Here is a 56742-nt window from a genome sequence, read left to right on the forward strand (position 1 = left end):
TTTTCCGGGGTTCCCTTATGCGCCAATGGGGTTAGAGTCTCAGAAAAGGGCCGTAGCCCGAGGAGATCAGGTATGCGATTGAAGGATATCAAGCTGGGAACCAAGCTCATGGGGGGCTTCATCCTGGTCCTGTTTCTGGCCGCCATCCAGTCGGTGCTGGCCGTCTTCGGCACGAACGCGCTGAACGCCAACACCCAGCAGATCTCGGACCACCTCTTGCCCAGCGCCCTGCACACGGGTTTCCTGGGCACGCAGGCCAGCCGCCTGCGCGCGGCGCAGTTCCAGCACCTGCTGGTACCCGGCGAGGACGATCGCCGGGCCATCGAAAAGCAGATGGAGGGCCTGCGCGAGGCCGTCAACACCGAATCGCAGGGCTACGCCCGCATCCTCTCGCCCGGCGAGGAGACCTCCCATTTCGACAAGTTCCAGGGCGAATGGAAGAAGTACCAGGCGCAGCAGGCCGAAATCGTCGGGCTGGCACGCCAGCGGCGTGACGAAGAGGCGATGGACATCCTCAAGGGCCCGGGGCTGCAGACCTTCGATGCCATGCTGGCCCAGCTGCGCGCGCTGTCGGAGCTCTCGCAGGACGGCTCGATCCTGGCGCGTGACACGAATGCCAGCCTGCAACGCAATGTGATGTTCGGCAACCTCGGGGCCCTGCTCGTGACCATCGTGCTGGGCCTGCTGATCGCCCGCACCCTGAGCCGTGCCATCTCGGGTGGTGTGGGTTACGCCGCCAGCCTCGCCAGCAAGGTCGCCCAGGGCGACCTGAGCTCGCCCATCAACCCCAACACGCGGGACGAGATTGGCACCCTGCTGCACTCCTTGCGCGACATGCAGGCCTCGCTGGCCCAGGTGGTCTCGCGCGTGCGCCAGGGCAGCGAGTCGGTCTCCACCGCCAGCGCCGAGATCGCCCAGGGCAACCACGACCTGTCGGCGCGCACCGAAAGCCAGGCCAGCGCGCTCGAAGAAACCGCGGCCAGCATGGAAGAACTCTCCTCCACCGTGAAGCAGAACGCCGACAACGCCCGCCAGGCCAACCAGCTGGCCCAGACCGCGTCGACGGTGGCCGTCAAGGGTGGCGAGGTGGTGGCCCAGGTGGTCGGCACCATGAAGGGCATCAACGACAGCGCGCGCAAGATCCACGACATCATCAGTGTGATCGACGGCATCGCCTTCCAGACCAACATCCTGGCGCTCAATGCGGCGGTAGAGGCCGCGCGGGCCGGCGAGCAGGGCCGCGGATTTGCCGTGGTGGCTTCTGAGGTGCGCTCGCTGGCCGGGCGCAGTGCCGAAGCCGCCAAGGAGATCAAGAACCTGATCACCGACAGCGTGCAGCGCGTCGAGCAGGGCAGCGCCCAGGTCGATCAGGCCGGTGCCACCATGAACGAGGTGGTGGCCGCCATCCGGCGCGTGACCGACATCATGGCCGAGATCAGCTCGGCCAGCACCGAGCAGAGCCAGGGCGTCAGCCAGATCGGCGAGGCCATCACCAATATGGACCAGACCACGCAGCAGAACGCGGCGCTGGTGGAGGAAATGGCTGCGGCGGCTTCCAGCCTCAAGAGCCAGGCGCAGGACCTGGTGGAGTCGGTGGCGGTGTTCAAGCTGGCCAGCGGCGCCAGCCTGGCCGGCTCGCCACCGGCGCTGGCCGCGCGGCAGCAGGTGCCGATGCGTGCCCCGGCGCCCACACCCGCTCCTGCCCCGGGCGCGCAGCGGCGCCTGGTCGCGCCAGCCAAGCCCAGGGTGGCCCCGCCTGCCGCAGCTGCGGCGCCGGCCAAGGCGTCTGCGGGCGCCGACAGCGACTGGGAAACTTTCTAGGAAATCTCAGCCCTTGCCGGGTGTCTTGCTGCGCGCGCGTGGATGCGCGGCGTCGTAGGCCCGCGCCAGGTGCTGGAAATCGAGGCGTGTGTAGACCTGTGTGGTGCTGATGTTGGCGTGGCCCAGCAGTTCCTGCACCGCGCGCAGGTCGCTGCTGGACTGCAGCACGTGGCTGGCAAAAGAATGGCGCAGCATGTGCGGATGCACCGGCGTGGCCAGCCCGGCCTGTTGGCTGCGGCGCTTGAGGCGCTGCCAGATCGACTGCGGCGTCAGACGCGTGCCGGTGCGGCCGATGAAAAGCGCCGGCTGCCCGGGTGCAACACCTGCCGAGGCACGCACGGCCAGCCACTGCTTGAGGGCCGACATCGCCGCCGAACCCACCGGTACGCTGCGCCGTTTGCTGCCCTTGCCCAGCACGTGCGCCTCGCCGGCCTGCAGGTCGACCCAGCCGCGTGCTGCGGCGCTGGCCGCCACATCCAGGCCCGTCAGCTCACTCACGCGCAGGCCGCTGCTGTACAGCAGCTCCACCATGGCCGCGTCGCGCGCCTCCAGCCAGGGATCGTTGTCTTGCGCATGGAAAGCGGCCAGCTGCACCGCGTCATCGACGCTCAGGGCCTTGGGCAGGGGCTTGGCTGCCTTGGGTGCACGCACATCCTGCACCGGGTTGCTGCCCACCAGGCTCTCGCGCCCGAGCCAGGCATAAAACCCGCGCCAGCCCGAGAGGATGAGCGCGATGCCGCGCCCGCTGCGTCCCCCGCCATGCATCTGCGCAATCCAGCGGCGCACATGGGCGCTGTGCACCTGCAGCAGGGGCACCTGGGCTTGCGTCGCGAATTCGCCGAGTTTCTGCAGGTCCAGCGCGTACAACTCGACGGTGCGCTGTGCCAGACGTTTTTCCACCCGCACGTGCTCAAGATAGCGTTCGACCAATGATTGGTCATGGGCCGCGAGCGCGACAGGCTGGGTCACGACTTACCTCAGCGGCGTCAGCGCGGCGCTGGCCACCTCGGCGATGCGCGCCAGGAACTCCGTGCCCATGGTGCTGGTGTAGCGCTGGGCGTCGGGCGAGGCCAGTACCAGCATGCCGAAGGCGGGCCCGTGGTTGCCGGCTTCCAGCGAACGCAGCGGCAACAGGGCCAATGAGATGGCCTGCGAGGGATGGGCCAGCCAGCCGGTGGCTTCAAAACCGGAATTGACGCCGCAGAACGGTTCGCTCAGGGAGTTGGCCAGCAGGCGCGCATCCTCGCTCACGCCCTGGGCAAAGGCCGCTCCGGCGAAATCCGGGTTCACGTCCCAGACGCGGATGGCGACCTGCGGCACGGCGAACAGCAGCTGGATCGATTCGGCAATCGCCTCGGGCAGGGCGTCCGCATCCTGTGTGAGGAACAGGTCGCGCGCCCAGCACAGCATGCGGTCGGACAGCGCCAGGTTGTCGCTGCCGTGGCGGATCATCTCGATCAGCCGGCCTTCGAGCATGCGGATCTTCTCGCGCAGCATCTCCGCCTGGCGCTCCTGCAGGCTGACCGTACGCCGGCTGTGCGGGCTGGTCAGGCGCACGGCGGCCAGCAGATCGGCCTGACGCTCGAAGAACTCGGGGTTGGTCTGCAGGTAGTTCGCGATGTCTTGTTCGGTCATGGTGTCAGTCATTCAGAGGATTCATGGGAGTACGGGCACATCGACCTCGCCCTGGAACACAGTGGTCGCGGGGCCGGTCATCAGGACCGGGCTGGTCTGGCCAGCCCACTCGATGGTGAGCATGCCCCCGCGCGTCTGCACGTCCACCCGCGCATCGAGTCGCCCCAGGCGGATGCCGGCCACCACGGCCGCGCAGGCACCGGTGCCGCAGGCCAGCGTTTCACCGGCGCCGCGCTCCCACACGCGCAGCTTCACGTGCGTGCGGTCCAGCACCTGCAGGAAACCGGCGTTGACACGGCGCGGGAAGCGCGCATGGTTCTCGATCAGGGGTCCTTGCGCCTGCACGGGGGCCGTTTCCACATCGGCCACCAGCTGCACCGCATGCGGGTTGCCCATGGACACCACGGCCACCGGCACCGTGGCGCCATCGAGCTGCAGCGGCCAGGTCACCCAGTCGCCGCTGGTCACGGGCGTGAGGCCGGCACCGTCGAAGGGGATGCGGGGCAGCTCGAAGATGGGCGCGCCCATGTCCACCGTGACACGGCCATCGGGCGTGAGGCGCGGCTCGATCACGCCGCCCAGGGTCTGCACGCGGATGACGTCCTTGGTCGTCAGCCCCTGCTCGCGCACGAAACGCGCGAAACAGCGCGCGCCGTTGCCGCACTGCTCGACCTCGGCGCCGTCGGCGTTGTGGATCACGTATTCGAAATCGAGGCCCGCGGCTGGCGCCGGGCGCACGGTGAGGATCTGGTCGGCGCCGACGCCGAAATGGCGATCGGACAGCCAGCGGTACTGGGCAGTGGACAGGCCGAGCCGCCCCCGGGTTTCGTCGAGCACGACGAAGTCATTGCCCGCGCCCTGCATCTTGGTAAAGCGGATACGCATGGCGACAAATTATCCGCCCATTCAAGGTTTATCCTTGGGGCTCCCTTCCGCCACCGACGAGAAAACAACGATGCGACTGCCTGAATGGACCCCCGAACGCAAGCCCCAACCGCAGGACCTGGTGGACGCCATCCTCGCGCGTCGCGGCGGCACCCTGATCAACCTGGACAAGGCCCTGCTGTGGAGCGAGCCCCTGGCCCGCGGCTGGAACACCTACCTCAAGGCCGTGCGCAGCGAACTGCCCACCAGCCTCAAGCTGCGTGAACTCGGCATCTGCACCGTGGCCCTGCTGACCGGCGCCAAGTACGAGTACCACCACCACGCCCCGGATTTCCTGGGCGCCGGCGGCACGCAGGCGCAGCTGGATGCGCTCAACGCTTTCGTCAAGGCCGATCCACGCGGCATCCCGCGCGATCCTTCGCTCAGCGAGCTGGAAACGCTGGTGATCCGCTATGCAGCGCAGATGACGCTGGACGTGAAAGTGACGGACGAGGTCTTCGACGCGCTGCGCCAGCATTTCAACGAGACCCAGATCGTCGAGCTGACCAGCGCGATTGCCACTTACAACATGGTGGCGCGGTTTCTGGTGGCCTTGCAGGTCACGCCGGAGAGCTGATTTCTTTTTTGTTGGGTCTTTGTTCCACAGGGTTTCTTTCCCCCACTCACTCCCCCACCCCCTCTCCCGCCCCGCCGGGCGGAAGAGGGGAGCCTCATTTGACCTCGTGCTCCGGCGACGAAATTACCAGGAGCCGTCGCCGCCGCAACTGCGCACGAAGCTTCCCCGGCTACGGTCGTAGTCAATGGTTATGGATGGACTCGGCACAGATGCCAAGCCTTGTCTCGCTGCCGGCACGCAGTGGCCGGCCCGTGCCACGCCCGGTCAAGGTGAGGTCTCTACGACCCTAGCCGAGAAGTCTGGGCGGGAAAAAGCGGTGGGGACGTTAGCGTCATAGAAGCCTGGCCGGAAACCAGCCACCAAATCCAGGCTCCCTCTTCCGCCCGGCGGGGCGGGAGAGGGCGGGGGGAGTGAGTGGGGGAAAGAAACCCCGCGGAGCGAGGTCAGGAAGAAGATAAGGGGAACGAACGTCAGTCCGGCTTGATGTTGTTCTCTTTCACCACCTTGGCCCAGATGTCCATCTGGCGTTCGATGAAGACCTGACCAGCCTGGGGCGTGCCGCCGAGCACATCGATGCCCTGGCTCTCCAGCCGCTTGGCGACTTCGGGGTTCTTCATGACCTTGCTGATGGCGTCATTCATGCGCTGCACGATGGCCGGCGGCGTCTTGGCCGGGGCCAGCACGGCCCACCAGGCCGGTGCGTCGAAACCGGCAAAACCACTCTCGGCGATGGTCGGCACGCCAGGCAGCTGCGGCGCCCGCTTGGAAGTCGTCACCGCCAGGGCGCGCATGCGCTGGCTGTCGATGTGCGGCTTGACCACGAACACCGACCCGATGGCCAGCGGCACGTGGCCGGCGACAGCGTCGTTCATCAGCGGGCCGCCGCCCTTGTAGGGAATGTGGTTGAAGCTCATGCCACCGTTGCGCCCCAGCAGTGCCATGGCCAGGTGACCCAGGCTGCCCGAGCCGATGGAGCCGTAGCTTGCGCCCTTGGCCGCCTTACCGGAGGCCACCACGTCGGCAAAGCTCTTGAACTCGGAGCCGGCGTGCGTGGCCAGCACCATGGGCGAGGTGCCGATCACGATGACCGTGCTCAGGTCCTTCTTCGAATCGAAAGGCAGGTTGGGAATCAGGCTGGGATTGACGCCATGGGTGTCGAAGACCACGGCGAAGGTGTAGCCGTCGGCAGGGGCCGCCGCCACGGCGGCCGCACCGATAGAGCCGGAGGCGCCGCCCTTGTTCTCGACAATGATGTTCTGCCCCAGCTCCTGCTGCAGGTGGGGCGCCAGCAGGCGCGAGACCTGGTCCACCGAGCCACCGGGCGGGAACACCGCCACCAGCTTGATGGCCTGACGAGCCGGCCATTCCTGGGCCAGCGCGCCCTGGGCCAGGCCCAGGCAGGCGGCGCCGGCCAGCGCCAGCAGCAGGCGCAAGGGGGTTCTCTTGTTCATGTCTGTGTCTCCTATAGAGTTGGGGTTGTCGTTGCATCCTAAGTCCAAAGCCCCGCATGTCCACTCCGCAACAACCCCAGTCCGGCCTGCTGGCCGCGCCCGCCTGGCAGCACGAGCAGGCCGTGGCCCTGCTGCCGCACGTGCTGCGCCTGACGGCACCCAACCCGGGGCTGATGACCGGCCCGGGCACCAACAGCTACCTCGTCGGCGACAGCGCCACGGGCTGGCTGGTCATCGACCCGGGGCCGGATGAACCGGCGCACATCGAGCGCCTGTGGCAGGCGGCTGGCGGTGACATCCGTCTCATCGTCTGCACCCATTCGCATGCCGACCATGCGCCGGCCGCCCGCCCCCTGCAGGCCCTGTGCGCACAGCGCGGCGGTGGCACACCACCGGTGCTGGGCCTGCCTTCGGCACCCACCGCCCACCCCGCCAGCCATTTCGTGCCGGACCATGCCCTGGCCGACGGCGAACAAGTCACGCTGCAGGGCACCGACAGCCGACCGCGCCACACCCTGCAGGTCATGCACACACCGGGCCACGCGGCCAACCACCTCTGCCTGCTGCTGGCGCAGGACGGCCTGCTGTTCTCGGGCGACCACATCCTCAACGGCAGCACCACGGTGATCAATCCGCCCGACGGCAACATGACGGCCTACCTCGATGCACTGGACGCTCTGGACGCGGCCTGCTCGGCGCTGGGCCTGGGCTACATCCTGCCGGCCCACGGCCATGTGATGGACGAGGCACGTACCGTCATCGCGAAACTGAAGGCCCACCGGCTGGCCCGCGAAGCCAAGGTGCGGATCGCCATGCAGGCCCGGCCGCAGGGCAACCTGGATGACTGGGTGGCACTCGCCTATGACGACGTTCCGCCCGGCATCTGGCCGCTGGCCAAGCGCTCGCTGCTGGCCCATGTCGAGCGTCTGCAATCCCAGGCAGGCGGTGCGCCATGAGCGAACCCGTGCGCCTGTCCAAACGGCTGGCCGCCCTGCTGCCCTGCTCGCGCAGCGAGGCCGAACAGTACATCGAAGGCGGCTGGGTCCGGGTGAACGGCCAGGTGGTGGAGGAACCGCATTTCCGGGTGCAACACGAGAAGATCGAACTCGACCCGAACGCCCGGCTGATGGAGTTGCCACCGGTGACGCTGCTGCTGCACAAACCCGCCGGCCAGACCGCGCCCTTGCAGCTCCTGAGCGCGGCCACGCACTGGCAGAACGACCCTAGCGGCATCCGCGTGCTCAAGCGCCACTTCAGCCAGCTGACTCCCGCCGTCCCGCTGGAGCCCGCGGCCAGCGGCCTGCTGGTGTACAGCCAGGACTGGCGCGTGACGCGCAAACTGACCGAAGACGAGCGCCTGATCGAAGTGGAAGTGACGGTCGAAGTCCAGGGCGAGGTCTCGCCCGCCCAGCTGGCGCTGCTCATGCGGGACACCGACACACGCGGGCAGCCGCTACCGATGGTCAAGGCCAGCCTCAACAGCAGCGGTGACGGCCGCAGCAAATTGCGTTTTGCCATCAAGGGCGTGCACTCCGGCCTGATCGCCTACGTGTGCGAACGCGCCGGCCTGCAGATCCTGTCCATGAAACGCATCCGCATCGGCCGCGTGCCCATGACCCAATTGCCGCCCGGGCAATGGCGCTACCTGCAGGCCCACGAACGCTTTTAGGCCCCGGCCTGTCATGCCGGTGGCGCTGCTAAACTGCCTGCGCAACGTCACAACAGGGGGAGAGATGGACAGCACGACACAGCGCCACGGCATCGCCGCGTACCGGCTGCGGTTTTCCGGCAGCGGCAGCGAATACTTCCGGGTCTGGATTGTCAACCTGCTGCTGTCCATCGTCACCCTGGGCCTGTACACGCCCTGGGCGCGCCGGCGTACCGCGCGGTATTTCTACGACCACACCATGATCGCCGGCAGCCCGCTGGAGTTCACGGCCCCGCTGCGCAAGATGGTGGTCAGCTTCATCCTCTTCGCCCTGCTCTACGTAGCCTACAAGATCGCGGCCGAGACCGGGCAGGACACCGTGGTCTCCATCTTCATCATCGCCGCCGCCCTGCTGGCGCCCTACATCTGGGGCAGCGCCATGCGCTTTCGCCTTGCCAGCACGCGCTGGCGCGGCCTGCAGCTGCAGTTCGCCGCGCGCTGGAAAGACGTCTACGTGGCCAGTTGGCCGATTTTCCTGATGGCTGCGATCTGGGTCGGCATCACCTACGGATTCGATTTCCTGTCCGCCGACCTGCCGGCCCCTAACTCGCGCACGTCGGGCGGCAACCACGTGCCCGAATGGCCCAACGTGAGCCCGCCCATGCTGGGGCTGATCGCCCTCGGCCTGGTGCTCAGCGTGCTGTGCATCATCCGCGTGGAGTTCAACTACAAGAGCCTGCTGGTGCTGCGCGCCGGGATCGGCAAACAACACGGCCGCTGGAAACCCGTCTACAGCGACTTCGTGCGCATCTGGGGTGCGACCATCGTCGTGTTCCTGGCCGGCGTGGCCCTGATCCTGGCGCTGGCCGCCGGCGCGGCCTACACCGTCCAGTCCATGTTCAGCACCGTGCGTGGCCCGGCCATGTTCGTGCTGATCTTCTTCATCGTGATCGCCGCCATCCTGGGCCTGGTCCTCGCATCGGCGCCGGCCCGCGCCTACCGCGAAGCCCGCATGTTCAAGCTGATCTGGAGCAATGTGGGTCTGAGCCAGATCGCCCGCTTCAAGTGCGACCTGCAGCACTGGGCCTTTGTTCGCCTGCGCATCAAGAACGTTCTGCTCACCCTGCTCACTCTGGGTTTCTACCGGCCCTTCGCCCGCGTCAGCGAATACCGCATGAAGGCCGACGCGGTCACCCTGCACGTCAAGGGCGGGCTGGACCAGCTGATCGGCGAACTGGTGCGCCAGCAGGACGCAATGGGTGATGCGCTGGCCGACATGGCCGGCCTGGACATCGTCGGCTGATATGAGTGAAGCGCCGAAACCTGTTGCCGCCCCCCTGCGGGCCAAATGGTTCAACGGCCGCCACAGCCGTGCGCGCGAGGTGCTGATCGTTCTGGAAGCCGGCCCCCGGGGCCCGGCCCTGCATCTGCACGTGGTGGACCTGGCGCATGCCGCCTCGCGCCGCTTCGAATACGACGAGGTCGAGTGGCCGCCGCAGTGGAGCGCCGGCCGCGCGCCGGAGCGCATCACCGTGGCGCTGCGTGACCATGGCAGCGTGGAGATCGACCAGCCCCTGGCCTGGCAGCAGGCCCTGGCCGCTGCCGGCGCCCGCCCTGGCCTGGCCCAGCGCATGCAGACCCGCTGGCCCGTGCTGCTGGGTGTGCTGCTCGTGGCCGTGGCCGGCCTCTTGGCCTTCTACCGCTGGGGCACGCCCTGGGCTGCGGCCCAGCTCAGCCGCCATGTGCCGCTGGAGTGGGAACTCAGCCTGAGCCAGCAGGCCATGGCCCAGGTTGACCAGGCCTGGCTCAAACCCAGCCAGCTGCCCCCCGAGCGCCAGCAGGAACTGCGCACGCAATTCACCGAACTGCTGACCCGCCTGGAACCCTCGCTCAAGCGCTACCCGGCCTACGCCCCGCGCTACGAACTGCACTTTCGCCGCGGCATGGGTCCCAACGCCTTTGCCCTGCCCGGCGGCACCTTGGTGATGACCGACGAACTGGTCGAGGCCGCCGCCAAGCAGGGCCTGGGCGACGATGCGCTGCTGGGCGTGCTGGCGCACGAGATCGGCCACGTCGAACACCGCCACGGCACCCGCCTGGTGGTGGAACAGGGCGTGCTCAATGTCGGCCTGGGCCTGGCCCTGGGTGACGTCTCCAGCCTGGTGTCGATGACCAGCACGGTGATGACCGGCCTGGCCTACCGGCGCCAGCACGAGAGCGAGTCCGATTGTTTTGCCCTCGCGCTGATGGCCAGCGCGCAACGGCCCACGGCCCCCATGGCCGATCTGCTGCTGGGGATGTCCCGTCGTGGCAAGGAAACGGCAGAGCCGGGTGCCAAAGCCGGCGGCAGCACGATGGGGGACTGGTTCAGCACCCACCCGGCCACGCCGGAGCGCGCCGAGCGGCTCAAGGCCGGCGCGCTCTGCCGCTGAGGCTTTGGCGAGCCAGCACACAGAACTTGTCCAGCAATCGTAGCGAGCGGCCCGAGCGCAAGGCGGACGGAGCACAGCCACCGGAACGTACTAAAGGTACGTGAGGATGGCGCGCACCGCCCAACGCGGCGACGGGCAAGCGCAGCAGATTGATGGACAAGTTCTCAGGCGTGGAACAGGCGGCCGCGTGCCGCCTGCGTGATGGCCGCCACCGCCGGGTGCTTGATGCGCCGCTCGACCGAGACCGCGTAGAACTCCTCCACCAGCTCCTCGCTGCGGCCGATCACCTCCACGCCATAGTGCGCCACCGTCTCGGCCTCCAGCACGCTGGGGGACATGAAGACGCCCCGGCCCTCGCGGCCGAAGGCCGTCATCAGCGCGCCGTCGTCGAACTCGCCCACGAAACGCGGCTGGATCTGCTGGCGCGCCAGCCAGCCGTCGAGCTGCTGGCGCACCGAGGAGGCCGCGCCCTGGATCAGCATGGGCGCGCCGTGCAGGCATTGCGGGAACGCCCCCTGCAGCCGGCTGCGCAGCGCCGGTGCACAGAAGAAGCTCATGGGCGAGGTGCCCAGGGCGTGGTTGTAGGCCTTGACGCTGATGCGCCGTGTCAGCGGTTCGTCGGCGATCACCAGGTCGAGCCGGTGCAGGGCCAGTTGCGCCAGCAGGTCGGGGAACTTGCCCTCCACGCCGATCAGGCGCACCGGCACCTCCAGGTCCATGGCCGGCTCCAGCAGGCGATAGGCGACCGACTTGGCCACCGAATCCGCCACCCCCACGCGAAAATCCAGCAGGCGCGGCCCGCCCAGCGGCTGGCGCAGCGCAGCCTCCAGCTCGGCCCCGAGCGTGAAGATCTCGTCGGCGTACCCCAGGGCCACGCGACCGTCATCGGTCAGCTCAAGCTGGCGGCCGCTCTTGCGAAACAGCTTGCGCCCCAGCCTTTCTTCGAGCAGCTTGATCTGCCCGGACAGGGTTTGAGGCGTTGTGTGTAACTGCTCACCCGCCTTCAATATGCCGCCAGATCGTGCTGCCACCCAGAAATAGTGCAAATGCTTGAAGTTCATGGGAACTCTTTCACTTCGATTTTCTCGAACTGATTTGTTCGAAAATTCGAATTTACCGGAATATCAATCATCCTTACAGTTCTTTGTGCGGGCGCTATCCGTCCGCACAACCTGTCTGCAGAAAGGAAACGCCATGCGTTTGAGCGCCAAGAGCCGGTTTGCCGTCGCTGCCATGATCGATCTCGCCCTGCGCGAGAACTTGGGGCCCGTGCCCCTGAACTCCATCGGGTTGCGGCTACAGATCTCGCTGTCCTATCTGGAACAACTGTTCAGCAAGCTGCGCCAGCAGGGTCTGGTGGAGAGCACGCGCGGGCCGGGCGGGGGTTACACCCTGGGCCGCAACACGCAGCAGATCAGCGTGGCCGACATCATCCGCGCCGTGGAAGGCCCGCGCGCCCTGCAAGCCGAGGAAAGCTCGGACACCGGCGAGGCTGGCTGGCAGCTGACGCAGGACCTGTGGAGCGGCCTGAACAGCCGCATGATGGAGCATCTGCAGTCCATCAAGCTGCAGCAGCTCTGCGAGGAACAACGCGCCAAGGGCGTGCCGCCGGAGACGCGGCCCGCCAGCCGGCGCGGCATCTTCGCCCAGCGCAAAGCCGAAGCCGTCAAGACCACGGCGCCGAACTCGGTGTTCGCGCTGGCCGCCGCCCTGGCCGGCAAGCGCTAGGGGCCCTCTGCAAAACTCGCGTCGCGCGCGGCGTGGCTTTTGCGGGATGAGCCGCAAGGCGCAAAACCCAAGGCAAACTTGGACGGCTTGCCTGGTTTTGCAACGCCGCGGATCGCCCGCAAAACCGCGCCCCCGAAGGGGTTCGGCCAAAAACGGGCCCTTTGCCCACCAAATCGCTTGCGTGTGCCTACGGGCACACGACGCGCGATGTTGGCGGTCAAATCATCCCGTTTTTGACTCGAACGCGCATGACGGGAGTTTTGCAGAGGGTCCCTAGAGCAACCCTGCCCCAGGAAAATGGGCGCCGCGATGCGGCGCCCATGGGTAGAAGTGTGAAGTCAGCCGATAAGCCGGATTCTGTGCGCCCGCGGTTACCCGCGGTGTGACCGCCATTAATCTGGGCCGGGGGTCGCCCCACCGGCTCGGTGCTACCTACCCGCACACTCGGGGGGCCCCGTCAGCGTGTGCCTATTTGGTATTGCTGCGCGTAGAGATTGCCCGTTTCACCCGCAGCAGGTTGCCCCGCTGCGACTCGTCTCTGTTGCTCTGATCCTCACCTCACGGTGGAGAGGTGTTACCTCCTACGCTGCCCTGTGCAGTCCGGACGTTCCTCCAGTGCCTGGTTTCCCAGATTGCACCAGCGGCGGTCTGGCTGACTTCACGGGCGTGATTATCCCAGCAAGCGGGGCCTTGCGCCGCCGCGTATCATGGCGACCTCTTCTGCTTGATCGATACAAGCCCAGGGAATTCCATGATCCGACTGACCGAACTCAAGCTGCCGCTGGAGCACGCGCCCGAGGCGCTGCCCGCCCTCATCGCCAAGACGCTGGGCATCACGCCCGGTGACATCACCCGCCACACCGTCTACAAGCGCAGCTACGACGCGCGCAAGGCCGAGCTGCAGCAGGTCTACATCGTCGACGTGGAAGTGCCCTCCGCGCTCGAGACGACGCTGCTGGTCAGGTTCGCCCAGAACGCGCACATCCTTCCCAGCCCGGACCTCGTCTACCACCCGGTCGCGCAGGCCCCCGCCGGTCTGCAAGAGCGGCCCGTGGTGGTGGGCTTCGGCCCCTGCGGCATCTTCGCGGCGCTGATCCTGGCGCAGATGGGCTTCAGGCCCATCGTGATCGAGCGCGGCACCAAGGTGCGCCAGCGCACCCAGGATACCTGGGGCCTGTGGCGCAAGCACGTCCTGAAACCGGAGTCGAACGTGCAGTTCGGTGAAGGCGGCGCCGGCACCTTTTCCGACGGCAAGCTCTACAGCCAGATCAAGGACCCGCGCCACCTGGGCCGCAAGGTCATGCACGAGTTCGTGCGGGCCGGCGCGCCTGAAGAGATCCTGGTCGAGGCGCATCCGCACATCGGGACCTTCAAGCTGGTCAAGGTGGTGGAAGGCATACGCGAGCAGATCATCGCCCTGGGTGGCGAGATCCGCTTCGAGCAGCGCGTGACCGATGTGTTGCTGGACGAGACTTCCGGGCAGAAGCGAATCTGCGGCCTGCGGGTGCTGGACCAGGCCACGGGGCAAAGCCATGAGCTGCCGGCGCGCCATGTGGTGATGGCCCTGGGCCACAGTTCGCGCGACACCTTCGCCATGCTCTGGGATCGCGGCGTGAGCATGTTGGCCAAGCCTTTCTCGGTGGGCTTTCGCATCGAGCACCCGCAGGGCCTGATCGATCGGGCGCGCTGGGGCAAATACGCGGGCCATCCCCTGCTGGGCGCGGCCGACTACAAGCTGGTGCACCACGCGCAGAACGGCCGCGCCGTCTACAGCTTCTGCATGTGCCCGGGGGGCACGGTGGTGGCCGCCACCTCCGAGCCGGGCCGGGTGGTGACCAACGGCATGAGCCAGTACTCGCGCAACGAACGCAACGCCAATGCCGGCATCGTGGTCGGCATCGAGCCGTCGGACTATCCGGACGGCATCCGCGACGTGGCCGACTGGCAGGCCGCTTTCGGCGCCGAGGATGGCCTGCGCTACGCCCTGCAGGCTGCCGCCATGGTCCAGCAGCAACCCGCGCAATACCACCCGCTGGCCGGCATCGTGCTGCAGCGCAAGCTGGAGGCCCGGGCCTATGTGCTGGGTGGCAGCAACTACGAAGCACCCGGACAACTCGTAGGGGACTTCATCGCCGGCAAACCGTCAAAGGACTTCGGCAGCGTGCTGCCCTCCTACAAGCCGGGGGTGCACCTGGGCGATCTGCACGCCGCCCTGCCCGCTTATGCCATCGACGCCATGCGCGAGGCACTGCCCGCCTTCGGCCGCAAGATCAAGGGCTTCGACATGCCCGACGCCGTGCTGACCGGCGTGGAGACGCGCACCTCCTCGCCGCTGCGCATCCCGCGCGGCGAGGATCTGCAAAGCCTGAACGTGCGCGGCCTCTACCCGGCCGGCGAGGGTGCGGGTTATGCCGGCGGCATCCTGTCAGCCGGTGTGGACGGCATCAAGGTGGCCGAGGCACTGGCCCTCGACATGCTGTCATGACATCGGCACCAGACGACGCGGCAGCATCCTAAACCGTCAGCTTTTCGGCGGCTTCGGGGGAGGAGGGGGAGGTGGTTTGGGCTTGCGCACGCGCGGCGGCGGCGGTGTGTCGGTGCCGGGCGGCACCGGGAGGGCGTCGGGCCCGCAGGCGGCGCGCACCGCCGCCCCGTAGGTCGTCAGCGCGTACTGCGAAGGCTCCATCGCATTGCGCTTCCTGAACTCGTTGTAATCGGCCCAGGCCTCGTCACAGGTCTGCGCCGTGGCTGCGGTGGCCACACCCAGCAAAACGAGCATGACCAGCTTCCTGGCTATCACTTTCATGGCATCCCCACTTTCTCGTTGCTTGATGATGCGCCGGCCCTTTGCGCCATGAAGTTGACGAAGGCCTGAGCCGCCATGGGGCGGGCGAAATGGTAACCCTGCGCCTCGTCACAGGAAATCTCGCGCAACAGGGCCAGCGTGGCCGCGTCTTCCACGCCTTCGGCAATGGTCCGCAGGTTCAGGCTGCCCGCCATCTGGACGATGGCACGCACGATCGCGGCATCGTCCGGGTCACTGGCCAGGTCGCGGATGAAACTCTGGTCGATCTTGAGCTTGTCGACATCGAAGCGCTTGAGGTAGGACAGGCTCGAATAGCCGGTCCCGAAGTCGTCGACCGACAGCTTCACCCCCAGCTGCTTGAGCCGGCGCACGCTGGTCAGCACGGTCTCGGTGTCGCCGATCAGGACGGACTCGGTCAACTCCAGCTCGAGCAGATGCGGGTCGAAGCCGGTGGCCTGCAAGGCCTGGGCGATGGTCTGCTGCACCTCGCCGCGGCGGAACTGCACGGCCGAGAGGTTGACGGCCATGATCAGCGGCGGCAGACCGGCAGCGCGCCAGGCCATGGCCTGGCGGCAGGCTTCGTGGATCACCCAGTCACCGATCGGCACGATCAGGCCGCTGTCCTCGGCCACCGGGATGAAACGCGACGGTGGAATCAGGCCGTCCTCGGGATGGCGCCAGCGCAGCAGGGCTTCGACCCCGATCACCCGACCGCTGGCCAGTTCGAACTGCGGCTGGAAGTGCAACTCGAATTCACCCTGGACGAGCGCACGCCGCAGCCCGCTCTTGAGGTGCAAGTGCTCGACGGCCTCGACATTCATCTGCTCATCGAAGAAACGATAGTGGTTGCGCCCCGCATCCTTGGCGCGATACATCGCGGTATCCGCCTTCTTGAGCAGGGTCTCGAAATCGCGTCCGTCATCGGGATAAAGCGCCACCCCGATCGACGCCGAGGTGGTGAGTTCATGACCGTCCACCGCGAAAGGCGACTGCAGGCGCTCGCGGATCTTGAGCAGCACGGGTGGGATGGCCTCGGTCCCGGCCAGGTCGGACAGTACCAGGAGGAATTCATCGCCCCCCTGGCGACTGATGGTGTCGGTCTCGCGCACGCATTCGCCCAGGCGACGGGCGATCTCCTTCAGCAGGGCGTCGCCCACGGCGTGACCGAGCGAATCGTTGATGGTCTTGAAATTATCCAGATCGAGAAACACCAGGGCCACCTTGCTGTGCGAGCGCTCGGCGTGGGCCAGCGCCTGGCCGAAACGATCCAGCAGCAACTGGCGATTGGGCAGGCCCGTGAGCACATCACGATAGGCCAGGAACTCAATCTGCTCCTCGGCCGCCTTGCGCTCCGTAATGTCGGAAGCAATGGCCAGGTAGCCCGTCACCTCGCCCCGGGCATCGCGCAAGGGCGCCAGGGTGGTGCTGAGATCGAACAAGGTGCCGTCCTGTTTCTGGCGCCTCACTTCGAAATCGATGATGTTCTCGCCGCCCAGCACCCGGTCGCGCAGCTCCGCCGTCTCGCGCTCCTTGCCGGGCGGCACACTGAGCAGGGGCTTGCCGACGATCTGCTCGGCACGCCAGCCAAACAGTTTCTCGGCCGCCGGATTCCAGGCCGTGACGAAACCGCGACGGTCGCGCGTGTAGATCGCGAAGGGCGAGGAGCGGATGATGGTCTGGTTCAGCTGCTTTTCGGCGTCCAGCGTGCGGTAGGCCTGCTCGAGCGCGCCCACCGCCGCATACTGGCTGCGCCAGGTGCGGTGGATGAAAAGCGCAAACACGATGCTCACCAGCAGGAACAGCAGCACCATGGCGGCGGCCTTGTAGGCTTCGCCCCGCCAGGCCGCGAGATAGTCTGCTTCGGCCAGGCCGATGACCAGATGGTAGGACGTGCCCTGGACCCGGCGGTAGGAGGAAATCCGCTCGACGTTGTCGACGATGGAGCGGGCCTTGTACGTGGCCTCCGTCCTTCCGCTGCGAACCAGTGCGCGCAATGCATCCGAACCGAAGGGCCGCCCCACGGTTTGCGACAACTCGCCCGGCAGGGGCTGCCTGACCACCAGCCTGAAATCCTCGTCGAACAGCGTGAACGAGCCGCTGGGCCCCACCTGCAAGGGGATGAACTGCTCGATGAACAGGGTCAATGGCACGGAGCCCTGTACCACCCCGGCAAAACGGCCATCACGCTGCTGGATGGCACGTGCCAGGTTGAGCACCCACTTGCCACTGAGTCGCCCCTGCACCGGCTTGCCGATCACCAGCCCGGCGTCCGGGTCGGCCTGGAGCTGGAGAAAATAGTCGCGGTCGGCAATATTGAGCCGGCCGGCAGACTTGACCCCGGTGCCGTGGCTCAGCCAGCCTTGCGCGTCGGCCACGCGCACCCCGTCCAGCTCGGGTAATCGCTGCAGCTTCTGCTCGATGAGCGCCTCGATCAGGGCCGAGGACACCATGCCGGGAGCGGACGCAGTGCGCGCAGCTTCACTGGCGACAGCCTGCAGGGCCTGGTCGATCACACGGATGGAGGCCGTGATGTCGTGCTCCATCAGGCGCGCCAGGTTGGCCGTGGTCACCCTGGCCTGGTCTTCGTACTGCAGTCGGCTCTGCTGCAGGGCCCAGAGGACAAAACCGATCAGACCCAGGTTGAAGACCACCACGGCAAGGACCAGCCGCGTCATGAAGTTGCGCAAGGCCGGTGCGGCAGTGGGGCGCGATGAGGGGGCTGGCATGAAGGGCACAGGTGGTGGTGGCCTCTTGCGCTCAGCAGCAAGCGGCCTGTGTCATTGTGGACATGTCCCCGACCCGATGCAAGCGATGCCCTGGAAAACAAAAACCCCGGGGAAACACGGATTCCCCGGGGTCGATGTCCAGTTCAGGGCTCAGCCTTGCGCGTTCTGCAGCGCAGCAATGCGCTCTTCGATCGGCGGGTGCGTCGAGAACAGCTGGCCGATGCCACCGGCAATGCCCATGGCGGCCATGCTCTTGGGCAACTCGGCCGTGTGCAGCCCGCCCAGGCGGGCCAGCGCGTTGATCATGGGCTGGCGACGGCCCATCAGCTGGGCCGCACCGGCGTCGGCGCGGAATTCGCGCTGACGCGAGAACCAGGCCACGATGATGGCGGCCAGGACGCCCAGAAGGATGTCCATCACGATGGTGGTGACGAAATAGCCGATGCCCGGGCCCGAGCTTTCATCGTCGTTGCGGCGCAGGAAGCTGTCCACGGCGTAGCCGACCACACGGCTGATGAACACGACGAAGGTGTTCATCACACCCTGGATCAGGGTCATGGTGACCATGTCGCCGTTGGCGATGTGGGCCACTTCGTGGCCGATCACGGCCTCCACCTCTTCACGCGTCATGTTGCGCAGCAGGCCAGTGGAGACGGCCACCAGGGCCGAGTTCTTGAAGGCGCCGGTGGCGAAGGCGTTGGGGTCGCCTTCGAAGATGCCGACTTCAGGCATGCCGATGCCGGCCTGGTCGGCAAACTTTCGCACGGTGTTGACGATCCACGCTTCGTCCGGCGTCTGGGGTTGCTCGATGATCTGCACGCCAGCGCTCCACTTGGCCACGGGCTTGCTGATCAGCAGCGAGATGATGGCGCCGCCGAAGCCCATGATGAGCGCGAAGCCCAGCAACGCGCCCAGGTTCAGGCCATTGGCCGTCAGGAACTTGTTGACGCCCAGCAGGCTGGCCACGATGCCCAGCACCACCACCACGGCAAGGTTGGTCAGGACGAACAGAATGATGCGTTTCATGGTTTCCTTCTCATACAGCCCGACACAGGCGGACCGATGGCGCAAATGGTAAGGGTGAATGTGGCGAATTCAAGCGCAGGCGCTCCATTTCCACACCATTTGTGGCGATTTGAGCGCTCACGTCCCTCGCGGCGGGCGGAAGACTTGTGCATCGGCATAAAAGACCGGTGCCTCGTTCGGCAGCCACCAGCCGGGCACGCCCAGTACCGGCAGCGGCACGAAGGGCTTGCCGGCCAGCGTGGGCGCCTGCAGATCCTGCGCCAGCCAGGCATCGAGCGTGGCCGGCGCCAGCTCCGGCGGCACACGGTAGACGTGGGCCGTGATGGCCTTGCGTGGTGACACCAGCTTTTCCAGCAGGGCATGACCGAACAGCGTCAGCCGGGCCTGCCCCCACATCGGCCGCAGGGTGATGAAAAGACGCACCCAGTCGCGCGCTGCCAGCGCGTCCCACAGCGCGTCGGGGGCCTGCAGCAAGGCCGCGTTTTCATCGAACACGGTGATGGCGTCCCGCACCGGGCCGCGCACGGGCAACACACCATCGGCCGCGATCTGCGCCGCCTGCAATGCGTTAAGGCGCCGCTTGGTCTGCGGAAAGTGCAACCAGGCCAGGCCGTTGAAGAAATCGTGCAGGCCGTCGCGGGTGGGCACACGCTGCTGCTCGAAAATGAATTGCTCGTAGGCCAGGCCCGCCGGCAGTTCGGCCTGGGGCACGAAACGCACCGGGGCACCCGCGCCATCGAGAACTTCGGCGCAGCTGCAACCGGCAGCGACCTGCTGCGCCAGCGGTTCGCCGACCGCACGATACGGCGCCAGCCAGGGCGCCGCCCAATCGATGCCAGGCAGCTCGCCGGCCATCAGGCGCGAGCGGGTTTGCCCTGGCGCTTGTCCCGGACCGAGACCTGGGACGTCCCTTCGTGGCTCATCTCGAACAGCTGCGTGGCCGCCAGCAACTTGGTGAGGGTCGCGTAGCCATAGTTGCGCGAATCAAAGGAGGCCTGGTTGCCGATCTGCTGACCGACCGCCCCGACCCGCGCCCAGCCACTTTCGTCGGCCGCCGCCTGCACGGCATGGCGCAAGAGCGTCACCAGCTTGGCATCCTGCTTGAGCTGTGCCGTCGTCACGCGCAAGGGTGCCGCCGGCGCCGCTTCGCCGGACTCACCCGCCTCGCCCAGCTCCTCGACCCCGAGCTTCTCCAGGAACAGGAAACGCGAGCAGGCATTGACAAAAGGTTCCGGCGTCTTGGCGGCGCCAAAGCCGTACACTGCCGCGCCCTTGGCGCGCAGGTGCATCACCAGGGGCGTGAAGTCGGCGTCCGAGGAGACGATGCCAAAGGCATCGGGCCGGTCGGTGTAGAGCAGCTCCAGCGCATCGATCACCATTGCCATGTCGCTGGCGTTCTTGCCCTTGGAATAGTCGAACTGCTGCATGGGACGGATGGCATGCTCATGCAGTTTTTCTTCCCAGCCCTTGAGCTCGGACTTCTTCCAGTTGCCGTAGGCGCGGCGCACATTGGTGACGCCGAAGGTGGACAACTCGGTCAGGATCAGCCCGATCTTGGCCGCCGGCGCATTGTCGGCATCGATCAGCAGCGCAATGTGCGCTTCCGGTCGCAGCGTTTCCCGCGCGCTCACACCAATCTCCACGGCAGGGCTTCGCCCGAACGCAGGGGCTTGAGTTCGGCCTCGCCAAAGGGGAAACTCTCGGGCGGTGTCCAGCTCTCGCGACGCAGCGTGATGGAACCCGTGTTGCGCGGCAGGCCGTAGAAATCGGCGCCGAAGAAGCTGGCAAAACCCTCCAGCTTGTCCAGAGCACCGGCGGCGTCGAAGGCCTCGGCGTACATCTCGATGGCGGCGTGCGCGGTATAACAGCCGGCGCAGCCGGTGGCGTGTTCCTTGAGGTGCACCGGGTGCGGCGCGCTGTCGGTTCCCAGGAAGAACTTCGGGCTGCCGCTGGTGGCCGCAGCCACCAGGGCCAGTCTGTGCACTTCCCTTTTCAGCACGGGCAGGCAGTAGTAGTGCGGGCGGATGCCGCCGGTGAAGATGGCGTTGCGGTTGTAGAGCAGGTGGTGCGCGGTGATGGTGGCGCCGGTGTACTTGTCGCTCTCCGCCACGTACTGCGCAGCTTCTTTCGTCGTGATGTGCTCGAACACGATCTTGAGTTCGGGGAAGTCGCGGCGCAGGGGTTTCAACTGCTGCTCGATGAACACGGCCTCGCGGTCGAACAGATCGATCTCGGGACTGGTCACCTCGCCGTGCACCAGCAACAGCAGGCCCTCGCGCTGCATGGCCTCCAGCGTCTTGTAGGTCTTGCGGATGTCGGTCACGCCGGCATCGCTGTTGGTGGTGGCGCCGGCCGGGTAGAGCTTGCAGGCCACCACGCCGGCCGCCCTGGCGCGCTCGATTTCCTCGGGCGGCAGGTTGTCGGTGAGGTAGAGCGTCATCAGCGGCTCGAAAGTCACCCCTGCCGGCACGGCGGCACGGATGCGCGCGCGGTAGTGCGCGGCCTCGTTGGCCGTGGTCACCGGCGGCTTGAGGTTGGGCATGATGATGGCGCGACCAAACTGGCGCGCCGTGTGCGGCACCACGGTGGCCAGCGCCGCACCGTCGCGCACGTGCAGGTGCCAGTCGTCCGGGCGGGTGAGGGTGATTTCCTGTGTCATGCCGCTATTGTCCCAAAATCAAGGCGCTACGCGGAATGGCGGGAAGCGACATCAGGCGGGGTGTCGTGCGCCCGCAGAAGGCCCGGGGCGAGCGCCGCCGCTCATGTCCCCCGCGGCAGGCTACGCCCGCCGCTCCTCCTTGACTTCGCTCTGGCGCCCACCCCGGACCTTCTGCTGGAGACCTTGGTACGCCACCGTCCAAAGTCAGTGGGCGAGGATCTTGTTGAGGAAGTCCTTGGTGCGCGGCTGGCGGTTTTCGGGATGGGCAAAGAACTCGTCCTTGCTGCAGTCTTCCAGGATGCGGCCGCCGACGTCGATGAAGATCACGCGGTTGGCCACCTTGCGGGCGAAACCCATCTCGTGCGTGACCACCATCATGGTCATGCCTTCCTTGGCCAGGCTCACCATCACGTCCAGCACCTCGCCCACCATCTCGGGGTCCAGCGCCGAAGTCGGCTCGTCGAAGAGCATCACGATCGGGTCCATGCTCAAGGCGCGGGCAATCGCCACGCGCTGCTGCTGGCCGCCCGAGAGCTGGCCGGGGAACTTGTCCTTGTGTGCCATCAGGCCCACACGGTCCAGCATCTTGAGGCCACGGACCTTGGCTTCATCGATGCTGCGGCCCAGCACCTTGACCTGCGCGATGGTCAGGTTTTCGGTCACGGAAAGATGGGGGAACAGTTCGAAGCTCTGGAACACCATGCCCACACGCGAGCGCAGCTTGGGCAGATCGGTTTTGGCGTCATAAAGGTTGACGCCGTCCACCAGGATCTCGCCCTGCTGGATCGGCTCCAGGCCGTTGACCGTCTTGATCAGCGTGGACTTGCCTGACCCCGAAGGGCCGCAGACCACCACCACATCACCCTTGCTGATGCTGACCGAGCAGTTGTTGAGCACCTGCACCGGGCCATACCACTTCGAAACGTTCTTGATTTCAATCATTTTGTTCTCCTAGCGCACGATGGCAATGCGGGCCTGCAGGCGCTTGACGCTCCACGACAGGGCAAAGCAGATCACGAAATACACCACGGCCGCCAGCAGGTAGGCCTCTTCGGGCCGGCCGTAGATCTTGCCGGCGTTGGTGAAACCCTTAAGCAGGTCGTAGGCACCAATGGCGTAGACCAGCGAGGTGTCCTGGAACAGGATGATGGTCTGCGTCAGCAGCACCGGTAGCATGTTGCGGAAGGCCTGCGGCAGCACCACCAGGCGCATGTTCTGGCCATAACTCATGCCCAGGGCCTGACCGGCAAAGACCTGGCCGCGCGGGATGGACTGGATGCCCGCGCGCATGATCTCGCTGAAGTAGGCCGCCTCGAAAGCGATGAAGGTGATGATGGCCGAGATCTCGGCACCGATGGGCTTGCCGATCAGGAAAGGGATCAGCAGGAAGAACCAGAGGATCACCATCACCAGCGGGATGGAGCGCATGCCGTTGACGTAGATGGTGGCCGGCAGCATCAGCACCTTGCGGCCCGACAGGCGCATGAGCGCCAGCAGGGTACCAAAGACGATGCCGCCCAGCGTGGCAATGAGGGTCAGCTTGATGCTGAACCACAAGCCGCCCAGCACGAACTTGCTGATGATGTCCCAGCTCAGGAAGGTGAGGTCGAGACCCAACATATCAGTGTCCCCCGCCGGTGCCGCCCGCGACGATGAAGCCGGGGATCTGCACCCGCTTCTCGATATAAGCAAAGACACGGTTGACCGCGAAGGCCGACAGCATGTACAGGCCCGTCACGGCCAGGTAGACCTCGACACCGCGCGAAGTCTCCTCCTGCGCCTGCATGGCGAACATGGTCAGTTCGGCGATCGACACGGCAAAGGCCACGGCCGAGTTCTTCAGCAGGTTCATGGACTCACTGGTCAACGGCGGCAGGATGATGCGGAAAGCCATGGGCAGGATCACGTAGCGGTAGGCCTGCGCCGTGGTGAAACCCATGGCCAGGGCCGCGTAGCGCTGCCCGCGCGGCAGGGCCTGGATGCCGGCGCGCACCTGCTCGGCGATGCGCGCCGAGGTGAAGAAACCGAGGGCGAAGACCACCAGCACGAAGCCCGGCACCTGCTGGAAGACGGGAAACATCTTGGGCACCACGAAATACCAGAGGAAGACCTGCACCAGCAAGGGGATGTTGCGGAACAGTTCAACCCAAGCCGTGGCCAGGCGCACCACCCAGGGGCTGTCCTGCAGGGTGCGCAGCGTGCCCATGAGGGCGCCCATCACCATGGCCACCACCCAGGAACTGCCGGCCACGGCCAGCGTCCAGCCCCAGGCATCGACCATCCATTCCAGATAGGTGCGGCCGCTGCCGTCGTCGTTGAGGAATACCTGCCAGTCCCAGCTCATGTGCGGTGTCTCCGTATGGCCTGACGCGTATTGCGCCGCCCTCCATGCACAAGCAAAAACCCCGCCCGGATGGTGTCCGGAGCGGGGTTCAAGCTGTGCACGGTCCTGCGCCCTTTATTTCTTGGCGTACTCTTCCATGGGCTTGTCGTTGGGGGCAGCCCAGGCACCCTTGACGCTTTCGCTCGCGGCCAGGCCCACCTTGGCATTCTTGGGCGGGATGGGCTGCATGAACCACTTGTCGTAGATCTTGGCGATCTCGCCGGACTTCATCAGGTCTTTGAGCGTGTCGTCAGCCAGCTTCTTGAAGGCCGGGTCGTCCTTGCGCATCATGATGGCGATGGGTTCGACCGACAGCACCTCGCCGGCGATGCGGAAATCGGCCGGGTTCTTGGCGTTGGCGATGTTGCCGGCCAGGATGGAGCCGTCCATCACGAAAGCGTCGGCGCGACCGGATTCGAGCAGCAGGAAGCTGTCGGCATGGTCCTTGCCGTAGATCTCATTGAAGTTGACGCCGGTGGCGCGCTCGTTCTTGCGCAGCGTCTGCACCGAGGTAGTGCCGGTGGTGGTGGCCACGTTCTTGCCATTGAGCTGGGCAATCGAGGTCAGGCCGGAATTGGCCTTGACCGCCATGCGCACTTCCTCCACGAAGGTGGTCACGGCAAAAGCCACGTCCTTCTGGCGGGTCGCGTTGTTGGTGGTGGAGCCGCACTCGATGTCGACGGTGCCGTTCTGCGTCAGCGGGATGCGGTTCTGCGAGGTCACCGACTGGTACTTCAGGTCCAGCTTCCTGCCGACGGCCTTCTCCACATTGGCCACGATGCGCTGGCACAGCTCGACGTGGAAGCCGGCGTACTTGCCGTCACCCAAGGTGTAGGACAGGGCGCCCGACGAATCGCGCACCCCCATGGTGATGCTGCCCGAAGCCTTGACCTTGGCCAGGGTGTCGTTGGCCTGGGCGTGTGCGCCCGCTGCGAAGGTGGTGGCGATGGCGAGTGCCAGCAGATGCTTCTTCATGCGTAACTCCTAAAAAAGAGAAAAGTCAGACTGTGAGTATCCAGCAAATCCCGTGCCGGGATATGCCCCCTAGGGTGATTAAAGAGCGGCGGCCGTCATTTTGGCAACACAGGTCTACCCTCATGGACCCGGCCCGCCCCCCGCCAGAAAGCGCCAGAGCGCCTCGGCCGTGCGCTTGGGCGTCTGCTTGCCTTGGGGTTTTTCCCGATACAAGCGCATGTCCATGGTGATCTGCAGGCCCGACAGGGCCGCTGGCGCCGCACTGACCAGACGACCGGCCCGCAAATCGTTGCGCACCGCGCTGTGTGGCAGGAAGGCCAGGCCATGGCCTTCGAGCGCCATGGCCTTGAGGCCTTCGGCCATGTCGGTCTCGTAGACACGGTCCAGATGGATGGCCATGCCCGCCTGCTTGAGCATGAAGTCCACCACCTGGCCCAGGTAGGCGCCTGGCGCATACCCCAGATAGGGCAAGGGCAACTCGGCTCGCCCGGGCAGCGGGAACAGCGGCTGGCCCTGGGCATCGGGCCGTGAATACGGTGCGATGGTCTCCTGCCCCAGGCTGACGAGCTCGTAGCGCTCGGCATCGAGCTGGAAGGGGTGCGAGGCATGGTGGTAGGCCAGCAGCAGGTCGCAGCTGCCTTCGGTCAGGCGGATCACCGCATCGTGCACATTGAGGGCGATCAGCCGGCTCTTGAAGGGGCCAAAGTTTTCGCGCAGGCTGGAAACCCAGGCCGGAAAGAAGGTGAAGGCCAGGGTGTGCGGCACGGCGAACTCGATCACGTCCTCGCCGGCCGCCGTGTGGCTGCGCAGCATGGCGCGGGTGTGCTGCAGGGACTGCAGCATCTCCAGCGCCTGGCCGTAGAGGGTTTCACCGGCAGGCGTGAGGCGGGTGGGGTAGGCGCTGCGGTCCACCAGGTCGGTGCCGGCCCAGGCCTCCAGCGACTGGATACGGCGCGAGAAGGCCGGTTGCGTCACGTGCCGCAGCTGGGCCGAGCGGCTGAAACTGCGCGTCTCGGCCAGACTCACGAAGTCTTCAAGCCACTTGGTTTCCATGGCGCGGATTATGCGGCGACCGGCCCGTGCAGGCGCTCATTCCGCGCTCTGCTGCAAGGCCCACATGCGGGCATAGGTGCCGTTGCGCGCCAGCAGCGCACTGTGCGAGCCGCGCTCGACGATGCGGCCGGCCTCCATGACCAGGATCTCGTGCGCATCGACCACGGTGGAAAGGCGGTGCGCAATGACCAGCGTGGTCTTGCCCTGGGCCACGCCCCTGAGCTCGGCCTGGATGGCGCGCTCGTTGGCCGAGTCCAGCGCCGAGGTGGCCTCATCGAAGATCAGCACGGGCGGGTTCTTGAGCAGGGTGCGGGCGATGGCGACGCGCTGCTTCTCCCCGCCGGAGAGCTTGAGCCCGCGCTCGCCCACCATGGTGTCGTAGCCCCTGGGCGTGGCGCTGATGAAGGCGTGGATGTGGGCGGCGCGCGCCGCCTCCTCCACCTCGGCGCGGCCGGCGCCGGGGCGGCCGTAGGCGATGTTGTATTCGACCGTGTCGTTGAACAGCACGGTGTCCTGCGGCACGATGCCGATGGCCTGCCGCAGGCTGGATTGCGTGACCTGGCGGATGTCCTGGCCGGCGATGGTGATGCGGCCGTCGCTCACATCGTAGAAACGGTAGAGCAGGCGCGCCAGGGTCGATTTGCCCGCGCCCGAGGGGCCGACCACGGCCACGGTCTTGCCGGCCGGGATCTCGAAGCTCACCTCGTGCAGGATGGCGCGTGCCGGCTCGTACGAAAAGCTGACGCGCTCGAAACGCACCCCGGCCTGCGCCACCTGCAGGGGCTGAGCCCCCGGCGCGTCGGCCACCTCGCGCTCGCGCTCCAGCAGGGTGAACATCTTGTCGATGTCGGTCAGGCTCTGCTTGATCTCGCGGTAGAGCACCCCCAGGAAACCCAGCGGGATGTAGAGCTGGATCATCAGGGCGTTGATCATGACCAGGTCGCCCAGGGTCATGCGGCCGTCGATCACGCCCTGGGTGGCGCGCCACAGCATGGCCACCAGGCCGGTGGCGATGATGAGCTGCTGGCCCGTGTTGAGCAGGCTCAGGCTGGTCTGGCTCTTGACGGCGGCGCGGCGGTAATGCTCCAGGTTCTCGTCGTAACGGCGTGCCTCGAACTCCTCGTTGTTGAAATACTTGACGGTCTCGTAGTTCAGCAGCGAATCGACCGCGCGGCTGTGCGCGGTGGAGTCCAGCTCGTTCATGCGGCGGCGGAAACGCGTGCGCCACTCGGTCACTGTCACCGTGAAGATGATGTAACTCACCAGCGCGGCCAGCGTGATCCAGACAAAACCGAAGTCGAACTTCACGGCCAGCAGCGTGAGCACCAGCGTGAACTCGATCAGCGTGGGCACGATGCTGTAGAGCGAGTACGAAATGAGCGAGTGCACGGCACGCGTGCCGCGCTCGATGTCGCGTGTCATGCCGCCGGTCTGGCGCTCCAGGTGGAAACGCAGGCTCAGGGCATGCAGGTGGCGGAACACCTGCAGCGAGATGGTGCGCGCCGCGCCCTCGGTGGCCTTGGCAAAGACCAGTTCACGCAGCTCGGTGAACAGCGAGGTCATGAAACGCAGGGCGCCGTAGGCCAGCAGCAGCGCCGCCGGCACCAGCCACAACGCAGCCGGGTCGCTGGGGCGCAGGCCAACGCCGTCCACCAGCTCCTTGAGCAGCAGGGGCACGCCCACGTTGGACAGCTTGGCACCCACCATGAAGCTCAGCGCCGCGATGACACGCCACTTGTAGGCCCAGAGGTAGGGAAACAGGCGCTGCAGCGTGGCCCAGTCGGAGCGGGGCATGCCGGCGGAGGGCTGGGCAGGAGCGTGGGGGGCGGCGGTTTCACCGTAGCGGCGCATGGAGGACAATCCGGTGACACGTTTTCCGAGATTGTCACCCATGAGCGAATTTCCCAGCACCGCCGCCCTCCAGCCCCCGTCCGACGAGGAGCTGGTGCTCAAGGTCATCCCCATGCCGGCCGACAGCAATGCGAATGGCGACATCTTCGGCGGCTGGGTCATGGCCCAGGTCGACCTGGCCGGCTCGGTGATCCCGGCGCGTTATGCGGGCGGCCGTATCGCCACCGTGGCGGTGAACGAGTTCATCTTCAAGCAGCCGGTGCGTGTGGGCGACATCCTCTCCTTCTATTCCAAGCTCACGCGCATCGGCAAGACCTCGATCACGGTGAAGGTGGAGGTCTATGCCGAGCGTTTCCAGGCCCAGGGCCGCTTCGTCAAGGTGACGGAAGCCAACCTGACGTACGTGGCCATCGACGAGCAGGGCAAACCCCGGCCGGTGCCGCACCGGCCGGCAACCTGATCAGGACACGATGTAGGCGGCAGCGCCGGTCGACAGCAACTTGCCCTCGGCGTCCAGGAACTCCATGCGCGTGGAGGCCACGCGCGAGCCCAGGCGCAGCACTTCGGCGCGCAACTCGAAAGCCTCGCCGAGGCCCGGGCGCAGGTAGTCCACCCGCAGGTCGATGGTGCCCAGCTTGGCGAAACGCTGCAGGCGCTGCAGCGGCGGCTCGTCCATGTGGCGCGCGCCGATGGCGGCCATGATGGCCAGGCCACCCATGGCGTCCAGCCCCGCGCTGATCACGCCGCCGTGGATGCGCTGGTGCCCAAAATGGCCGATGAGCTCGGGCTTCATGGCGATCCGGGCGCACACGCCCTCGGGCGCGATCTTCGTGATCTGCAGGCCCAGGACCCGGTTGAACGCAATCTGCCGCTCAAAAATATCCTTGAGCGCGGCAACGAACTCGGGCTCGAAGCCGCTGGCCGGAAAGGGCGCGGAATGTTTCATGCAGCCGGGCTCAGACCTTGCTGAAGTCCGGTTTTCTCTTCTCCATGAAAGCCCCAAAAGCCTCGCGCGCCGCCGGCTCGCGCAGCATGCGGCCGAAGCTGGCGCCCTCCTCGCCCATCTGCGCCATGATCTGGGCCGCCTGGCCCTTTTTCATCAGGCGCTTGGTCTCGATCAGGGACGACAGGGGCTTGGCGGCCAGCTTGCGCGCCTGCGCCTGCGCGTAGCCATTGGCTTCGGTCGGCGGCAGCACGCGGTTGACCAGGCCGGTTTCCAAGGCCGCCTCGGCCATGAAAGGCTCACCCATCAGCAGGGCCTCGGCCGCACGGTGGTAACCGAACATCTGCGGCACCATCAGGCTGGAGGCGAATTCCGGGCACAGGCCCAGGTTCACGAAAGGCATGGAGAAGGCCGCGTTGTCGCCGGCGTAGACCAGGTCACAGTGGAACAGCAGGGTGGTGCCGATGCCCACGGCCGGGCCGCAAACGGCGGCGATGGCGGGCTTCGGAAACGCCGCCAGGGCACGCATGAAACGCCACACCGGTGCGTCGGGGTCCGCAGGCGGTGTGTTGAGGAAGTCGCCGATGTCGTTGCCAGCCGAGAACACGGTTTCGTGCCCCTGGAACACCAGCACGCGCACGGCCGCGTCGGTCGCTGCCTGGGTCACGGCGTCGGCCAGGGTGGCGTACATGGCCGAGGTGATGGAGTTCTTGCGCTCCAGGCGGTTGAAGCTGATCGTGGCAACACCGGCTTCGGTGTGGACGAGGATGTCGGACATGGTGTTCATTCCTTGAAGTAGACAATCTGGTGCGAGGTACAGAGCAGGGTGCCTGCCTCGTTCCAGAGCTGGGCCGATTGGTCGAAAAAGCCGTTGCGGAATTCCTGGCCGCGCGCCTGCCCCAGCAGGTAGCCGCTGCCGGTGGCCTGCAGCTCTTTCTCGCCGGCGTGGAAATAGGTGGTGATGGAGACGGTGCCGGCCGGCACGCGCGTGGCACGGCGCAGCCAGACGCGCGGGTAGAAGATGTCGGACAGGGCCAACAGCGAGCAGAAGTCCAGCGGGCGCGGCGGTTGGTCGCGCATCCACAACTGCGAAACGCTGTGGTCGTGCTGGCGGCCGTCCCAGGCCTGCGGAATCAGACCACTGACCGGGCGCAGCTCGTAATGGTCCAGCCAGGCCATGGCCTTGTCGTAGCGCATGGGCTGTGCCTCGGCGGGCCGGGGCACGACCGGCATGGGCAGGTCCGACAGGCTCCAGGTCTCGCGCCGCACCGCGGTGATGACGGTGGCCGTGGTGGCCACGACGGGCTGGCCCTGCGCGTCGTTCTGCACGATGGCCGCCGTCCAGTGCTGGGTGGAACGGTTGGTCCGCACCGGCAACAGCTGCACTTCAAAGGGCCCTTGCGCCAGCGCGCCGGCGTAGTTGACCGTGATGGACAGCGGCGCGCCCAGCAAGTCCGGGTGGCTCAGCACGGCCTTGAGCACCGTAGCGGCGGTGCAGCCGCCGAAGGGGCCGACCATGTTCCAGTAGGCCTCGCTGGTGCGCCCGGCGTAACGGCCGGGGGCGACGGGGTCCAGCGCGATGGCGGCGTCGAAGGCGTGCGGTTTCATGGCTGCATAGTGTGCACTGTTGTCGCCACCGCCTCCGTCCCCGGCGGGACGCCGGAGGCAGCCAGGGACTGCAGGGCGGCCAGACTGCGCGGCCACAGCGTGGAACGCATGGCCTCGCGGAAGAAACCGAAGTGGCCGATGCGGCGTGAGGGCACTTCGACCGGGTGGAGGGTCAGGACCTGGCGCGGGGCCGCACTGTAAAGATTGACCAGGCTGTGCGTGCCGCGCAGCGTCATCAGCTCGTCGTCGCTGAAAGACCAGGCCAGGAGCGGGAAACGCACGCGGCTGTAACGTTGCGCCACGTCCTGCCCTTCTGCGCCGGCGCTGTAGCGCGGGTGCATGCACCAGCGGCGCCATTGATGGATCACGCCGGCCGGCAGGTTGCCCACCAGCCCCAGACGCCGGCCCGGGAAATAACCGCAGACCCGTGTGGCCAGCGGCACCATGACATGCCAGAAGAAAAGCACCCGGCGGCGCAACTGAGGCGCGTTCTCGCGCCAGTAACCGCTGCCGGCGGCGATGCTGAACAGGCCGTCGACCTGGTCCGGGTGGCAGAACAGGCCGGGCAATTGCGCGCCCAGGCTGTGCCCCAGCAGGTAGAGCGGCCGCGCCGGCAGCTCGCGCCGGGCCGTCTGCACCACCGCCTCGTAATCACGCGCCCAGTCGAACAGGTCGGCCTTGAAACCGCGCAGGCTGTGGCCGGGGGTGTGCGGCAAGGATTCGCCATGCCCGCGGTAGTCGAAGCTCCAGACGCGGTAGCCCTGGGCCGCCAGCCAGCTGGCATAGGGCGCGTAGTAGTCCTGGGGCACGCCCATGGCGCCGCCGATGACCACCGTGGCCCGGGCTTCACCAGACGGCTCGTAGACCCGCAGCGCCAGCGCGCCGCCGCCGTCGAGCGGCAGACCACGTGCCAGCGCGGCGCTCATGGCTTACACGCGCTCGAAGATGCCGGCGGCGCCCTGGCCCGTGCCGACGCACATGGTCACCATGCCGTACTTCAGGTTGTGGCGATGCAGGGCATGCACGACCGTGGCGGCGCGGATGGCACCCGTGGCGCCCAGCGGGTGGCCCAGGGCGATGGCGCCGCCCATGGGGTTGACCTTGCTCGGGTCCAGGCCCAGGCTGTTGATCACCGCCAGCGACTGGGCCGCGAAGGCTTCGTTGAGCTCGATCCAGCCGATGTCCTCGTGCTTGAGACCGGCGTAGCGCAGCGCAGCGGGAATCGCCTCGATCGGGCCGATGCCCATGATCTCGGGCGGCACACCGCGCGCGGCGAAACTGACGAAACGCGCCAGCGGCTTGAGGCCGAACTGCTTGACCGCCTTCTCACTGGCCAGGATCAGCGCGCCGGCGCCGTCGCTGGTCTGCGAGCTGTTGCCGGCCGTCACGCTGCCACGGGCCGAGAAGACCGGCTTGAGTTTGCCCAGGGCTTCCAGCGTGGTGTCGGGGCGCGCGCCTTCGTCCAGGCTCACGGTGCGCTTCTTGGTGCTGACCTCACCGGTCGCCAGATTGGGCGTGCGCTCGATCACGTCGATGGGCGTGATCTCGGCCGTGAACTCACCGGCCTTCTGCGCCTTGATGGCGCGCATGTGCGACTCCAGCGCAAAGGCGTCCTGCATCTCGCGCGTGACCTTCCACTGCTGGGCCACCTTCTCGGCCGTCAGGCCCATGCCGTAGGCGATGCCGACGTTTTCGTCGCGGGCAAAGACCTCGGGGTTGAAGGAGGGCTTGACGCCGCCCATGGGCACCAGGCTCATGGACTCGGCGCCACCGGCGATCAGCACGTCGGCCTCGCCCACGCGGATGCGGTCGGCGGCCATCTGGATCGCGGTCACGCCCGAGGCGCAGAAGCGGTTGACGGTCACGCCGCCAATGGGATGGTTGAAGGCCAGACCCACGGCGATACGCGCCATGTTCATGCCCTGCTCACCCTCGGGGAAGGAGCAGCCGATGATGGCGTCTTCGATGGCCTTGGGGTCCAGCGTGGGCACTTGCTGCATGGCGCTCCTGATCGCGGCGACCAGCAGGTCATCCGGGCGGGTGTTGCGGAAGAACCCGCGACCGGAACGGCCGATGGGCGTGCGCGTGGCGGCAACGATATAGGCTTCTTGAACTTGTTTCATGATGATTCCTTTGCTGCGGCCAATCAGTTGCGCACGGGCTTGCCGGTGCTGAGCATGCCCATGATCCGCTCTTGCGTCTTGGGATGAACGATGAGCGAGCAGAAAGCCTGGCGCTCCAAAGCCATCAGGTACTCCTCGCTCACCAGCGCGCCAGCGTCGACGTCACCGCCGCAGACCACGTTGGCGATCAGGGTGGCGATGTGGAAGTCGTGTGCGCTGATGAAACCGCCGTCGCGCATATTGACCAGCTGCGCCTTGATGGTGGCCAGGCCGTTGCGGCCCGCCACCGGGAACAGGCGCTTGTGCGGGGCGCGCCAGCCACCCTGGTACAGGGCACGGGCCTCGTTGAGCGCGGTGTAGAGCAGCTCGTCCTTGTTGGACACGACCAGGTCACTGTCCAGCAGGTAACCCAGCTTGCGCGATTCCAGCGCGCTGGTACCCACCTTGGCCATGGCCGCGGCGGTGAAGCCCTCGGTCAGGAAGGGCAGGATGTCCTTGCCCGTGGAGGCGGCCATGTTCTCGGCCGCGCGGCGCGCGATATAGGTCAGGCCGCCGGCACCCGGGATCAGGCCCACACCCACCTCGACCAGGCCGATATAACTTTCCATCGCGACAACACGGCGTGCCGAGTGCACGGCCAGCTCACAACCGCCGCCCAGGGCCATGCCGCGCACGGCAGAGACCACGGGCACGCCGGCATAACGGATGCGCAGCATGAGGTTCTGCAATTCCTGCTCGGCTCCGTCGATGGCGCTGACGCCGGCGATCATGAAAGCAGGCAGCATGGCCTGCAGGTCGGCGCCCACACTGAAGGGCTCGTCACCTGACCAGATCACCATGCCCTGGTACTGCTGTTCGGCGAGCGCAACACCGCGCGCCAGGCCTTCGGCCACGTCCGGGCTGATCGCGTGCATCTTGCTCTTGATGCTGGCGATCAGAACGCTGCCACTGGCGGCGTCAACGTTCTCGTCCAACGTCCACAGGCGGATGGCCTCGTCCTCGAACAGGGTCTTGCCGGCCGTTTTGTAGTCCGGCGAACCATCACCACGCAGGCTTTCGCGGAAGTACTGGATGCCGTAGACCGGCAGCTGGCGACGCGACTGGAACTTGCCCGTCGTCGGGTTGAAGGAGCCCTCGGGCGTGTGCACGCCACCGGCCTTGGCCACGGGGCCCTCGAACACCCACTTGGGCAGCGGCGCCTTGGAGAGCGCCTTGCCGGCATCGATGTCTTCCTGGATCATCTTCGCCACTTCGAGCCAGCCGGCTTCCTGCCAGAGTTCGAAGGGGCCCTGCTTCATGCCGAAGCCCCAACGCATGGCCAGGTCCACGTCGGCCGCGGTGTCGGCGATGGTGGCCAAGTGCACGGCCGCATAGTGGAAGCTGTTGCGCAGGATGGCCCAGAGGAAACGGCCTTGTGCGCCCTCGGCGTTGCGCAGGAGCTTGAGGCGCTCGCCCGCCGGCTTCCTGAGCATGCGCTCGTAGACGGCATCGGCCTTCTCGCCGCCGGGCACGTATTCCTTGCCTTCGAGGTCGAAGCGCAGGATGTCGCGCCCGACCTTCTTGTAGAAACCGGCCTTGCTTTTCTGGCCCAGGTGGCCCATCTCGATCAGGGTCTTGAGGACAGGCGGGGTGCCGAAACTGGCGTAGAAGGGATCGCTCTTCTCGTCCAGGTTGTCCTGCAAGGTCTTCACCACGTGGGCCATGGTGTCCAGGCCCACCACGTCGGCGGTGCGGAAGGTGCCCGAGCTGGCACGGCCGAGCTTCTTGCCGGTCAGGTCGTCGACCACGTCATAGGTGAGACCGAAGTTCTCGACCTCCTTCATCGTGGCCAGCATGCCGGCGATGCCGACGCGGTTGGCGATGAAATTGGGCGTGTCCTTGGCGCGCACCACGCCCTTGCCCAGGCCGCTGGTGACGAAGGTCTCGAGCTGGTCCAGGATGATGGGCTGCGTCGTCGGGGTGGCGATCAGCTCCACCAGGTACATATAACGCGGCGGATTGAAGAAGTGGATGCCGCAGAAGCGTGGCTTGATCTCTTCGGGCAGCACCTCGGACAGCTTGGTGATGGACAGGCCCGAGGTGTTGGACGCGACGATGGCGTGCTTGGCAACGAAGGGCGCGATCTTCCTGTAGAGATCGAGCTTCCAGTCCATGCGCTCGGCGATGGCCTCGATGATGAGGTCACAGTCCTTGAGCAGGTCCAGGTTTTCCTCGTAGTTGGCGGCCTGGATCAGGCCGGCGTCATCGGCCACGCCCAGGGGCGAGGGCTTGAGCTTCTTGAGGTTGTCGATGGCCTTGGTGACGATGCCGTTTTTCGGGCCTTCCTTGGCCGGCAGGTCGAACAGCACGACCGGCACCTTGACGTTGACCAGATGGGCGGCGATCTGCGCGCCCATCACGCCGGCGCCGAGCACGGCGACTTTTCTGACTTGGAATCGGGACATGAGAGTCTTCCTGATTGAGTGTTAGTGCACGCGGATCCAGACCTGGGTCCGGTAGAAGGGGCCCAGATAGCCCCGGATCTGCAATTGGCTGCCACCGTCGAGCGGCTTCATGCGCAGCCGGTAGGTCTTGCCGTTGTCGGGGTCGAGGATGTGGCCACCTTCCCAGTGGTCTTCGCCCTCGACCTTCTTCGCGCCACGGATGATCTCCATACCGAGCTTGGGCTTGCCCTTGCGGTCATCGGTGCAGAGATCGCAGTTGGGCTGCTCGGAAGTGACCAGCGCCTTCTCCACGAAACCCGTCACGACGCCATCGGCGCCTTCGCGGATGCGGATCTCGGCCTTGGCCACGCCCGTCTTGTCGTCGATGTTGCGCCACAGCCCCACCGGCGTCAGCTGCGCCATGGCAGGCAAGGCCGCCATGGCGAGACTGAAGGTGATCAGGGCGGAACGCATCATGACAACCGCCACTTCAGGCCAGGGCCAGATCGGTGTCCATCAGGACCTTGGAGCCGGCACGTGCCGTGCGCATCAGCGACGCGGTCTCGGGGAAGAGCTTGGCGAAGTAGAAACGTGCCGTCTGCAGCTTGGCCTGATAGAACGGGTCGGTGTTGCCGGCGGCGATTTCCTTCAGCGCGACCGAGGCCATGCGGGCGAAGAAATAGCCAAAGACCAGGTGACCGGCGACACGCAGGTAGTCCACGGCGGCGGCGCCCACTTCGTCGGGATTCTGGAAGCCCTTGAAGCCGACTTCGGTGGTGAACTTGGTCATCTGGTCGCCCAGGTAGGCCAGGGGGTTGATGAACTCCGCCATCTTCTCGTTCACGCCCTCTTCTTCCACCAGCTTGCCCACCAGCTTGCCGAACTTCTTGAGCGTGGCGCCGTTGTTGCCCAGGATCTTGCGGCCCAGCAGGTCCAGCGACTGCACGGTGTTCGTGCCTTCGTAGATCATGTTGATGCGGGCATCGCGCACGAACTGCTCCATGCCCCATTCCTTGATGTAGCCGTGGCCGCCGAAGACCTGCTGGCACATCACCGTGGCCTCGAAGCCGTTGTCGGTCAGGAAGGCCTTGATGATGGGGGTCAGCAGGGCCAGCATCTCGTCGCTTTCCTTGCGCACCTTCTCGTCGGGATGGTAGAGGTGCTGGTCCAGCAGCATGGCGCAGTAGCAGGCCAGGGCACGGCCGCCTTCAGCGTAGGCCTTGGCGGTCAGCAGCATCTTGCGCACGTCGGGGTGCACGATGATGGGGTCGGCGTCCTTGTCCTTGGCCTTCACGCCGGAGAGCGAGCGCATCTGGATGCGGTCCTTGGCATAGATCAGGGCGTTCTGGTAGGCCACTTCGGTCAGGCCCAGGGACTGGTTGCCCACACCCAGACGGGCGGCGTTCATCATCACGAACATGGCCTGCAGGCCCTTGTTGGGCTGGCCCACCAGGGTGCCGACCGCGTTCTCCAGGATCATCTGGCAGGTGGAGTTGGCGTGGATGCCCATCTTGTGCTCCAGGCCGCCGCAGTAGATGCCGTTGCGCGTGCCCAGGGAACCGTCGGCCTTCACGTTGTACTTGGGCACGGCAAACAGGCTGATGCCCTTGCTGCCCTTGGGCGCATCAGGCAAGCGGGCCAGCACCAGGTGCACGATGTTCTCGGCCAGGTCGTGTTCACCGGCGCTGATGAAGATCTTGGCGCCGTTGAGCTTGTAGGTACCGTCAGCCTGCGGTTCGGCCTTGCTGCGCAGCATGCCCAGGTCTGTACCGCAATGGGGTTCGGTCAGGCACATGGTGCCGGTCCACTCGCCACTGACCAGCTTGGGCAGATAGAGTTTCTTCTGCTCGTCGGTGCCGTGGGCGTGCAGGGCCTCGTAGGCACCGTGCGAAAGGCCGGGGTACATGGTCCAGGCCTGGTTGGCCGAGTTCATCATCTCGTAGATGCACTGGTTCAGCACAAAGGGCAAGCCCTGGCCGCCGTAGTCCGGGTCGCAGCTCAGTGCGGCCCAGCCGCCTTCCACGTACTGGGCATAGGCTTCCTTGAAGCCCTTGGGCGCGGTGACTTCGTGCGTGGTCTTGTCCAGCTTGCAGCCTTCGGTGTCACCGCTGATGTTGAGCGGGAAGATCACATTGGCGGCGAACTTGCCACCCTCTTCGAGCACCGCGTTGATGGTGTCGGCATCGGTGTCGGCGTGGCGCGGGATCTGCTTGAGCTGTTCGGTGACGTTCAGCACTTCGTGCATCACGAACTGCATGTCGCGCAGGGGCGGGTTGTAGCTGGGCATGGCTTACTCCTGTTTGGATGGGGTGATTGATTTGGTGGTGGGCTTGCGCATCGGCTTGACGATGGCAGCCTTGGGTGTCACGGTCTTGACGGTCTTGCCATCGGCACCGTAGCGGGCCAGGATCTGCTCGAAAGCCTTGTTGGCGCGCGCTATCGATCCGGGGGTCTTGAGAAAACGGGCCTCGTAATGCACGGCCAGGATCAGGCCGTGGATTTCGAAGCCGATCTGGCTTGCGTCGGCATCGGGCGCGAGATGACCCTCTTCCTTGGCCTGCACCACGGCACGGTGCACGGCAGCCAGCCAGGTCTTGACCGAGCTGGCCAGGGCGTCGCGCACCGGCCCCGGGCGGTCGTCGAAGTCGACGGCGCCGCTGATGAAGATGCAGCCCGACTGGATTTCCACCGTCACGCGTTTCATCCAGTTGGAAAACAGGGCCTGCAGGCGCGGCAGGCCGCGCGGCTCGTGCAGGGCCGGGTAGAAGATTTCCTGCTCGAAGCGGCCGAAATACTCGCGGATGACCGAGATCTGCAGCTCCTCACGCGAGCCGAAATGGGCGAAGACGCCCGACTTGCTCATGCCGGTCACCTCGGCCAGCACGCCGATGCTCAGGCCCTCCAGGCCGATCTGGGTGGCCAGGCCGAGGGCGGCATCGACGATGGCCAGCTTGGTCTGCTGGCCCTTGTGCAGGGCGCGGCCATCGCGCGGCTTCTCGGGGGAGACGCTGCGAGGTGTTTTGCTGGCCGGGGAGGCGAGGGACATGGTGTTGGATAAAAAACGAACGGTCGTGCTATTTTGCACGAAAAAACCCGTCCGTCAATCCACCACCGGCTGGCACCCACAAAAAAGCCGGCTGAAGCCGGCTTTTCCTGGATCAGCGCTTGAAGGGCACCACGCGCTGGGTCTGTGTCCCCAGGCCTTCGATGCCCAGGGTCATGACGTCGCCCGCCTTCAGGAAGCGCTGCGGCTTCATGCCCAGCCCCACACCAGGCGGGGTGCCGGTGATGATGACGTCGCCCGGCATCAGGGTCATGTACTCGCTCAGGTGGCTGACGATCTTGGCCACGCTGAAGATCATGGTGCGGGTGTTGCCGGTCTGCATGCGCTGCCCGTTGACATCCAGCCACATGGCCAGCCGCTGCGGGTTCTCGATCTCGTCCTTGGTGACCAGCCAGGGGCCCAGCGGGCCGAAGGTGTCGCAGCCCTTGCCCTTGTCCCACTGGCCGCCGCGCTCGAGCTGGAACTCGCGCTCGCTGACGTCGTTGGAGAGGCAGTAGCCGGCCACGTAATCCAGCGCCGCCTTTTGCGTGACGTGGCGTGCCTGCTTGCCGATCACCACGGCCAACTCAATCTCCCAATCGCCCTTGACCGAGCCCCTGGGCAGCATGACGTCGTCGTCCGGTCCCTGGATGCAGCTGATGGCCTTGGTGAAGACGATGGGCTCCTTGGGGATGGCCATGCCGGCTTCCTTGGCATGGTCGCTGTAGTTCAGGCCGATGGCGATGAACTTGCCGATGCCGTTCACCGGGCAGCCCATACGCGGCTTGCCACGCACCAGGGGCAGCTTGTCGGTCTTGAGCTTGAGCAATTTGGCCAGCACGGCATCCGTCAGCTGGGCCGGGCCGATGTCCGGCACCACGCTGCTGAGGTCACGCAGCTTGCCAGCCGCATCGATGAGGCCCGGCTTTTCCTTGCCCGGATTGCCGTAACGCACGAGTTTCATGAAGTCTCCTGTTTTTGATGGGAGGCCCGATCAGCGGGCCGCGCGGCACCGGCCGCTCAGCGCAGCATCTGGCCCAGGCTGGCGTCCAGGTGCTCGGTGGGTACGCGCCGGAAACCCGAGCGCGCGTAGCGCTGCAGGCGCCCGACCACGAAGGCCGTGAGCACCGAGGACTGCACCTGGGCATCGGCCGTGGGCGTCATGGAGCCGCCCGATTGGGCCCCGTCGCGCAGGCACTGCTTGAGGGTGGCTTCGATCTTGTCGAAAAACTGGTTCATGCGCTGCTGCAGGCGTTCGTTCTCGAACACCAGGGCGTCGCCCACCATGACACGCACCATGCCGGGATTCTTCTCGGCGAACTGCAGCAGCATGGTGACCACCTTGCCGGCGTGGCGAGTGCCCGCGGCCGGATCGGTGGCGGCGGCCTCGCGCTCGGCGATCTGGCCCACCAGGGTGAAGACGGCCTGCTCGATGAACTCGATCAGGCCCTCGAACATCTGGGCCTTGCTGGCGAAATGCCGGTACAGGGCGGCTTCGCTCACCTCCAGCTTGGCGGCCAGGGCGGCGGTGGTGATGCGCTCGGCGCCCGGCTGCTCCAGCATGCTGGCCAGGGCCTGCAGGATCTGGACCCGGCGCTCGCCCGGCTTGGGTCGCTTGCGGACCGGCGTATCGGCGACAGCTGCGGGGGTGGTGTTTTCGGCGTCAGACATGGTGTTAGGAAATCCCTTTTCTTCATTCTCGCACAGGCCCGGCTAGGGGTTTTTCCTCAGTGGTCGCCCACTCTCTTTGGGCTGTGCGCCACGCTCAATGGGAGCGGATCATGGTCCCGTAGGCCTGGTCGGTCAGGATTTCCAGCAGCATGGCGTGCGGCACGCGCCCGTCGATGATGTGCACCGCGTTCACGCCGCTCTTGGCCGCGTCCAGCGCGCCGGCGATCTTGGGCAGCATGCCGCCGGAGATGGTGCCGTCGGCCACCAGTTCGTCGATGCGCTTCATGGTCAGCTCGGTCAGCAACTGGCCCTGCTTGTCCAGCACCCCGGGGATATTGGTCAGCATCAGCAGCTTTTCGGCCTGGAGCACGGTGGCCAGCTTGGCGGCCACCACGTCGGCGTTGATGTTGTAGCTCTCGTTGTGCTCACCAAAGCCGATGGGGCTGACAACCGGGATGAAGGCGTCGTCCTGCAGGGCCTTGACCACGCTGGGGTCGATGGACTCGATGTCGCCCACCAGGCCGACGTCGTGCACCTTGCTCGGGTCGCTGGTGTCCACCAGCCTGAGCTTTTTGGCGCGGATCAGGCCGCCGTCGCGCCCGGTCAGGCCCACGGCCTTGCCGCCGGCCTGGTTGATCAGGCCCACGATGTCCTGCTGCACCTCGCCGGCCAGCACCCATTCCACCACTTCCATGGTCTCGGCATCGGTCACCCGCATGCCCTGGATGAACTCGCCCTTCTTGCCCAGGCGCTTGAGCGCCGTCTCGATCTGCGGCCCGCCGCCGTGCACCACCACCGGGTTGATACCCACCAGCTTGAGCAGCACCACGTCCTCGGCAAAAGCGGCCTGCAGGGCCGGATCGGTCATGGCGTTGCCGCCGTACTTGATCACCATGGTCTTGCCATGGAACTTGCGGATGTAGGGCAGCGCCTGGGCCAGGATCTCGGCCTTGGCGTGGGGGGCGATGGGGGGGGTGTCGGTCATGCTGTTTAGTCCGGATCCAATGGGTTGACAACTCGTCAACTGAAGCGCGTTCCTCTGAGTAGCTACTGATTGGTCACAAAGCAACGCGGTCGCGTGACGAGCCTCATCTTTTTTCAACAATCGAGATATTAATCATCTGCTTGTACCGATCGCCGTAGTGCGCAGCCAATGGGGCCAGCTGAGCAGCGCTTGCAGACAACACGATCAACTCGCGGTCGGGCGGCAAGTTCAGCAGATCCACGCTCTTGCTGCCCCAGCCGGAGAAGTCATACGTCCCCTTGTCGACCAAGCAGATCGGATGGGAGTCAATGCTACCGGAAACCACATACGCGCCACGGTGCCGGGCACAGAACTCACGCCTCGAACTGACCTGCTCCGTCAGGGCCGCCTTGGGATCGAAATACTCGATCAAAGTCGAATCACTTGCGGCCTTCATGCCCTCAGCCCCCACCGAGCGCTGGAGCCGCTCCAGGAAATAAGCCGAGTCTCGCTCGACGGACAAGGCATTTGCTGCCTTGTAGCTCAAGTAAAAGAGAGCGCAGGAAACGGCCAGTAGCGCGATGGAAAGACCACGAGAAGAGATGACGCCCGCTCTCACCGAGAAGAGGGCCAACCCCAGTATCAGAATCCATTCGATGGAGTGGATGTATCCGCGCGGGCTCAGATCCCAGGCAAAAAGAAAGACATAGAAGGACAACAAGGCAAGAGCCAGAAGCGCATTGACCAGGCGAACCGGAAAATCGGCCCGCCCCATGCGCATGGCATACAGCCACATCGCCCCAACGCCGCCCAGGACCAGCAGGCTGATGCGCCAATAACCCGTCCACGTATTGATGACGAAGCGCACCCCCCAGTCCATCGGCGCGGACATCACGGAATGGCGATTCAGGACTTCAAGAATGCGCCCCCAATCCACAAAAATGTAATTGACGACCAAGGCCGCCAGAAGGCTCAAGGCCATCGCCACCCCCAGCGCCCACGCGCCTCGCAGGCGCGGCAACTCATTGTTGTAGTGCATCTGAACCGCAACAGCGATCCACAGGAAGATCGCCGGTAATGAGAAGCGGAACGACAACGAAGCCGCCACGACGAGGGCAACACAAACCGCCAGGAAAGCGGCATAACGCAAGGCGCTGTTGATTTTCCAGTTCAAGGACAACCAGTAGAAGCCGAGCAGTAGCAAGGTGTTGCCCAAGCCTTCAGGCCTTAACTCGTAGCCCCTGAAGCTGGCCAGCAGCACCAGGAACGAAATCGACAGGGCGACAAAAAGCAGCCGGGGATATTTCCCCTTCAGTTCCCAAAACGAATTGCGGAGGATTCCATAGACCAGACCACCCTGTATGCAAAAGAGGGCGAAATTAAAAATCCGCAACGTGTAGATCCCTTGCAGATCACCCTCAAAAACACTCCAGGCGAACTGGAGCAGATAGTGGTACAGGGGGGGGATGTATTCAAGCGATGGCTGGCCCGAATACGCCATCCATGCATTCTGGAGAAAATGGATTTCATCGGCACGGATGGAGCCGATGAAGACGCCCAGGCCCTTGTACGCGAGCCACGAGGCATAAAGGGCGCAGGCCAGTACGTAGCCCAGTGCCGGCTTGAACACCCACCGCTTCTTATCCACCACGTCCATATTGTCTGCTCGCCTCAACTCAATAAATCAAACAAGGTATTCCCAGCGGCAAGCAGTCACCAGTTTCCAGCCATGTCCGCAATCAGCCCCACGACACGCTCTTGCTGTGCCGGAGTCAACCCAAGCCACAGGGGCAGGCGGATCAAACGCTCCGACTGGCGGTCCGTCATCTGCATGCTGCCGTGCACACGGCCATAGCGCTGGCCGGCCGGCGATGAATGCAGCGGCACATAATGGAACACGGCGTTGACGCCATTGTTCTTGAGCGTTTCCAGGACCTGCTGGCGATTGATACCGTCGCGCAAAAGGATGTAATACATGTGCGCGTTATGCTGGCACTCCTTGGGCACCACGGGCCGGCGCAACACACCTCTGGCCTCAAGCGGCGCCAGCAACTGGTGATATCGCTCCCATGCTTCGAGCCGCATCCTGGTGATGTTTTGCGCCTCCTGCAGTTGCGCCCACAGAAACGCCGCAATCAGCTCCCCAGGAAGGAAAGACGAGCCCACCTCCTGCCAGGTGTACTTGTCCACCTCGCCGCGGAAGAATCGGCTGCGATCCGTCCCCTTCTCACGAATGATCTCGGCGCGCAAAGTCAGCGCAGGGTCGTTGACCAGGAGGGCCCCACCTTCGCCAGAAATCACATTCTTGGTTTCGTGGAAACTGTAGGCGCCCAGATCGCCAATGCTGCCCAGCGCCCGCCCCTTGTAAGTAGACATCACGCCCTGGGCTGCATCTTCCACCACCTTGAGGCCGTGGCGGCGGGCGATGTCCATGATCGTGTCCATCTCGCAGGCCACACCGGCATAGTGCACCGGGGCGATGGCCTTGGTCCGCGGGGTGATGGCGGCCTCGATCAAACGCTCATCAAGGTTGAGGGTGTCCTCCCGAATATCCACGAACACCGGTACGCCACCACGCAAGACAAAAGCGTTGGCGGTGGAGACGAAGGTGTACGAAGGCATGATGACTTCGTCGCCCGGCTGGATATCTGCCAGCAAGGCCCCCATCTCCAATGCGGCCGTGCATGAATGCGTCAGCAGCGCCGTGGGGACTCCGGCATGCTCTTCAAGCCACTTGTGGCAGCGCTTGGTGAAAGGCCCGTCACCCGAGAGCATGGCGCCCGCTTCGGCCTGCTTGATGTAATCAAGTTCCTTGCCCGTCATGTAAGGGCGATTAAAAGGAATCCTCTCGTGCTGCATTCACACTCTCCAAATATTGACTCGCCAATGTGACCAGCCTTGACCGATGACCATCAGGCTTTTTGCGCCACCAGCAGACGCGAGCCGCCGACCGGGAAATTCGCCCCCAGCTTGATCATGCCGCGCTCAAGGGCCATGACCCGATAAAACGCCGCATTCATCCAGGCCGGAATCTTGAACTCATCGGTTGGATCAAAAGGCGTATGCTTCTTCTTCGAATTCAATCTCGAGATCAGCATCAAAGGCAGCAGCAATGATACGAACGACGTGCTGCGCAACAGATTGAACCCCGCTGCCCGGATTTTTTCATGAAGCTCCGCCGCCGAATAGCGACGCTCGTGTCGCGCATAGTCATCCGAAGGGCTCCACAGCCACGCGTGCTGTGGCACAGTAAGCAACAGGTGCCCCCCCGGCTTCAAGGCCTTGTAGGCCTGCGCCAGTACCGATTCATCTTCCCTGATGTGCTCAACCACATCGAAGGCCCCCACCACATCAAACTCTTCGCTGAATGGAATGCGGCGCGCATCCATCTGCATGAAAGTTGCAGATGGCACACGTTCCGCCGCGAATCCCAGACCAGCGGTGAAGATTTCACTGGCGTTCAGAACAGCATCGGGGAACCGGCGCGCGACACCAGCCAGAACATACCCTGTGCCGCAACCGATTTCCAGATAAGAGCCGAACCCCTTGCAATACTTCTCCAGCGCCCAAAGGATCAACTCGTTCCTTGCCCTGAACCAGAAATTGGCCTCTTCAAGCCCGGCCAATACAGGGAAGTAAGTCGCATCGAACCCCCCACCTTCGTGCGCCAACTCTGGTGCATAGGCGATGAAACCATCGGCCGTCGCCGTAGTTAGGCCGCACGTCGGACAAACCGACTTATCGCTGGGGTACCGCGCATTACATGCAAGGCAGTGCTTCATGAATTACCTGTCTTGTTTTGATCCGTGTTCACAAACACAAAATGCTTGAAAGCGAGGAAAAGGAATACAGCGACAACACAAATGCCGAGCGCTTGGGCCAATTGGTGTGGATAACCGAGCGCATCAACCATGATCACCTGGATCGACAGGTTAATGAAATAGCCAAGGCTGTGTGCTATCACATACCGCCCACCCACCCCTAATAGCGCCCCTTGCTGCCCAAATGTGTAACGTCGGTTCCCCAGGAAACTAACGGTCGCGCCAACACCATACAGCAGCGTCATCGCGATTTTGGGGCTCATCCCCAGGTAGGTTAGCAGTAGATATACAAGATACCCCGCCGCATTACTGGCCACACCAACGGCTGCATAGCGCAACAGTTGAGAAACCGTCCCGTTTCGCGCCGGCGAGATGCTGGGGTCAGCCATTGACCAGGGCCGCCAGCCCAAAACCGGTTTTCCCGTAGCTGTTTCCGTTGTACAGCATGTAGCGCTGCCCCCCATGATCGAACACGAAAGGGTATTCGATCATTTCCGAATCCCATCCCGCGGTGGACACATCAATGCCGGCATCCTCCAACGCAAGTCGCCAACTCAGCCCGTCTGGGCTCACGGCATAGCCGATTCGATACTTGCTTCCTATAGCCCCTCGATAGGAGAACCACATCTCGTAATTGCCACTTGCATCGCGCGCAACCGTTGGGCGAGAGAATGCTTGGGCACGCCCCAACTCATAAGGGACGGCCAGCCCTTCCCGCCGCCATTCCAGCCCATCATCCGAGGTCGCATAGTTGATGGCATGGAGCATTTCCCCATTGCCAGCGTCCCATGTTCTGGTCGACCCGTACCACATGATGTAGCCTCCCTCGCGGTCTTTGCAGACCCAAGGGTAGGAAAGACTGATCGGATCCGTAGAGTCCGAGGCCATAAATGGAACTTCATTGTCAAGCCGCAGGCCTAAATCTGCACCGACTACCAGCCGCCCGACATCGCCGCGGAAGTGTGCATCGGGCGGCGTCTGCCACCCCATGAAGAGCATGTACCGCACCCCTCCGACCGAATAACAGCTACCAATGCTCACGCCATCGGCATAGAAGCTTCCTGCAGGGCCGTATTCGAAAACCGGCTCCATGTGTTCCCGTAGCACACGTCTCTTGACGATATCAACGTCCACCGCCCCGACGGATGACTTGTTTGATGCATCGCGGCCACAGTAGAAAATCCGATAGACATCGCCATGCATCAGCACCGGCAAAGGATTCGCCGCATGCGTCAACAGCTTGCGGTGTCTTCCTGTTTCTGCCGGACAGTACAGCCGACCCAGCTTCTCCCAATACCGACTCATATTCCGCGCAACCTCGAACTTGGCACCTTCGATCGAAGAGTGGATTCACCCATGTACACCCCTTCCGGCTCGGCATCAGCCAACAGCAATGCACCAGCCCCGATAACACACCGATCCCCCACCTTCACGTGGTCTCGGAGGGTTGCATTCACACCAATAAAACATTGCTCACCGATCTCCACCCCACCCGAAACGACCACGTGCGACGCGAGGAAGCAATGGTCCTTGATCGTAGAGTGGTGGCCGATGTGGTTGCCACTCCAAAGCGTCACGTTGTTGCCGATGGTGACAAAAGGCTGGATCGTGTTGTCTTCCAAGATGAAGCAGTTTTCGCCTATGCGCCCTTGGTTCAGGACTGTCGCCTTTTCGCTCACGTAACTCGCCAGCCGGTACCCACATGCCTTTGCGGCCAGATATTTTTCCTTGCGCACCAAGTTGAGCTTTGAATAGCTGAGCGCAACGAAGAGGTCATGCCTGTCTGGCGGATATAGCTGGGCAACATCCTCGAAAGCCACCACCGGCCTTCCGCAGAACGTCGCCTCCTTCAAGTAGGCAGCATCGACAGCAAAGGCTGCGACTGCATGCTCGGCCCCCCGACTGAAATAGAAATGTGCGAGCTCTGCTATATCACCCGCACCAAAGATCACCAGCGACCTATTCATGGCTGCTTCCTGACAAGGATCGTGAACTCATAAAGGTCGTAATCATGCAGGAGCGCCACGTTACGTGAATAGTGCCGCTTGCAGTAGTCGAATACTGCGCACGGATCTGCGTAGTACAGATAGTCCCGCATCTTGTCAGCATCTGAATACGAAGTCAGGCAGTTGAACGCGAACCCCTTCATACTTGTCCGATCAAGTACGTCTAGCGTCGTCCGCAAATACGTTTGCCAGTCGGGATCAGATCGCCCCAGCCGGACATTGAAGATTCCACTGGCAATCCCGAAATCCGCCATTTGGTCGGGAACTGCCGCGCATACAAATCGAGCGTTATCTGCAGCCTCGTATCGACGTTTTGCTGCTGTCACCATGTCGCCAGATACATCGAGACCCGTATAGCGAACATTTTTGTATTTCTTGAGCAAATACGCGAAATAAGCGCCATAGCCACAACCCAGGTCATTGACCGAGATGGACTCGGATCCCGCAAGGATTTTCGACAACTGATCAAAACGCAGCGTCTGGCTCTCCTCGCCGTTCCAGTCCACCCCATGAGGTGTTTCGCCATGCTCTGCGAGCTTCGCCGAGTAATAGCTGGCAACCTCGGTCAATATGTCGGTCATTTTCCCCGCCTCTTTACTTCTGGCTACCAGGCAATTGCGACTGGTCGGGCCAAGCATCGATTATCAGGCGATGCGACTCACAGACTATTCCCCAACGCATTCCGACAACTAGAGCGCGGAACGCAAAATATCTTCCAGCACCTGATGCGCCGATATATTCAATTCCCGCGCCTTGGCATACACCTTGGCCTTCGTTTCAGCCGAGACTCCCTCCAATTGCCCGAAATATCTGGTGCGCGCTGTGCCACCTCTTGTGCCTTTATGCGGGATGTCGATATTCATATAAGGAAAACCTTCCCCCGACGTAAAGCCGATGACGTAAAAGCAATTCCCAAGTATGTAGGTGAGCTGAACATCTAGAGCGCCATGCGGAAGCAAGTCCATCGGCGGCTCCGCAGCCCAAAGCTTGTTATTGCATACCGCCACATCAAAGTATTGCGTTTTTCTCAAATGTGCAGCCACGCCCTCATCACCAAAGACGACCTTGCCTCCTTTTTTGCACACTCGATCAAGCTCAGCTATGGCTTTTTTGGTGTCGCCAAACAAATTGATCCCACCGAAATGGAACACAGCATCAAAGTATCCGGATGCGTATGGAAGACAGTTCGCATTCGAAATCGTAAACAGCGTGTTCGGTTGCGTATTATTTTTGGCCGACTCCAAAACCATTGCCTTGCTGATGTCTTGGGCGTGGACCTCACCACCCAATCCAACGGCTTTGCTCACAATGGGGATGTCCTCACCCAGACCGCAGCCGGTTATCAAGACTTTCATGCCCGCAGACAACTTCAGATGAGAGAGTATCTCGACACGAAACTCTTGCTCTTGCACATTAAATGTCTGAAACAGCCAATCAAGAAAATTTCTGTATATCTCAACCGAATTGGCTGAGTTGTACATCTGAAGATTTGATCGATCGTATTCACTGGTTACATAAGGCTCAATAAAATCAACCACATTCGACTTCGCCGCAGCAAATCTGAAAATATTGTTTTGCGTGTCTTTTAAGCCCTCTTGACACAAATCCAGCGACAACAATGCATCGGGCGTCGCCAATGCCTGATAAAGGTGTGCATTCATACGTTCAGCCATTTTTCTTTTTCTCCCTTGAAATCAAATAATCCCCGACAGATGCAGGCATTTGATAATTAAATCCCAGCATCTCGCGCTCTTCGTTGGTTAGCCCATCGACGCCGATGCTCTTGGTCAGATCAATCTGTTGCTTGAAATAGGGAATCATATACGCATGATTAATCGCACGTCGCTCCAATGCGGTCTTGTTGCGCCCACCACTGTGAAACACCATGCAATCCATGATGATGAACTGCCCCGCCTTCGCCTCCACTTGTACCGCGTTTTTCTGTAGATATTTTTGCGACGGAAACGCAATTGCCTTGTGGGACGCCGGCAACACGAAAGTAGAACCATTCTCGATCGTGAAGTCATCCACACAAAACAAGGCATTTACCGCCAGCGGGCTGCTGGAAACATAGTGTTGATAGGGCAAATCCCTGTGCCAAGCACCTTGGTTGTAGGTCTCTCCTGGCGGATTGATTACACCGTTTTGCTGGTTCAGAACGAACTTGCCAATAATCAACATTTCCAGCACGGCAAGAAGATTCGGATTGGTTGCCAGCCGCAGGAAGGTAGCGCCGCCATGCGTCAACAACGCGCGTACCGTATGAAACTCCTTGAGACCTTTCAGTCGCGCCTCGCCCCACTCTTGCACATAGGCGCCACGAACTCGATCAAACTCATTCGATATCTCTTGGATCTGAATTGTCGTGTAGCCTGAGTCGAGAATGGCGTAGCCAAGTCGCCGAACCTGCTCGGCCACTTCGTCCAACTCCGACTCAAATCGGTCCTGACGAAGAACGCCGTATGTCGCTTCAGGAATGCTGTTGAATCCACTCATCTGCACTTCTCCTTACCGAAGTATTTCCATACACCTGCCTCACGATGACATAAGGACGACTCTTAACCTCTGAGAATATTTTGGATATATATATTCCCTGCACGCCAACGAAAAATATTATCAAGCCTGAAAAAAGCCAGATAGAAGCGATGATTGACGTGTACCCATCCGGCGGGGTTGAGACAAAAAAATACAGAAAAGCAAGATAGCCGATAAACAATGCAGCAGAGGCAGAGATCAGCAAGCCAACATAGAAGGTGAACACCAAAGGCAAGCTGCTGAAGGATGTCACCGCATTGACGAGATGGCTGAATTTTTTTGACAGCGTATAGGTCGTCGGACTGGTCGCGTACTTGCGGACTATTTGGCGCGATTGCTTGTAGCCGGTGATGACCCATAGTCCACCAATGTTGAGTTCTCTTTCCCGGTGCGACACCAATGCACGCACATAGCGCCGACTCATCAAGCGTGCCGTAACGATATTGTCCGGCTGATTGATGCCCGTCAGGACACGGAAAAGTTTGTAGAAGAGGTTCCCAGTGACTCTCTCTCCTACACCACCCTTGCGTCTGGCCTGCACGCCATAAACCACATCGCTAGACTCCTGCCGCATCTGCTCATCAAATGAAATCAGCCACTCCGGCTCCTCTTCCAGATCACTGTCGATCAGAAAAACATGCTCTCCACTTGCAGCCGCCAAGCCGGTCATCATGGCCTTGTGGTGCCCGAAGTTGCGCGACAAATCAATCAGGACCACATGGCCATCGGCTTCTGTCAACTGCACCGCCAGCTCCAGGCTGTTGTCCGGTGAGCCGTCATTGACCAGCACGATCTCGTAATCATCCCCGGCGAACTGCCTGGCCACCGCGGTAGCGCGCTGATGGAACTCAGCGATATAGGGCGCGGATTGATACAGCGTTGCGACAATAGAGAGTTTCATGCCTGCACATACCTCATATAACGGTGCGCCTCTTTCCCGCAGTTGAACAGCAGATCGAGGATGGTCACCCCGTGGCTGAATTCACCCCACAGTTGCGGATACTCGGGATATCCAGCGTAGTCAAACCATGTCAGCTGGATACCCGCATCCTGAAACACCTTAGGATCGATGTAATCCCGGGCGGCAGGGCCTGAAATATATTCCGTCCCGCCGGCCTGGGCACACAGGCCGGCCAGGCGCTCGGTCTTGCCTTCCTGAAGAGTGTAGTCCCAGGAGTTCGTGATCCTGGTCCCGATCCCAAGATAGGAGCAGATGGCTTCCAGGAAGGTGCGGTTGAGGGGCGACAGGTGGGTATAGGGCGCGCCGGCGTACAGCGGCTCCAGCCAGGCCGCGATCTCGGCGAAATGCGGCGCGCGCCGATAGTTCTGGGCCAGGGCCTTCCAGTGGTCCGCCGCCCAGGCCGTGCCGTCCACTTCCGTCTCGCGGATGGTCTGGTTGTATTTGCCCTTGACCAGAACGGGAATCGTCAGCCATTGCACGCCTTGCGGCGTCTTGATCTGGTTGCGATTGCGCCAGTCACGGCGCGTGTATTGCATGTCGTCGAAAAGGATGAACTCATCGACCGCCGCAATCATGTCGAAGTAGCCCTTCCACGGTATGTAGTTGGACTGGAGAATGGCGACTTTTTTCATCGACCCGCCTCCTTGGCACCAGCATGGTTGGCGGCCACCCAGAGTAGCGCCGGCAGGCACCAACCCACCACACATCGATCTCGTGTCGAGACTGTATTCATTTCACTCCGCCATAACCGTGCACACACGTCACCAGAACAGCCTTGATCGCATCCTTATCGTCACGGCCGGCCGCTTGCCATAACACATCCAGTTGCTGCTCCAGGGCGGGCCAAGGCATACAGTCCTCGTGCGCCTTCATGATGCGTTGATGCGCCGTGGGCGCGGGATTGTCACCGATCAGCAACTCCTCATAGAGTTTTTCACCAGGGCGCAGTCCCGTGATGACGATTTCAATATCCCCATCCGGCTTGTCTGCATCGCGCACCGACATCCCCGACAACTCCACCATGCGGTGGGCCAGTTCGATGATTTTTACCGGCTCGCCCATATCCAGCACGAACACGTCCCCCCCCGTCGCCATGGCACCAGCCTGCAACACGAGCTGCGCGGCCTCGGGGATGGTCATGAAATAACGCGTCACGTCCGCATGCGTGACTGTCAGCGGGCCGCCTGCGGCGAGTTGGCGGCGGAACAGGGGCACCACGCTGCCGCTGGAGCCCAGCACATTGCCGAAGCGCACCATACTGAAACAGGTTTGCCCCGGCTCGGCGGCCATCGCTTGCAGCACCAGCTCGGCCATGCGCTTGCTGGCACCCATGACGTTGGTGGGGCGCACGGCCTTGTCGGTGGAGACCAGGACGAAGCGGGCAACACCGCAGTCGCGCGCGACGCGCGCCATGTGCAGCGTGCCGAAGACGTTGTTGCGTATGCCTTCGGCGGGGTTGGACTCCACCAGCGGCACGTGCTTGTAGGCTGCGGCGTGATAGATGGTGTGGGGCCGGTGATGATGGCAGATCTCGCGCAGGCGGGCTTCGTGATTGACGCTGCCGAGCAGCGGCAGCAGTCTGGTCGCACATCCATCACCCTGGCACAGCACTTCCAGTTCCTGGTGGATGCTGTAAAGCGCGAACTCGCTGTGGTCCAGGAGGATCAGCTGGCTGGGCTGCTGCCGCAGGATCTGGCGGCACAGTTCGCTGCCGATGCTGCCGCCGGCGCCGGTCACCAGCACGGTCTTCTGCGCCAGGTCCCTGGCCATCAGCGCGGCATCCGGGGGAACGGGGTCCCGCCCAAGCAGGTCCTCGATATCGAGCTCGCGGAAATCCTGCACGGTGACCCGGCCGCTGGTCAGATCGGCCATGCCCGGCAGGGTGCGGATATGCACAGGCAGGTGACGCAGGCTTTCGATGATGCGGTTGCGGCGTTCGCGCGTCACGCTCGGCAGCGCCAGCAGTATGTCTGTGATGCCCAGCTTTTTAACCACAGCCGGGGCGTCCGAACCCGCATAGACATGCACGCCGTTGATACTGCGCCCGATCTTGGTCGGGTCGTCATCAACGAAACCCAGCAGGCTGTACTGCCCGCTCATGGCCAGCGCCGCTGCCGTCTGGGCACCGGCCATTCCTGCGCCATAAATCAGGGAACGCCCTTGCCCTGCCGGCGCGCGCCCCTCGCCGGCCAGCCAGAAACGCGCCAGGGCCCGACTGCCTCCCACCAGCAGCAGGAATATGAGCGGCTGCAGCACGCCCAGACTACGCGGCACATTGTCCCAACGCATCCACAGCAAACCCGTCAGCAGCAGTACGCCGTAGATCGCGACGGCCTTGGCCGTGGTCAGCAAAGCAGCCTGCCCGGTGTAGCGGAAGATGGCGCGGTACAGGCCCAGGCGGATGAAGACGGGAATCGCCAGCAAGGGTGCCAGCACATAGACCCGCCATTGCGTCTCGTCCGGCCAGTGCGGGCTGTCCAGTCGCAGGGAAAAGGCCAGCCAGGTTGCGGCCAGCGACAGGGCCAGGTCCAGGGCCACGACCACCATGCGTTTGATCGAACGCGGCCATGCCAGAACCCGACGCTTCATGCCTATCCTTCGAGACATCACACGCTATACCGCAAAGTTTTCCTTGGGCTTGCCTGCGGCGACCTGCGCAGCAAGCCAGCGCGGCATCAGGCCCCGCCCGCTCCAGGTTTCCCCGTTCGGGCCACGGTACTTGGCGGCGACCTTGACGCCTTTTTGATTCGAGGATTTGCGAGCGGCTTTTTTCGCAGCGCCCTTCTTCGCGGCCACCTTTTTCGTCGCCGGCTTGGCGACCGGGCCCTTGCGGGGAGCAGGCTTGGCCTTGCCCCGGGTCTTGCGGGGCTTGCCTGTGCCCTGCTGCAAGTCCTTGAGCGTGATGCCGAAGGCCTCCATCATCGCGAGAATTTGCTTGACGGTCTTGCCGAACTCCCGTGACTTGATCTCGGTTGCCTGCTTCTGCAGCTTCTCGATCTGGCTCTGGATCTCGATGAGGTTACCCATGCTTGACTCCTTGATGAATGGCTATTGGCTCTTCAAACGATGCCTGTCAGGCGCCCGCCTGGGCCAGTACCTGGCGGATCGACTCGCAGGTCTTCTGGATCTCGGCCGCCGTGAGCGTCGGGTGGACCAGGAACATGAGGCTGTCCTCGCCCAGGGCCTGGGCCACGGGCAAGCGCCGGGCCGGACGCCAGGAGGTGCCTTCGAATGCCTTTTCCAGATAGACCTCTGAACACGAGCCCTGATAACACGGAACACCCTGCGCGCTGATGGCTTCGACGATGCGGTCCCGGCTCCAGCCCGCGGCCAGATGCTGCGGCCGCACATAGACATAGCATTTGTAATGGGCATGCACGCTGCCAACCGGCAGTTCGGGCACACGCACCGCGGCATGCCCACGACAGGCGGCCAGGATGGCCTCGGCATGGGCCGTGCGCTGCTGGGTCCACTCGCTCATGCGGCGCAGCTGGATGCGGCCGATGGCGGCCTGCATCTCCAGCATGCGCCAGTTGGTGCCGAAGCTCTCGTGCAGCCAGCGGAAACCCGGGGGGTGCTGGCGTTCGTACACCGCGGCATAACTCTTGCCATGATCCTTGTAGGCCCACATGGCGCGCCACACGGCTTCGTCATCCGTGGTGACCATGCCGCCTTCGCCGCCGGTCGTCATGATCTTGTCCTGGCAGAAGCTCCAGGCCCCCACATGGCCGATGCTGCCCACGCTGCGCCCCTTGTAGCGGGCGCCGTGCGCCTGGGCACAGTCCTCGATGACCTTCAGGCCGTGCTGGGCCGCCAGCGCCATGATGGGGTCCATGTCGCAGGGCCAGCCCGCCAGGTGCACGCAGACCACGGCCTTGGTGCGCGGGGTGAGTACCGCTGCGATGGTGCGCGCAGACAGGTTGCCGCTGTCGGGTTCGACGTCGGCAAACACCGGGGTGGCGCCCGCATTGACCACGCAGGAGACGCTGGCGATGAAGGTGCGCGGCGTCACCACCACCTCGTCGCCGGGCCCGATGCCCAGGCCCTTGAGGGCCAGGTCCAGTGCCAGGGTGCCGTTGGCCAGCGCAATCGCATGGCGCGTGCCGCACCAGGCCGCGAACTCCTGCTCGAACTCGCGGCACTCGTTGCCGGTCCAGTAGTTGACCTTGTTGGACAGCAGGACCTGCTGCACGGCCCGCGCCTCCTCGTCGGTGAAGCTGGGCCAGGGAGAAAAGGGGGTATTCAACATCTGTCTGCGTGTCCAGGCTTCATGATTGTCGGGCTTCCGGCAAGCGCGCCGGATTGCCCACCACGGTCTGCGCATCCGGCACCGGCTGGACCACCACGGCACCGGCCCCGACCATGGCTCGTTCGCCGATGGTCATGCCCTGCTTCACGGCCGCCCCCACGCCTACCCAGCCGCCCCGCCCCACACGGACGTTGCCCGAGAGATGGGCGCCCGGGCAGATGTGCACGGCGTCGCCCAGCTGGCAGTCGTGATCGACCGTCGCACCGGTATTGACGATGACGGCCTGTCCCACGAGGGCATCGATGTTCACCACCGCGCCGGCCATCACCACCGTGCCCAGCCCCAGCGCGGCATGGCGGCTCACCGTCGCCGCGGGATGCACCACCGTCACCAGGGGCGCACCGGCGGCCCGGAGGGCCTGGTGCTTTTCCCAGCGCACCGCGCAGTCGCCGATGGACACCAGCACACCCTGAAACTCCGGCAGCCGCGCCATCAGTGCAGCGCTGTCACCCGTCACCGGCCAAAGGCCGTTGCGGCTGCGTTGCGGCCAGGCGTCGTCGAAAAACTCCACGCTGTCCCAGCCGCTGGCCAGGGCGGCGTCGGCCACCACCTTGCCGTGGCCGCTGGCGCCAAGCAGGGCGAGCCGTCTCATGACTTGTCCCCGGTGAACCGGGGCATGGTGGCCTCGCCCTGAGCGCTGATGCCTTCGCGCACCAGCACCTTGCGCACCGTCAGCCAGAGGATGCGCAGGTCGAGCCAGAGCGAGCGGTGGTCGACGTACCAGACGTCCAGGCGGAAGCGCTCCTCCCAGCTGACGGCGTTGCGCCCGTTGACCTGGGCCCAGCCGGTGATGCCCGGGCGCAGCTCGTGGCGCCGCGCCTGCTCGGCCGAGTACAAGGGCAGGTATTCCATCAGCAGGGGGCGCGGGCCCACCAGGCTCATCTCGCCGCGCAGCACGTTCCACAACTCGGGCAGTTCGTCCAGGCTGCTGGCGCGCAGGAAGCGGCCGAAGGCGGTGAGCCGCTGGGCGTCCGGCAGCAGCTCGCCGTCCGGGCCGCGCTCGTCCGTCATGGTGCGGAACTTGACCATCATGAACGGTTGCCCGTGCAGACCGGGGCGGACCTGGCGAAACAGGGCGGGGCTGCCGAGCTTGCGCCGCACCATCGCATACAGCACGAGCAAGGGCAGGGCCAGCACGGCCAGCGCAGCGATGGCCACCACCAGGTCGAACAGGCGCTTCATGCGTTCAAGCCCCCGGCCCGGCGACCTTGTCGCCGGCACGCTCGCCAAAGAGGATGGCCAGATAGTTCTTCGCCAGCGTTTCGTAGCGGCGGTTGGCCAGGATCCAGGCCCGGCCCCGCTGGCCGATGGCTTCGCGCTGCGGTGCGCCCATGGCCGCATAACGCAAGACTTCCCGACGCAGCGCCGCCACGTCGCCGGCCGGCACATAGGTGCCGCAATCCGCCTCGTTGATCATCGAGGGGTAGCCGGTATAGGACGCCACCACCGGCTTGCCGGCCAGCATGTAGTCGATCACCTTGTTCAGCGACTGCCCGTATTTCCAGACCGTCGACACATGCACCGAGAAATACAGCAGGTCGCACCTGGAAAGAACGGCCTGCACCATCTGCTTGGGCACGCGGGGCGCAAACGTCAGGTTGGGCAGGTGGCCGTACTTGCCCTGGTAATGCGCACGCAGGTCGCCCTCGCCGACGATGAGGAAATGGACCCGGGGGTCGTCCTTCATCGACTCGGCGCAGTCGAGCATGGTGTCCAGCGCATTGGTGATGCCGATGGTGCCGGCGTGGGCCACGATGAACTTGCCCCGGGGGATGTACTTCTCGACGTAGTCGGCCGGCAGCTCGTCGCCCGCGGCCAGCGTCGCCTCGTCGACGGCCATGGGGATGCAGTGCGTCGTCCTGGCATGGCCCAGCACGCCGGCGACGTGTTCGCCGAGGTTGGGCATGGTGCCCACGATGGCGTCCGCGTAGCGGTAGCCCAGCTTCTCGATGAAGCCCAGGCCCAGCACCAGCGGGTTCCAGCGGCTGAAGCCGCCTTCCTCGGTGATGGTCAGCGGCCAGATATCGCGGATCTCGAGCACCAGGCGGCACTTGTAGCGCGCGCGCAGCAGGAAGCCGTTGAGGATGGTGAGCAGGGACAGGCTGGAGACGATGACGACGTCGGGCGCGGGCAGCTGCTCCTTGGGCAGGCGCCAGAGCCGCCACTCGAAATCCAGCCAGCTCAGGATACGCCGCAGCGACTTGGCCACCGCGTATTTCATGGTCCGGACCCAGTACAGCTGGATACCGTCGACCTCCTGGAGCAGATAGGGCGCATCCAGCCTGGGCACCTCGGCCAGCTGGTTCGAGTCCGAGGTGATGATGACGGTCCGGTAGCCCATCCGGGCCCACTCCCGCGCAATCAGGTAGCCACGCCCGCCCGCGCTGGCCTTGGCAGGTGGGGAGACGTACTTGGAAACGTACCAGATGCAGGGTTTCACAGGCGGCTCAGTACAGTTTCGGGATGGCGTTCACCACCCGGATGGCTTCCTTGAAGTCCACCCCCACGGCATCGAGGTACCACTTGATGTTGGGATAGCGCGGCGTGTTTTCCTCCAGCACCATTTCAAGTGCCTCTTCGCGCGTCAGGTCCCCTTCGCGGATCTGGTTGCTGCGGAAGGTGTCGTGCTCCGTGAAGCCC

General features: G+C 64.3%; 55 protein-coding genes, 1 other RNA gene and 1 pseudogene (1 of these 57 cut by a window edge). 9 read left to right on the forward strand and 48 right to left on the reverse strand.

The features are described from left to right. Positions 1-72 precede the first annotated feature (72 nt). A complete protein-coding gene (locus AO057_RS18445) occupies positions 73-1821 on the forward strand; it encodes a methyl-accepting chemotaxis protein (RefSeq protein WP_057673885.1) in 1749 nt (582 codons plus the stop codon). A gap of 6 nt (positions 1822-1827) precedes the next feature. Here the strand turns inward: AO057_RS18445 and AO057_RS01085 are convergent, their stop codons facing one another. The 3 genes from AO057_RS01085 to dapF are packed head-to-tail and all read right to left on the reverse strand — an operon-like array spanning position 1828 to position 4341. Further along, positions 1828-2790, reverse strand: coding sequence for a tyrosine recombinase XerC (locus AO057_RS01085; protein WP_057673886.1), 963 nt, complete (start codon positions 2788-2790; stop codon positions 1828-1830). A 3-nt stretch (positions 2791-2793) separates the two neighbouring features. Beyond that, positions 2794-3456: a DUF484 family protein gene (locus AO057_RS01090; protein WP_156404443.1), complete on the reverse strand. Its 663-nt coding sequence runs from the start codon at positions 3454-3456 to the stop codon at positions 2794-2796. A gap of 21 nt (positions 3457-3477) precedes the next feature. Beyond that, on the reverse strand, positions 3478-4341 hold the full coding sequence (gene dapF / locus AO057_RS01095; protein ID WP_057673888.1) for a diaminopimelate epimerase: 864 nt from the start codon (positions 4339-4341) through the stop codon (positions 3478-3480). A 70-nt stretch (positions 4342-4411) separates the two neighbouring features. On the opposite strand from dapF, the gene AO057_RS01100 reads away from it, so the two are divergent. After that, entirely contained in the window at positions 4412-4957 is a 546-nt protein-coding gene (locus tag AO057_RS01100; RefSeq protein ID WP_057673889.1) for a carboxymuconolactone decarboxylase family protein, read from the forward strand. Positions 4958-5427: 470 nt separating this feature from the next. Here the strand turns inward: AO057_RS01100 and AO057_RS01105 are convergent, their stop codons facing one another. Then, a complete protein-coding gene (locus tag AO057_RS01105; RefSeq protein WP_057673890.1) occupies positions 5428-6408 on the reverse strand; it encodes a tripartite tricarboxylate transporter substrate binding protein in 981 nt (326 codons plus the stop codon). Between the two features lie 104 nt (positions 6409-6512). Here AO057_RS01105 and AO057_RS01110 point away from each other — a divergent pair. The 4 genes and pseudogenes from AO057_RS01110 to AO057_RS01125 all read left to right on the forward strand — a co-directional run. Continuing rightward, positions 6513-7364, forward strand: a pseudogene (locus AO057_RS01110) (MBL fold metallo-hydrolase); the annotation flags it as partial. Next, positions 7361-8077 (forward strand): RNA pseudouridine synthase, encoded by a 717-nt coding sequence (locus AO057_RS01115; RefSeq protein ID WP_057673892.1) that lies wholly within the window; start codon positions 7361-7363, stop codon positions 8075-8077. The pseudogene AO057_RS01110 and the gene AO057_RS01115, both read left to right, overlap by 4 nt. Before the next feature lie 64 nt (positions 8078-8141). After that, positions 8142-9359 carry a YjgN family protein gene (locus AO057_RS01120; RefSeq protein ID WP_156404444.1) on the forward strand — a complete coding sequence of 406 codons (1218 nt, stop codon included), beginning with the start codon at positions 8142-8144 and terminating at the stop codon, positions 9357-9359. Between the two features lies 1 nt (position 9360). After that, the gene (locus AO057_RS01125) at positions 9361-10488 is read left to right on the forward strand and encodes a M48 family metallopeptidase (protein WP_057673894.1); all 1128 of its coding nucleotides are present in this window, start codon (positions 9361-9363) and stop codon (positions 10486-10488) included. Positions 10489-10652: 164 nt separating this feature from the next. On the opposite strand, the gene nhaR is transcribed toward AO057_RS01125, so the two are convergent. Beyond that, on the reverse strand, positions 10653-11549 hold the full coding sequence (nhaR, locus tag AO057_RS01130; RefSeq protein WP_057673895.1) for a transcriptional activator NhaR: 897 nt from the start codon (positions 11547-11549) through the stop codon (positions 10653-10655). Between the two features lie 133 nt (positions 11550-11682). Between nhaR and AO057_RS01135 the strand changes: the two genes are divergently transcribed. Beyond that, positions 11683-12216 (forward strand): Rrf2 family transcriptional regulator, encoded by a 534-nt coding sequence (locus AO057_RS01135; RefSeq protein WP_057673896.1) that lies wholly within the window; start codon positions 11683-11685, stop codon positions 12214-12216. A gap of 330 nt (positions 12217-12546) precedes the next feature. Here the strand turns inward: AO057_RS01135 and rnpB are convergent. Next, positions 12547-12876, reverse strand: an RNA gene (gene rnpB, locus AO057_RS17290) — RNase P RNA component class A. 91 nt (positions 12877-12967) lie between these two features. Here rnpB and AO057_RS01140 point away from each other — a divergent pair. Then, positions 12968-14701 (forward strand): NAD(P)/FAD-dependent oxidoreductase, encoded by a 1734-nt coding sequence (locus AO057_RS01140; protein WP_057673897.1) that lies wholly within the window; start codon positions 12968-12970, stop codon positions 14699-14701. 36 nt (positions 14702-14737) lie between these two features. On the opposite strand, the gene AO057_RS01145 is transcribed toward AO057_RS01140, so the two are convergent. The 12 genes from AO057_RS01145 to AO057_RS01200 all read right to left on the reverse strand — a co-directional run bounded on the left by AO057_RS01145 (position 14738) and on the right by AO057_RS01200 (position 27695). Further along, positions 14738-15022, reverse strand: a complete 285-nt coding sequence (locus AO057_RS01145; protein ID WP_156404445.1) for a hypothetical protein — start codon at positions 15020-15022, stop codon at positions 14738-14740. Beyond that, positions 15019-17748 carry a bifunctional diguanylate cyclase/phosphodiesterase gene (locus AO057_RS01150; RefSeq protein WP_082605360.1) on the reverse strand — a complete coding sequence of 910 codons (2730 nt, stop codon included), beginning with the start codon at positions 17746-17748 and terminating at the stop codon, positions 15019-15021. Before AO057_RS01150 ends, AO057_RS01145 begins: the two co-directional genes overlap by 4 nt. Before the next feature lie 150 nt (positions 17749-17898). Continuing rightward, on the reverse strand, positions 17899-18774 hold the full coding sequence (gene htpX, locus AO057_RS01155; RefSeq protein WP_057673900.1) for a protease HtpX: 876 nt from the start codon (positions 18772-18774) through the stop codon (positions 17899-17901). A gap of 117 nt (positions 18775-18891) precedes the next feature. Next, positions 18892-19629: a DUF3025 domain-containing protein gene (locus tag AO057_RS01160; RefSeq protein WP_057673901.1), complete on the reverse strand. Its 738-nt coding sequence runs from the start codon at positions 19627-19629 to the stop codon at positions 18892-18894. Further along, on the reverse strand, positions 19629-20405 hold the full coding sequence (locus AO057_RS01165; RefSeq protein ID WP_240480708.1) for an NYN domain-containing protein: 777 nt from the start codon (positions 20403-20405) through the stop codon (positions 19629-19631). Before AO057_RS01165 ends, AO057_RS01160 begins: the two co-directional genes overlap by 1 nt. Further along, positions 20402-21433, reverse strand: coding sequence for a dihydroorotase (gene pyrC, locus AO057_RS01170; protein WP_057673902.1), 1032 nt, complete (start codon positions 21431-21433; stop codon positions 20402-20404). The genes AO057_RS01165 and pyrC overlap by 4 nt, the downstream gene beginning before the upstream one ends. A gap of 204 nt (positions 21434-21637) precedes the next feature. Further along, a complete protein-coding gene (locus tag AO057_RS18060; protein ID WP_057673903.1) occupies positions 21638-22375 on the reverse strand; it encodes an amino acid ABC transporter ATP-binding protein in 738 nt (245 codons plus the stop codon). Between the two features lie 9 nt (positions 22376-22384). After that, a complete protein-coding gene (locus tag AO057_RS18065; RefSeq protein ID WP_057673904.1) occupies positions 22385-23053 on the reverse strand; it encodes an amino acid ABC transporter permease in 669 nt (222 codons plus the stop codon). A gap of 1 nt (position 23054) precedes the next feature. Further along, complete coding sequence (locus tag AO057_RS01185) at positions 23055-23777, reverse strand: amino acid ABC transporter permease (protein WP_057673905.1); 723 nt, start codon at positions 23775-23777, stop codon at positions 23055-23057. 114 nt (positions 23778-23891) lie between these two features. Next, positions 23892-24791 (reverse strand): amino acid ABC transporter substrate-binding protein, encoded by a 900-nt coding sequence (locus AO057_RS01190; protein WP_057673906.1) that lies wholly within the window; start codon positions 24789-24791, stop codon positions 23892-23894. 120 nt (positions 24792-24911) lie between these two features. Further along, positions 24912-25844: a LysR substrate-binding domain-containing protein gene (locus tag AO057_RS01195; RefSeq protein ID WP_057673907.1), complete on the reverse strand. Its 933-nt coding sequence runs from the start codon at positions 25842-25844 to the stop codon at positions 24912-24914. A 36-nt stretch (positions 25845-25880) separates the two neighbouring features. Further along, positions 25881-27695: an ABCB family ABC transporter ATP-binding protein/permease gene (locus tag AO057_RS01200; RefSeq protein ID WP_057673908.1), complete on the reverse strand. Its 1815-nt coding sequence runs from the start codon at positions 27693-27695 to the stop codon at positions 25881-25883. Between the two features lie 40 nt (positions 27696-27735). On the opposite strand from AO057_RS01200, the gene AO057_RS01205 reads away from it, so the two are divergent. Further along, positions 27736-28155, forward strand: a complete 420-nt coding sequence (locus AO057_RS01205) for an acyl-CoA thioesterase (RefSeq protein ID WP_057673909.1) — start codon at positions 27736-27738, stop codon at positions 28153-28155. On the opposite strand, the gene AO057_RS01210 is transcribed toward AO057_RS01205, so the two are convergent. From AO057_RS01210 to AO057_RS01355, 30 genes are all read right to left on the reverse strand, one after another. Continuing rightward, on the reverse strand, positions 28156-28641 hold the full coding sequence (locus AO057_RS01210; protein WP_057673910.1) for a thioesterase family protein: 486 nt from the start codon (positions 28639-28641) through the stop codon (positions 28156-28158). A gap of 10 nt (positions 28642-28651) precedes the next feature. Next, positions 28652-29416, reverse strand: coding sequence for an enoyl-CoA hydratase (locus tag AO057_RS01215; protein ID WP_057673911.1), 765 nt, complete (start codon positions 29414-29416; stop codon positions 28652-28654). Between the two features lie 5 nt (positions 29417-29421). Continuing rightward, positions 29422-30246 carry an acyl-CoA thioesterase gene (locus tag AO057_RS01220; protein ID WP_057673912.1) on the reverse strand — a complete coding sequence of 275 codons (825 nt, stop codon included), beginning with the start codon at positions 30244-30246 and terminating at the stop codon, positions 29422-29424. Continuing rightward, positions 30243-31172, reverse strand: coding sequence for an alpha/beta hydrolase family protein (locus AO057_RS01225; protein WP_057673913.1), 930 nt, complete (start codon positions 31170-31172; stop codon positions 30243-30245). Before AO057_RS01225 ends, AO057_RS01220 begins: the two co-directional genes overlap by 4 nt. 3 nt (positions 31173-31175) lie before the next feature. Continuing rightward, on the reverse strand, positions 31176-32369 hold the full coding sequence (locus AO057_RS01230; RefSeq protein ID WP_057673914.1) for an acetyl-CoA C-acyltransferase: 1194 nt from the start codon (positions 32367-32369) through the stop codon (positions 31176-31178). Between the two features lie 23 nt (positions 32370-32392). After that, complete coding sequence (locus AO057_RS01235) at positions 32393-34813, reverse strand: 3-hydroxyacyl-CoA dehydrogenase/enoyl-CoA hydratase family protein (RefSeq protein WP_057673915.1); 2421 nt, start codon at positions 34811-34813, stop codon at positions 32393-32395. Between the two features lie 21 nt (positions 34814-34834). Then, positions 34835-35266 carry a DUF2147 domain-containing protein gene (locus AO057_RS01240; protein WP_057677127.1) on the reverse strand — a complete coding sequence of 144 codons (432 nt, stop codon included), beginning with the start codon at positions 35264-35266 and terminating at the stop codon, positions 34835-34837. Between the two features lie 16 nt (positions 35267-35282). Further along, on the reverse strand, positions 35283-37079 hold the full coding sequence (locus AO057_RS01245; protein ID WP_057673916.1) for an acyl-CoA dehydrogenase C-terminal domain-containing protein: 1797 nt from the start codon (positions 37077-37079) through the stop codon (positions 35283-35285). Between the two features lie 3 nt (positions 37080-37082). Beyond that, positions 37083-37838 (reverse strand): TetR/AcrR family transcriptional regulator, encoded by a 756-nt coding sequence (locus AO057_RS01250; protein ID WP_082605362.1) that lies wholly within the window; start codon positions 37836-37838, stop codon positions 37083-37085. A gap of 112 nt (positions 37839-37950) precedes the next feature. After that, positions 37951-38799: a fumarylacetoacetate hydrolase family protein gene (locus AO057_RS01255; RefSeq protein WP_057673917.1), complete on the reverse strand. Its 849-nt coding sequence runs from the start codon at positions 38797-38799 to the stop codon at positions 37951-37953. Positions 38800-38855: 56 nt separating this feature from the next. Further along, a complete protein-coding gene (slmA, locus tag AO057_RS01260; protein ID WP_057673918.1) occupies positions 38856-39506 on the reverse strand; it encodes a nucleoid occlusion factor SlmA in 651 nt (216 codons plus the stop codon). A gap of 94 nt (positions 39507-39600) precedes the next feature. Beyond that, entirely contained in the window at positions 39601-40491 is an 891-nt protein-coding gene (argB, locus tag AO057_RS01265) for an acetylglutamate kinase (protein WP_057673919.1), read from the reverse strand. Positions 40492-40594: 103 nt separating this feature from the next. Then, positions 40595-42127: a hypothetical protein gene (locus AO057_RS01270; protein ID WP_057673920.1), complete on the reverse strand. Its 1533-nt coding sequence runs from the start codon at positions 42125-42127 to the stop codon at positions 40595-40597. 56 nt (positions 42128-42183) lie between these two features. Then, positions 42184-43329, reverse strand: coding sequence for a dTDP-4-amino-4,6-dideoxygalactose transaminase (gene rffA / locus AO057_RS01275; RefSeq protein ID WP_057673921.1), 1146 nt, complete (start codon positions 43327-43329; stop codon positions 42184-42186). Between the two features lie 53 nt (positions 43330-43382). Then, complete coding sequence (locus tag AO057_RS01280) at positions 43383-44252, reverse strand: class I SAM-dependent methyltransferase (RefSeq protein WP_082605363.1); 870 nt, start codon at positions 44250-44252, stop codon at positions 43383-43385. Continuing rightward, a complete protein-coding gene (locus AO057_RS01285; RefSeq protein WP_057673922.1) occupies positions 44249-44680 on the reverse strand; it encodes a GtrA family protein in 432 nt (143 codons plus the stop codon). The genes AO057_RS01280 and AO057_RS01285 overlap by 4 nt, the downstream gene beginning before the upstream one ends. Further along, positions 44673-45596 (reverse strand): glycoside hydrolase family protein, encoded by a 924-nt coding sequence (locus AO057_RS01290; RefSeq protein ID WP_057673923.1) that lies wholly within the window; start codon positions 45594-45596, stop codon positions 44673-44675. Before AO057_RS01290 ends, AO057_RS01285 begins: the two co-directional genes overlap by 8 nt. After that, on the reverse strand, positions 45593-46258 hold the full coding sequence (locus AO057_RS01295; protein ID WP_057673924.1) for an acetyltransferase: 666 nt from the start codon (positions 46256-46258) through the stop codon (positions 45593-45595). The genes AO057_RS01290 and AO057_RS01295 overlap by 4 nt, the downstream gene beginning before the upstream one ends. Next, positions 46255-46878 carry a class I SAM-dependent methyltransferase gene (locus AO057_RS01300; protein ID WP_057673925.1) on the reverse strand — a complete coding sequence of 208 codons (624 nt, stop codon included), beginning with the start codon at positions 46876-46878 and terminating at the stop codon, positions 46255-46257. The genes AO057_RS01295 and AO057_RS01300 overlap by 4 nt, the downstream gene beginning before the upstream one ends. A 108-nt stretch (positions 46879-46986) precedes the next feature. Next, complete coding sequence (locus AO057_RS01305; RefSeq protein ID WP_082605364.1) at positions 46987-47970, reverse strand: class I SAM-dependent methyltransferase; 984 nt, start codon at positions 47968-47970, stop codon at positions 46987-46989. Further along, entirely contained in the window at positions 47963-48793 is an 831-nt protein-coding gene (locus AO057_RS01310) for a phytanoyl-CoA dioxygenase family protein (RefSeq protein ID WP_240480710.1), read from the reverse strand. Before AO057_RS01310 ends, AO057_RS01305 begins: the two co-directional genes overlap by 8 nt. After that, the gene (locus AO057_RS01315) at positions 48768-49733 is read right to left on the reverse strand and encodes a glycosyltransferase family 2 protein (protein ID WP_057673927.1); all 966 of its coding nucleotides are present in this window, start codon (positions 49731-49733) and stop codon (positions 48768-48770) included. Before AO057_RS01315 ends, AO057_RS01310 begins: the two co-directional genes overlap by 26 nt. Continuing rightward, on the reverse strand, positions 49730-50425 hold the full coding sequence (locus AO057_RS01320; RefSeq protein WP_057673928.1) for a WbqC family protein: 696 nt from the start codon (positions 50423-50425) through the stop codon (positions 49730-49732). The genes AO057_RS01315 and AO057_RS01320 overlap by 4 nt, the downstream gene beginning before the upstream one ends. Positions 50426-50522: 97 nt before the next feature. Then, positions 50523-52382 (reverse strand): polysaccharide biosynthesis protein, encoded by a 1860-nt coding sequence (locus AO057_RS01325; RefSeq protein ID WP_057673929.1) that lies wholly within the window; start codon positions 52380-52382, stop codon positions 50523-50525. 24 nt (positions 52383-52406) lie between these two features. Next, complete coding sequence (locus tag AO057_RS18390; RefSeq protein ID WP_057673930.1) at positions 52407-52820, reverse strand: H-NS histone family protein; 414 nt, start codon at positions 52818-52820, stop codon at positions 52407-52409. Positions 52821-52866: 46 nt separating this feature from the next. Continuing rightward, complete coding sequence (locus tag AO057_RS01335) at positions 52867-54042, reverse strand: DegT/DnrJ/EryC1/StrS family aminotransferase (RefSeq protein ID WP_057673931.1); 1176 nt, start codon at positions 54040-54042, stop codon at positions 52867-52869. A gap of 19 nt (positions 54043-54061) precedes the next feature. Beyond that, positions 54062-54694 (reverse strand): acetyltransferase, encoded by a 633-nt coding sequence (locus AO057_RS01340; protein ID WP_057673932.1) that lies wholly within the window; start codon positions 54692-54694, stop codon positions 54062-54064. Beyond that, positions 54691-55284 carry a sugar transferase gene (locus tag AO057_RS01345; RefSeq protein WP_057673933.1) on the reverse strand — a complete coding sequence of 198 codons (594 nt, stop codon included), beginning with the start codon at positions 55282-55284 and terminating at the stop codon, positions 54691-54693. The genes AO057_RS01340 and AO057_RS01345 overlap by 4 nt, the downstream gene beginning before the upstream one ends. Positions 55285-55288: 4 nt before the next feature. Beyond that, on the reverse strand, positions 55289-56542 hold the full coding sequence (locus AO057_RS01350) for a glycosyltransferase family 4 protein (protein ID WP_057673934.1): 1254 nt from the start codon (positions 56540-56542) through the stop codon (positions 55289-55291). 7 nt (positions 56543-56549) lie between these two features. Beyond that, on the reverse strand, positions 56550-56742 hold the end of the coding sequence (locus AO057_RS01355; RefSeq protein WP_240480711.1) for a glucosamine 6-phosphate synthetase. 1556 nt of this gene lie beyond the right edge of the window; only the last 193 of its 1749 coding nucleotides appear in the window; its start codon lies beyond the right edge, outside the window; the stop codon is at positions 56550-56552.

It is taken from the genome of Curvibacter sp. PAE-UM (assembly GCF_001432305.1).
Taxonomy (GTDB): Bacteria; Pseudomonadota; Gammaproteobacteria; order Burkholderiales; family Burkholderiaceae_C; genus Hylemonella.

Coding starts and splice junctions, on each gene's coding strand:
- AO057_RS01335 (WP_057673931.1), bottom strand. CDS start 54,042: ATGTTGAATACCCCCTTTTCTCCCTGGCCCAGCTTCACCGACGAGGAG.
- AO057_RS01240 (WP_057677127.1), bottom strand. CDS start 35,266: ATGCGTTCCGCCCTGATCACCTTCAGTCTCGCCATGGCGGCCTTGCCT.
- htpX (WP_057673900.1), bottom strand. CDS start 18,774: ATGAAACGCATCATTCTGTTCGTCCTGACCAACCTTGCCGTGGTGGTG.
- AO057_RS01255 (WP_057673917.1), bottom strand. CDS start 38,799: ATGAAACTCGTGCGTTACGGCAATCCGGGCAAGGAAAAGCCGGGCCTC.
- AO057_RS01115 (WP_057673892.1), top strand. CDS start 7,361: ATGAGCGAACCCGTGCGCCTGTCCAAACGGCTGGCCGCCCTGCTGCCC.
- AO057_RS01285 (WP_057673922.1), bottom strand. CDS start 44,680: ATGGCTGACCCCAGCATCTCGCCGGCGCGAAACGGGACGGTTTCTCAA.
- AO057_RS01210 (WP_057673910.1), bottom strand. CDS start 28,641: ATGAAACATTCCGCGCCCTTTCCGGCCAGCGGCTTCGAGCCCGAGTTC.
- AO057_RS01225 (WP_057673913.1), bottom strand. CDS start 31,172: ATGAGCGCCGCGCTGGCACGTGGTCTGCCGCTCGACGGCGGCGGCGCG.
- AO057_RS01200 (WP_057673908.1), bottom strand. CDS start 27,695: ATGCGCCGCTACGGTGAAACCGCCGCCCCCCACGCTCCTGCCCAGCCC.
- AO057_RS01160 (WP_057673901.1), bottom strand. CDS start 19,629: ATGGCCGGCGAGCTGCCTGGCATCGATTGGGCGGCGCCCTGGCTGGCG.
- slmA (WP_057673918.1), bottom strand. CDS start 39,506: ATGTCTGACGCCGAAAACACCACCCCCGCAGCTGTCGCCGATACGCCG.
- AO057_RS18065 (WP_057673904.1), bottom strand. CDS start 23,053: ATGTTGGGTCTCGACCTCACCTTCCTGAGCTGGGACATCATCAGCAAG.
- AO057_RS01120 (WP_156404444.1), top strand. CDS start 8,142: ATGGACAGCACGACACAGCGCCACGGCATCGCCGCGTACCGGCTGCGG.
- AO057_RS01215 (WP_057673911.1), bottom strand. CDS start 29,416: ATGTCCGACATCCTCGTCCACACCGAAGCCGGTGTTGCCACGATCAGC.
- AO057_RS01220 (WP_057673912.1), bottom strand. CDS start 30,246: ATGAAACCGCACGCCTTCGACGCCGCCATCGCGCTGGACCCCGTCGCC.
- rffA (WP_057673921.1), bottom strand. CDS start 43,329: ATGCAGCACGAGAGGATTCCTTTTAATCGCCCTTACATGACGGGCAAG.
- AO057_RS01185 (WP_057673905.1), bottom strand. CDS start 23,777: ATGAGCTGGGACTGGCAGGTATTCCTCAACGACGACGGCAGCGGCCGC.
- AO057_RS01340 (WP_057673932.1), bottom strand. CDS start 54,694: ATGAGACGGCTCGCCCTGCTTGGCGCCAGCGGCCACGGCAAGGTGGTG.
- AO057_RS01290 (WP_057673923.1), bottom strand. CDS start 45,596: ATGAGTCGGTATTGGGAGAAGCTGGGTCGGCTGTACTGTCCGGCAGAA.
- AO057_RS01325 (WP_057673929.1), bottom strand. CDS start 52,382: ATGAAGCGTCGGGTTCTGGCATGGCCGCGTTCGATCAAACGCATGGTG.
- nhaR (WP_057673895.1), bottom strand. CDS start 11,549: ATGAACTTCAAGCATTTGCACTATTTCTGGGTGGCAGCACGATCTGGC.
- AO057_RS01150 (WP_082605360.1), bottom strand. CDS start 17,748: ATGCCAGCCCCCTCATCGCGCCCCACTGCCGCACCGGCCTTGCGCAAC.
- AO057_RS01100 (WP_057673889.1), top strand. CDS start 4,412: ATGCGACTGCCTGAATGGACCCCCGAACGCAAGCCCCAACCGCAGGAC.
- AO057_RS01205 (WP_057673909.1), top strand. CDS start 27,736: ATGAGCGAATTTCCCAGCACCGCCGCCCTCCAGCCCCCGTCCGACGAG.
- AO057_RS01195 (WP_057673907.1), bottom strand. CDS start 25,844: ATGGAAACCAAGTGGCTTGAAGACTTCGTGAGTCTGGCCGAGACGCGC.
- AO057_RS01280 (WP_082605363.1), bottom strand. CDS start 44,252: ATGAAGCACTGCCTTGCATGTAATGCGCGGTACCCCAGCGATAAGTCG.
- AO057_RS01320 (WP_057673928.1), bottom strand. CDS start 50,425: ATGAAAAAAGTCGCCATTCTCCAGTCCAACTACATACCGTGGAAGGGC.
- AO057_RS01145 (WP_156404445.1), bottom strand. CDS start 15,022: ATGAAAGTGATAGCCAGGAAGCTGGTCATGCTCGTTTTGCTGGGTGTG.
- AO057_RS01270 (WP_057673920.1), bottom strand. CDS start 42,127: ATGGACGTGGTGGATAAGAAGCGGTGGGTGTTCAAGCCGGCACTGGGC.
- AO057_RS01235 (WP_057673915.1), bottom strand. CDS start 34,813: ATGTCCCGATTCCAAGTCAGAAAAGTCGCCGTGCTCGGCGCCGGCGTG.
- AO057_RS01300 (WP_057673925.1), bottom strand. CDS start 46,878: ATGACCGACATATTGACCGAGGTTGCCAGCTATTACTCGGCGAAGCTC.
- AO057_RS18445 (WP_057673885.1), top strand. CDS start 73: ATGCGATTGAAGGATATCAAGCTGGGAACCAAGCTCATGGGGGGCTTC.
- AO057_RS01135 (WP_057673896.1), top strand. CDS start 11,683: ATGCGTTTGAGCGCCAAGAGCCGGTTTGCCGTCGCTGCCATGATCGAT.
- AO057_RS18060 (WP_057673903.1), bottom strand. CDS start 22,375: ATGATTGAAATCAAGAACGTTTCGAAGTGGTATGGCCCGGTGCAGGTG.
- AO057_RS01245 (WP_057673916.1), bottom strand. CDS start 37,079: ATGCCCAGCTACAACCCGCCCCTGCGCGACATGCAGTTCGTGATGCAC.
- AO057_RS01190 (WP_057673906.1), bottom strand. CDS start 24,791: ATGAAGAAGCATCTGCTGGCACTCGCCATCGCCACCACCTTCGCAGCG.
- AO057_RS18390 (WP_057673930.1), bottom strand. CDS start 52,820: ATGGGTAACCTCATCGAGATCCAGAGCCAGATCGAGAAGCTGCAGAAG.
- argB (WP_057673919.1), bottom strand. CDS start 40,491: ATGACCGACACCCCCCCCATCGCCCCCCACGCCAAGGCCGAGATCCTG.
- AO057_RS01090 (WP_156404443.1), bottom strand. CDS start 3,456: ATGACCGAACAAGACATCGCGAACTACCTGCAGACCAACCCCGAGTTC.
- AO057_RS01310 (WP_240480710.1), bottom strand. CDS start 48,793: ATGAGTGGATTCAACAGCATTCCTGAAGCGACATACGGCGTTCTTCGT.
- AO057_RS01230 (WP_057673914.1), bottom strand. CDS start 32,369: ATGAAACAAGTTCAAGAAGCCTATATCGTTGCCGCCACGCGCACGCCC.
- pyrC (WP_057673902.1), bottom strand. CDS start 21,433: ATGACACAGGAAATCACCCTCACCCGCCCGGACGACTGGCACCTGCAC.
- AO057_RS01140 (WP_057673897.1), top strand. CDS start 12,968: ATGATCCGACTGACCGAACTCAAGCTGCCGCTGGAGCACGCGCCCGAG.
- AO057_RS01250 (WP_082605362.1), bottom strand. CDS start 37,838: ATGTCCCTCGCCTCCCCGGCCAGCAAAACACCTCGCAGCGTCTCCCCC.
- AO057_RS01295 (WP_057673924.1), bottom strand. CDS start 46,258: ATGAATAGGTCGCTGGTGATCTTTGGTGCGGGTGATATAGCAGAGCTC.
- AO057_RS01125 (WP_057673894.1), top strand. CDS start 9,361: ATGAGTGAAGCGCCGAAACCTGTTGCCGCCCCCCTGCGGGCCAAATGG.
- AO057_RS01315 (WP_057673927.1), bottom strand. CDS start 49,733: ATGAAACTCTCTATTGTCGCAACGCTGTATCAATCCGCGCCCTATATC.
- AO057_RS01305 (WP_082605364.1), bottom strand. CDS start 47,970: ATGGCTGAACGTATGAATGCACACCTTTATCAGGCATTGGCGACGCCC.
- dapF (WP_057673888.1), bottom strand. CDS start 4,341: ATGCGTATCCGCTTTACCAAGATGCAGGGCGCGGGCAATGACTTCGTC.
- AO057_RS01105 (WP_057673890.1), bottom strand. CDS start 6,408: ATGAACAAGAGAACCCCCTTGCGCCTGCTGCTGGCGCTGGCCGGCGCC.
- AO057_RS01345 (WP_057673933.1), bottom strand. CDS start 55,284: ATGAAGCGCCTGTTCGACCTGGTGGTGGCCATCGCTGCGCTGGCCGTG.